Source organism: Kangiella sediminilitoris, assembly GCF_001708405.1.
Classification (GTDB): Bacteria; Pseudomonadota; Gammaproteobacteria; order Enterobacterales; family Kangiellaceae; genus Kangiella; species Kangiella sediminilitoris.
The window spans coordinates 2,285,344-2,343,014 of sequence record NZ_CP012418.1 but is presented as its reverse complement, the minus strand read 5'-3'; the positions used below and the strand labels follow the sequence as shown (position 1 = coordinate 2,343,014).

Annotated in this window: 54 protein-coding genes (2 of these 54 only partly in view); 20 read left to right on the top strand and 34 right to left on the bottom strand. The window is 44.4% G+C overall.

Annotated elements, in window-relative coordinates; genetic code table 11:
• From KS2013_RS11025 to KS2013_RS10995, 7 genes are all read right to left on the bottom strand, one after another.
• Nucleotides 1-903, bottom strand: partial view of an META domain-containing protein gene (locus KS2013_RS11025; protein WP_068993820.1) — the 5' portion only. It extends 189 nt beyond the left edge of the window; only the first 903 of its 1,092 coding nucleotides appear in the window; it begins with the start codon at nucleotides 901-903; its stop codon lies off the left edge, out of view.
• A gap of 103 nt (nucleotides 904-1,006) precedes the next feature.
• Nucleotides 1,007-2,230 (bottom strand): radical SAM family heme chaperone HemW, encoded by a 1,224-nt coding sequence (gene hemW / locus KS2013_RS11020; protein ID WP_068993818.1) that lies wholly within the window; start codon nucleotides 2,228-2,230, stop codon nucleotides 1,007-1,009.
• A 15-nt stretch (nucleotides 2,231-2,245) separates the two neighbouring features.
• The gene (rdgB, locus tag KS2013_RS11015; protein WP_068993815.1) at nucleotides 2,246-2,845 is read right to left on the bottom strand and encodes an RdgB/HAM1 family non-canonical purine NTP pyrophosphatase; all 600 of its coding nucleotides are present in this window, start codon (nucleotides 2,843-2,845) and stop codon (nucleotides 2,246-2,248) included.
• A 97-nt stretch (nucleotides 2,846-2,942) separates the two neighbouring features.
• Entirely contained in the window at nucleotides 2,943-3,395 is a 453-nt protein-coding gene (locus KS2013_RS11010) for a DUF4426 domain-containing protein (RefSeq protein ID WP_068993813.1), read from the bottom strand.
• Nucleotides 3,396-3,485: 90 nt separating this feature from the next.
• Nucleotides 3,486-4,073 (bottom strand): YggT family protein, encoded by a 588-nt coding sequence (locus tag KS2013_RS11005; RefSeq protein ID WP_068993810.1) that lies wholly within the window; start codon nucleotides 4,071-4,073, stop codon nucleotides 3,486-3,488.
• A gap of 35 nt (nucleotides 4,074-4,108) precedes the next feature.
• Nucleotides 4,109-4,957 carry a pyrroline-5-carboxylate reductase gene (gene proC, locus KS2013_RS11000; RefSeq protein ID WP_068993807.1) on the bottom strand — a complete coding sequence of 283 codons (849 nt, stop codon included), beginning with the start codon at nucleotides 4,955-4,957 and terminating at the stop codon, nucleotides 4,109-4,111.
• 130 nt (nucleotides 4,958-5,087) lie between these two features.
• Nucleotides 5,088-5,774, bottom strand: coding sequence for a YggS family pyridoxal phosphate-dependent enzyme (locus KS2013_RS10995; protein ID WP_068993805.1), 687 nt, complete (start codon nucleotides 5,772-5,774; stop codon nucleotides 5,088-5,090).
• A gap of 35 nt (nucleotides 5,775-5,809) precedes the next feature.
• Between KS2013_RS10995 and KS2013_RS10990 the strand changes: the two genes are divergently transcribed.
• Both KS2013_RS10990 and KS2013_RS10985 read left to right on the top strand, forming a co-directional pair.
• Nucleotides 5,810-6,844, top strand: a complete 1,035-nt coding sequence (locus KS2013_RS10990) for a type IV pilus twitching motility protein PilT (RefSeq protein WP_068993802.1) — start codon at nucleotides 5,810-5,812, stop codon at nucleotides 6,842-6,844.
• A gap of 24 nt (nucleotides 6,845-6,868) precedes the next feature.
• Complete coding sequence (locus KS2013_RS10985; protein ID WP_068994555.1) at nucleotides 6,869-8,008, top strand: PilT/PilU family type 4a pilus ATPase; 1,140 nt, start codon at nucleotides 6,869-6,871, stop codon at nucleotides 8,006-8,008.
• A 55-nt stretch (nucleotides 8,009-8,063) separates the two neighbouring features.
• On the opposite strand, the gene ruvX is transcribed toward KS2013_RS10985, so the two are convergent.
• The 4 genes from ruvX to gshB are packed head-to-tail and all read right to left on the bottom strand — an operon-like array spanning nucleotide 8,064 to nucleotide 10,992.
• Nucleotides 8,064-8,495 carry a Holliday junction resolvase RuvX gene (gene ruvX, locus KS2013_RS10980; protein WP_068993800.1) on the bottom strand — a complete coding sequence of 144 codons (432 nt, stop codon included), beginning with the start codon at nucleotides 8,493-8,495 and terminating at the stop codon, nucleotides 8,064-8,066.
• Complete coding sequence (locus tag KS2013_RS10975) at nucleotides 8,488-9,051, bottom strand: YqgE/AlgH family protein (protein ID WP_068993797.1); 564 nt, start codon at nucleotides 9,049-9,051, stop codon at nucleotides 8,488-8,490. Before KS2013_RS10975 ends, ruvX begins: the two co-directional genes overlap by 8 nt.
• Nucleotides 9,052-9,085: 34 nt before the next feature.
• On the bottom strand, nucleotides 9,086-9,991 hold the full coding sequence (locus KS2013_RS10970) for an energy transducer TonB (RefSeq protein ID WP_068993795.1): 906 nt from the start codon (nucleotides 9,989-9,991) through the stop codon (nucleotides 9,086-9,088).
• Between the two features lie 44 nt (nucleotides 9,992-10,035).
• Nucleotides 10,036-10,992, bottom strand: a complete 957-nt coding sequence (gshB, locus tag KS2013_RS10965; RefSeq protein WP_068993793.1) for a glutathione synthase — start codon at nucleotides 10,990-10,992, stop codon at nucleotides 10,036-10,038.
• Nucleotides 10,993-11,233: 241 nt separating this feature from the next.
• On the opposite strand from gshB, the gene pilG reads away from it, so the two are divergent.
• Genes pilG through KS2013_RS10925 form a run of 8 tightly spaced genes read left to right on the top strand, consistent with a single transcriptional unit; the run spans nucleotide 11,234 to nucleotide 23,670 of the window.
• Nucleotides 11,234-11,635, top strand: a complete 402-nt coding sequence (gene pilG / locus KS2013_RS10960; RefSeq protein ID WP_068993788.1) for a twitching motility response regulator PilG — start codon at nucleotides 11,234-11,236, stop codon at nucleotides 11,633-11,635.
• 40 nt (nucleotides 11,636-11,675) lie between these two features.
• Entirely contained in the window at nucleotides 11,676-12,041 is a 366-nt protein-coding gene (locus KS2013_RS10955) for a response regulator transcription factor (RefSeq protein WP_068993785.1), read from the top strand.
• A 6-nt stretch (nucleotides 12,042-12,047) separates the two neighbouring features.
• Nucleotides 12,048-12,596, top strand: a complete 549-nt coding sequence (locus tag KS2013_RS10950) for a chemotaxis protein CheW (protein WP_068993782.1) — start codon at nucleotides 12,048-12,050, stop codon at nucleotides 12,594-12,596.
• 47 nt (nucleotides 12,597-12,643) lie between these two features.
• Nucleotides 12,644-15,013, top strand: a complete 2,370-nt coding sequence (locus KS2013_RS10945) for a methyl-accepting chemotaxis protein (RefSeq protein ID WP_068993780.1) — start codon at nucleotides 12,644-12,646, stop codon at nucleotides 15,011-15,013.
• Nucleotides 15,014-15,024: 11 nt separating this feature from the next.
• Nucleotides 15,025-15,900, top strand: coding sequence for a CheR family methyltransferase (locus tag KS2013_RS10940; protein WP_068993777.1), 876 nt, complete (start codon nucleotides 15,025-15,027; stop codon nucleotides 15,898-15,900).
• Between the two features lie 20 nt (nucleotides 15,901-15,920).
• Nucleotides 15,921-22,595 carry an Hpt domain-containing protein gene (locus tag KS2013_RS10935; protein ID WP_068993773.1) on the top strand — a complete coding sequence of 2,225 codons (6,675 nt, stop codon included), beginning with the start codon at nucleotides 15,921-15,923 and terminating at the stop codon, nucleotides 22,593-22,595.
• Nucleotides 22,596-22,606: 11 nt separating this feature from the next.
• The gene (locus tag KS2013_RS10930; RefSeq protein WP_068993770.1) at nucleotides 22,607-23,200 is read left to right on the top strand and encodes a chemotaxis protein CheB; all 594 of its coding nucleotides are present in this window, start codon (nucleotides 22,607-22,609) and stop codon (nucleotides 23,198-23,200) included.
• A gap of 8 nt (nucleotides 23,201-23,208) precedes the next feature.
• A complete protein-coding gene (locus KS2013_RS10925) occupies nucleotides 23,209-23,670 on the top strand; it encodes a chemotaxis protein CheW (protein WP_068993767.1) in 462 nt (153 codons plus the stop codon).
• A 58-nt stretch (nucleotides 23,671-23,728) separates the two neighbouring features.
• Here KS2013_RS10925 and KS2013_RS10920 read toward each other — a convergent pair whose 3' ends face one another.
• The 5 genes from KS2013_RS10920 to metK form a co-directional block, all read right to left on the bottom strand.
• Complete coding sequence (locus tag KS2013_RS10920) at nucleotides 23,729-24,463, bottom strand: 16S rRNA (uracil(1498)-N(3))-methyltransferase (protein ID WP_068993765.1); 735 nt, start codon at nucleotides 24,461-24,463, stop codon at nucleotides 23,729-23,731.
• 3 nt (nucleotides 24,464-24,466) lie between these two features.
• Nucleotides 24,467-25,816 (bottom strand): adenosylmethionine--8-amino-7-oxononanoate transaminase, encoded by a 1,350-nt coding sequence (locus KS2013_RS10915; protein ID WP_068993763.1) that lies wholly within the window; start codon nucleotides 25,814-25,816, stop codon nucleotides 24,467-24,469.
• 218 nt (nucleotides 25,817-26,034) lie between these two features.
• Nucleotides 26,035-26,940 carry a peptidyl-alpha-hydroxyglycine alpha-amidating lyase family protein gene (locus KS2013_RS10910; protein ID WP_169816868.1) on the bottom strand — a complete coding sequence of 302 codons (906 nt, stop codon included), beginning with the start codon at nucleotides 26,938-26,940 and terminating at the stop codon, nucleotides 26,035-26,037.
• Between the two features lie 293 nt (nucleotides 26,941-27,233).
• The gene (ahcY, locus tag KS2013_RS10905; RefSeq protein WP_068993757.1) at nucleotides 27,234-28,631 is read right to left on the bottom strand and encodes an adenosylhomocysteinase; all 1,398 of its coding nucleotides are present in this window, start codon (nucleotides 28,629-28,631) and stop codon (nucleotides 27,234-27,236) included.
• Nucleotides 28,632-28,699: 68 nt separating this feature from the next.
• Nucleotides 28,700-29,860 carry a methionine adenosyltransferase gene (gene metK / locus KS2013_RS10900; protein ID WP_068993754.1) on the bottom strand — a complete coding sequence of 387 codons (1,161 nt, stop codon included), beginning with the start codon at nucleotides 29,858-29,860 and terminating at the stop codon, nucleotides 28,700-28,702.
• A 243-nt stretch (nucleotides 29,861-30,103) separates the two neighbouring features.
• Here metK and KS2013_RS10895 point away from each other — a divergent pair, with 243 nt between their 5' ends.
• Nucleotides 30,104-30,970: an ion transporter gene (locus KS2013_RS10895; RefSeq protein WP_068993751.1), complete on the top strand. Its 867-nt coding sequence runs from the start codon at nucleotides 30,104-30,106 to the stop codon at nucleotides 30,968-30,970.
• Between the two features lie 29 nt (nucleotides 30,971-30,999).
• Here the strand turns inward: KS2013_RS10895 and KS2013_RS10890 are convergent, their stop codons facing one another.
• Both KS2013_RS10890 and coq7 read right to left on the bottom strand, forming a co-directional pair.
• On the bottom strand, nucleotides 31,000-31,371 hold the full coding sequence (locus tag KS2013_RS10890) for a DUF6746 family protein (RefSeq protein ID WP_068993748.1): 372 nt from the start codon (nucleotides 31,369-31,371) through the stop codon (nucleotides 31,000-31,002).
• 85 nt (nucleotides 31,372-31,456) lie between these two features.
• Nucleotides 31,457-32,095, bottom strand: a complete 639-nt coding sequence (coq7, locus tag KS2013_RS10885) for a 2-polyprenyl-3-methyl-6-methoxy-1,4-benzoquinone monooxygenase (protein WP_068993747.1) — start codon at nucleotides 32,093-32,095, stop codon at nucleotides 31,457-31,459.
• 79 nt (nucleotides 32,096-32,174) lie between these two features.
• Here coq7 and KS2013_RS10880 point away from each other — a divergent pair, with 79 nt between their 5' ends.
• Both KS2013_RS10880 and KS2013_RS10875 read left to right on the top strand, forming a co-directional pair.
• Nucleotides 32,175-33,674 carry an AAA family ATPase gene (locus KS2013_RS10880; RefSeq protein WP_068993744.1) on the top strand — a complete coding sequence of 500 codons (1,500 nt, stop codon included), beginning with the start codon at nucleotides 32,175-32,177 and terminating at the stop codon, nucleotides 33,672-33,674.
• 11 nt (nucleotides 33,675-33,685) lie between these two features.
• A complete protein-coding gene (locus KS2013_RS10875) occupies nucleotides 33,686-34,282 on the top strand; it encodes a glutathione S-transferase (RefSeq protein WP_068993742.1) in 597 nt (198 codons plus the stop codon).
• Between the two features lie 26 nt (nucleotides 34,283-34,308).
• On the opposite strand, the gene KS2013_RS10870 is transcribed toward KS2013_RS10875, so the two are convergent.
• The 9 genes from KS2013_RS10870 to prmA all read right to left on the bottom strand — a co-directional run bounded on the left by KS2013_RS10870 (nucleotide 34,309) and on the right by prmA (nucleotide 43,895).
• On the bottom strand, nucleotides 34,309-34,644 hold the full coding sequence (locus KS2013_RS10870) for a YdbL family protein (protein ID WP_068993739.1): 336 nt from the start codon (nucleotides 34,642-34,644) through the stop codon (nucleotides 34,309-34,311).
• A gap of 24 nt (nucleotides 34,645-34,668) precedes the next feature.
• On the bottom strand, nucleotides 34,669-34,863 hold the full coding sequence (locus KS2013_RS10865; protein WP_068993738.1) for a YnbE family lipoprotein: 195 nt from the start codon (nucleotides 34,861-34,863) through the stop codon (nucleotides 34,669-34,671).
• A gap of 53 nt (nucleotides 34,864-34,916) precedes the next feature.
• Nucleotides 34,917-37,571 (bottom strand): intermembrane phospholipid transport protein YdbH family protein, encoded by a 2,655-nt coding sequence (locus KS2013_RS10860; protein WP_068993737.1) that lies wholly within the window; start codon nucleotides 37,569-37,571, stop codon nucleotides 34,917-34,919.
• A gap of 158 nt (nucleotides 37,572-37,729) precedes the next feature.
• On the bottom strand, nucleotides 37,730-39,019 hold the full coding sequence (purD, locus tag KS2013_RS10855) for a phosphoribosylamine--glycine ligase (RefSeq protein WP_068993735.1): 1,290 nt from the start codon (nucleotides 39,017-39,019) through the stop codon (nucleotides 37,730-37,732).
• A gap of 25 nt (nucleotides 39,020-39,044) precedes the next feature.
• Entirely contained in the window at nucleotides 39,045-40,610 is a 1,566-nt protein-coding gene (gene purH / locus KS2013_RS10850; protein WP_068993732.1) for a bifunctional phosphoribosylaminoimidazolecarboxamide formyltransferase/IMP cyclohydrolase, read from the bottom strand.
• Nucleotides 40,611-40,670: 60 nt separating this feature from the next.
• Nucleotides 40,671-40,967, bottom strand: coding sequence for a DNA-binding transcriptional regulator Fis (fis, locus tag KS2013_RS10845; protein WP_068993729.1), 297 nt, complete (start codon nucleotides 40,965-40,967; stop codon nucleotides 40,671-40,673).
• Nucleotides 40,964-41,944 (bottom strand): tRNA dihydrouridine synthase DusB, encoded by a 981-nt coding sequence (gene dusB, locus KS2013_RS10840; protein ID WP_068993726.1) that lies wholly within the window; start codon nucleotides 41,942-41,944, stop codon nucleotides 40,964-40,966. The genes fis and dusB overlap by 4 nt, the downstream gene beginning before the upstream one ends.
• 231 nt (nucleotides 41,945-42,175) lie before the next feature.
• The gene (locus KS2013_RS10835) at nucleotides 42,176-42,955 is read right to left on the bottom strand and encodes a zinc-ribbon and DUF3426 domain-containing protein (protein ID WP_068993724.1); all 780 of its coding nucleotides are present in this window, start codon (nucleotides 42,953-42,955) and stop codon (nucleotides 42,176-42,178) included.
• Between the two features lie 55 nt (nucleotides 42,956-43,010).
• On the bottom strand, nucleotides 43,011-43,895 hold the full coding sequence (gene prmA, locus KS2013_RS10830; protein ID WP_068993721.1) for a 50S ribosomal protein L11 methyltransferase: 885 nt from the start codon (nucleotides 43,893-43,895) through the stop codon (nucleotides 43,011-43,013).
• A 444-nt stretch (nucleotides 43,896-44,339) separates the two neighbouring features.
• Here prmA and KS2013_RS10825 point away from each other — a divergent pair, with 444 nt between their 5' ends.
• Nucleotides 44,340-44,933: a hypothetical protein gene (locus tag KS2013_RS10825; protein ID WP_156768995.1), complete on the top strand. Its 594-nt coding sequence runs from the start codon at nucleotides 44,340-44,342 to the stop codon at nucleotides 44,931-44,933.
• Between the two features lie 90 nt (nucleotides 44,934-45,023).
• Here the strand turns inward: KS2013_RS10825 and accC are convergent, their stop codons facing one another.
• Genes accC through aroQ form a run of 3 tightly spaced genes read right to left on the bottom strand, consistent with a single transcriptional unit; the run spans nucleotide 45,024 to nucleotide 47,317 of the window.
• Nucleotides 45,024-46,373: an acetyl-CoA carboxylase biotin carboxylase subunit gene (accC, locus tag KS2013_RS10820; protein ID WP_068993716.1), complete on the bottom strand. Its 1,350-nt coding sequence runs from the start codon at nucleotides 46,371-46,373 to the stop codon at nucleotides 45,024-45,026.
• Between the two features lie 24 nt (nucleotides 46,374-46,397).
• Nucleotides 46,398-46,859, bottom strand: coding sequence for an acetyl-CoA carboxylase biotin carboxyl carrier protein (gene accB / locus KS2013_RS10815; RefSeq protein WP_068993713.1), 462 nt, complete (start codon nucleotides 46,857-46,859; stop codon nucleotides 46,398-46,400).
• 14 nt (nucleotides 46,860-46,873) lie between these two features.
• The gene (gene aroQ / locus KS2013_RS10810) at nucleotides 46,874-47,317 is read right to left on the bottom strand and encodes a type II 3-dehydroquinate dehydratase (protein WP_068993711.1); all 444 of its coding nucleotides are present in this window, start codon (nucleotides 47,315-47,317) and stop codon (nucleotides 46,874-46,876) included.
• 346 nt (nucleotides 47,318-47,663) lie between these two features.
• Between aroQ and KS2013_RS10805 the strand changes: the two genes are divergently transcribed.
• Nucleotides 47,664-48,377, top strand: a complete 714-nt coding sequence (locus KS2013_RS10805; RefSeq protein ID WP_228703675.1) for a response regulator transcription factor — start codon at nucleotides 47,664-47,666, stop codon at nucleotides 48,375-48,377.
• Nucleotides 48,378-48,574: 197 nt separating this feature from the next.
• Entirely contained in the window at nucleotides 48,575-49,573 is a 999-nt protein-coding gene (locus KS2013_RS10800; RefSeq protein WP_068993707.1) for a DMT family transporter, read from the top strand.
• A gap of 45 nt (nucleotides 49,574-49,618) precedes the next feature.
• Here KS2013_RS10800 and dsbD read toward each other — a convergent pair whose 3' ends face one another.
• Nucleotides 49,619-51,463, bottom strand: a complete 1,845-nt coding sequence (dsbD, locus tag KS2013_RS10795; protein WP_068993704.1) for a protein-disulfide reductase DsbD — start codon at nucleotides 51,461-51,463, stop codon at nucleotides 49,619-49,621.
• Nucleotides 51,464-51,787: 324 nt separating this feature from the next.
• On the bottom strand, nucleotides 51,788-52,123 hold the full coding sequence (gene cutA / locus KS2013_RS10790) for a divalent-cation tolerance protein CutA (protein ID WP_068993700.1): 336 nt from the start codon (nucleotides 52,121-52,123) through the stop codon (nucleotides 51,788-51,790).
• A gap of 118 nt (nucleotides 52,124-52,241) precedes the next feature.
• On the opposite strand from cutA, the gene KS2013_RS10785 reads away from it, so the two are divergent.
• From KS2013_RS10785 to KS2013_RS10770, 4 genes are all read left to right on the top strand, one after another.
• Nucleotides 52,242-52,742 carry an FxsA family protein gene (locus KS2013_RS10785; RefSeq protein WP_068993697.1) on the top strand — a complete coding sequence of 167 codons (501 nt, stop codon included), beginning with the start codon at nucleotides 52,242-52,244 and terminating at the stop codon, nucleotides 52,740-52,742.
• 124 nt (nucleotides 52,743-52,866) lie between these two features.
• Entirely contained in the window at nucleotides 52,867-53,157 is a 291-nt protein-coding gene (gene groES, locus KS2013_RS10780) for a co-chaperone GroES (RefSeq protein WP_068993694.1), read from the top strand.
• 33 nt (nucleotides 53,158-53,190) lie between these two features.
• Nucleotides 53,191-54,837 carry a chaperonin GroEL gene (gene groL / locus KS2013_RS10775; protein ID WP_068993691.1) on the top strand — a complete coding sequence of 549 codons (1,647 nt, stop codon included), beginning with the start codon at nucleotides 53,191-53,193 and terminating at the stop codon, nucleotides 54,835-54,837.
• A 274-nt stretch (nucleotides 54,838-55,111) separates the two neighbouring features.
• Nucleotides 55,112-55,894 (top strand): hypothetical protein, encoded by a 783-nt coding sequence (locus KS2013_RS10770; protein WP_068993688.1) that lies wholly within the window; start codon nucleotides 55,112-55,114, stop codon nucleotides 55,892-55,894.
• Between the two features lie 8 nt (nucleotides 55,895-55,902).
• On the opposite strand, the gene KS2013_RS10765 is transcribed toward KS2013_RS10770, so the two are convergent.
• Both KS2013_RS10765 and KS2013_RS10760 read right to left on the bottom strand, forming a co-directional pair.
• On the bottom strand, nucleotides 55,903-57,273 hold the full coding sequence (locus tag KS2013_RS10765) for a substrate-binding domain-containing protein (protein ID WP_068993685.1): 1,371 nt from the start codon (nucleotides 57,271-57,273) through the stop codon (nucleotides 55,903-55,905).
• A 153-nt stretch (nucleotides 57,274-57,426) separates the two neighbouring features.
• On the bottom strand, nucleotides 57,427-57,671 hold the 3' portion of the coding sequence (locus KS2013_RS10760; protein WP_068993683.1) for a YiiD C-terminal domain-containing protein. It continues 199 nt past the right edge of the window; only the last 245 of its 444 coding nucleotides appear in the window; its start codon lies off the right edge, out of view; its stop codon occupies nucleotides 57,427-57,429.

The window sequence follows — 57,671 nt, the reverse complement described above, 5'->3', positions numbered from 1 at the left end:
GTAGGCCACGCTGTAGCTATTACAGGATGTTGAGCCTGATACACGACCCTCTTCATTGAAATTGATGGTGATTCTAGAATTATCAATGACACCTTCATCTGCTAAATCTTCCACTACCCATTCATGACCAGTGAGTAACGATTTGGGATCGCCACCACAGCCTTCAAAAACTTTACCGTCCAGTGTCAGGACTACTCTATTCGGGAAAGGGCGTCCAGACATACCGTCATAACAAAGTTTGCGGCGAATATCGATAATCGCAACATGAGATTCCGTCTGTGCGTGATATTTATATCCGCCTTTATAGGGTTGTGGCTGTGGTCTTGGGGTTGTCACTGTTTTTTGACCATAGCTGGTATCAATCTTTATAGATTCCTGGCTGATGTATGCTATCCAGCCCGGCTCATTGCCAAGCGCCCGGTAGGGTATCGGATATAAACGATCATTGGTCTCAGCGCTGACAGTACCTGACTGTACTCTTTGCATCATAATTTCACCCAGCTCGACAGAACTATTCTCGGTATTGATCCGGTGATTCTGTGTGGTTATCCACATAAGTCGACCCTCGGGATCTCTTACCTTGGCATGCAGTGTATAGGTATGGTTAGATTTAAGATCTTTTCTATTCGCTTCCAGCGCAATTTTTAGCGGCAGCTGGATACCATCACTCAGCCCAATGATCTCTTCACTGATAATTTCAGCCGGCTTGTCGGCAATCGAAACATCCTGAATCGTCACTGTTAAGCTACTGCCATTGGGTGCCAGCATTCTCTCGCGATACATCAGCGTGGCAGAAACTTTTATAGATTGTGCCTGGGCAGAGGAGTCGGCAACTTCTTTTTTACAGGCGCTCAGTCCCGTTAAGGTCAAGATGCTTAGGATAGTGGCTAAAACGTATCTCATGGCGTTGTCCTATGGGTTTATACAAGTCAAAAAGTCTGTGCGTTAATAACATCTTGCCATATTAACGCTACAAGATGATAACCTGGTTAACGCTTTAAAAAGATTATAGCTGAGTGACCTGTATGGTTCCTGAATCATCTGGCTTTGAATGTTCTTCAGGAATAAAACGTTGGAGCAGTTCATTAAGGAACAAAGCGCCTTTTTGTGTAGGCTTGAGATATAGAGAAGAGTCTTCTAGCAGACCGTCTTCAATAGCTTGTCGGATAATGGGTTCGACCAAGTTCATGGAAATTCCGGTTCGTTGGCTAAAGAGTTTGATCGGAACGCCGTCGATTAAGCGTAGCGCATTCAACATAAATTCAAAAGGCAGTTCATGAGCCGGGATGGTCGTTTGCTGACTGACTTGATTCCAGTTCAACTGAAGGTAATCTTTGGGGTGTCGCTTTTTAGTGGTGCGATGAATTTGCCCCAGATCGAGCCGAGTGATTTTGCCATGTGCTCCAGCGCCAATACCCAGGTAGTCACCGAACTGCCAGTAATTAAGGTTATGTTTGGCACGAAGGGGGGCGGATCTGGCATAGGCTGAGGTTTCGTACTGTTCATAGCCATGCTTGGCTAGTAACGCCTGACCGGCTTCCTGAATATCCCACAGGATTTCATCATGGGGGAGCTGGGGAGGCTGCTGGTAGAATAATGTGTTGGGTTCCAGTGTTAGCTGATACCATGAAATATGATGTGGCTTTAATTCGAGCGCTTGTTTCAGGTCATTGAGTGCCTGCTCAACAGACTGATCTGGGAGGCCATGCATCAAGTCCAGGTTAAAAGAGTCAAAGCCCGCCTCGTGGGCGAAGCTGGCGGCCTCGATAGCCTGCTGAGGATTATGAATTCTACCCAGTTGTCTCAGGTGGTCTGCATTGAAGCTTTGAACACCGATTGATAGGCGATTAATGCCTGCTTCCCTGAAACCTCGAAACTTTTCAGCCTCAAAAGTACCGGGATTGGCTTCCATGGTAATTTCGATATCGCCTTCAAAAGGAAGTCGTGCACGAATCCCGCTAATCAACCGGTCATAGGACTCCGGGCTAAGTACGCTCGGCGTTCCGCCACCAATAAATATGCTGTGGAGTCGACGCCCCCAGACTTGCGGTAACTCCTGCTCAAGATCGAATAACAAGCGATCAATATATTCTGTTTCGGGCAGTTCAAATTCAGTCTGCTGATCTGACTTTACATTCTTAATAGCATGGGAGTTAAAGTCACAATAAGGACACTTTCGCACACACCAGGGTACGTGGATATAGAGTGATAGAGGGGGGTTGATCAGCATGATAAATAGACTTGGCTACTGCAGTTCAGACTGCAAGGCCTGCATCAGCTGGTACAAAGCCTTGCCACGATGACTAATGGCTGCTTTTTGTTGTGGCGTTAACTGGGCGGCTGAACATTGGTGTTGCTCGCACCAGAATAAAGGGTCATAGCCGAAACCACCGTTGCCAACCTCTGATGTCATAATGCTACCCTCCCAGGTTCCCTGACAGATGATAGGAGTCGGATCACTGGCGTGCTTCATAAACACGAGTACACACTGGTATCGGGCGGTTCTTTCTTCGGGGGGTATGCCATTTAATTTTTCCAAAAGCAGATCATTGTTGGCTTGATCGTTTCCGTGCTCGCCACAGAATCTTGCTGAGTATATTCCTGGCTGGCCTTTAAGATAATCAACTTCAATTCCTGAGTCATCAGCAATGGCAGGTAATCCTGTAACTTCAGCCGCATGGCGAGCCTTTATGATGGCATTTTCTACAAAGGTTGTGCCGGTTTCAGGGACGTCACTAACGTTCAGTTCTGTCTGTGGGATAACTTGATACTGAAACTGAGCTAAAAGCTGTGTTAGTTCAGCAACCTTTTTACGATTGCCAGAAGCAAGGACAATATTATTCATCAGGAAATAGCTACGAGTTGAATCGGGTGTACATTATAACGAAACAGCCACTGAAACGATATTGATATCGCCTCTAAGTGGCTGCGTTGAAACAGTCTTAATCAGCGTAAAACTTTTGGTCAAGCTGGATAGTGACGGGTTTATCTCGGCCAGGAATATTAATGGTAAACTCAAGATCCATGCTTTCTTCGTCTCGAAATTGAAAGTCTGCAAGATAATAAACTGCATCACCTTCAATGATTTCTTTAAAGCCTAATTCCTGGTACTGAGAAAGGTTGTTGGTCGCTTTACCATATAACGCGACTTTCAGGGCTTTATCTTTACCCCCTTCAACAACTTTGTGCACCGATACATTCAGCAGACCAGTGTACTTACTGCGTTGAATTTTATACTGGACAGCGGTTTCTGGCTGGATAAAGGAACTATTGAAAGCGTTGTAATGGATAATATAGTCATCCACCCGCTTTTCACCAGCGCTACTGCTGTAACTTACGCAGGTTAAAACAAACCCTACAATAGCCGTTGTTATCAGTTGTGTCGTATGTCTCATAGCGTTCTCCTACTCCCTTTACCTTATTAAGGTCTTACTATTTAAGATAGCAAAAAGCCGCTAAGGTTTCAGTGATTATATGTGTAATATTTAACCAGTAATTAATTTTACGCCTAAGCTATAGAGAGCGTCTTGGATAAACCATAGAGCGAATAACACAATCAGTGGCGAAAGGTCTATTGTGCCGGCTATTGGTGGAATAATCTTCTGTATAGGACGCAAAATAGGGCGTGTCACCTGATACAGAAAAGCTACTCCGGGATGATAGCGTCCACCACTCATAAAGCTGGCGATCATAAGCCCAAGAAAAAGGATTAACATCATGTTAGTGAAAATCATAACCAGGCCACCCATCGCTGGAGCAGCCTTCATCATAAGTCCCACGGTTACGCCCAGAGCTAAAGCCTCACCGGGTAGCTGAATGAAGACGGTCGAGATGATTAAAAATTTAACCAGGATTATCGCAACAGCAACGACAAAGCTCGCTGTACTGAATCGGCCCATATCCGGAATTATTTTACGAAGCGGGTTAACCACAGGCGCTGTAAATTTATGCACAAACTGAGATATGGGGTTATGGAAGTCCGCCTGTCCCAGTTGCAGCATCAGTCGTATTAAGAACATCATTACCAGAAGGTTGGAAATGTGTTCAAGTAAAAAGAAAGTTACATTATTCATGTCGTTAACCGTTTCGTAAAAAATAGGAGCAAGGATTATTTATTGGCAATTTCAGCCAGTTCTTTACCACGCTTTACAGAAGCCTGCAGGGCTTTTTTAACTATGTCTGGAAGGTGGTTATCATTTAAGGTGTCCAAAGCTGCTGCTGTAGTGCCGCCTGGTGAGGTAACATTACGGCGAAGCTGACCAATTTCCATATCTCCATTCTGTTGTACCATGGCAGCTGCGCCCAGTGCTGTTTGAGCTGCAAGTTCTCTTGCCGTGTGTTCCGGAAGACCAAGTTCAATGCCACCCTGTACCACTGATTCCATAAAGAGGAAGTAATGTGCAGGACCGCTTCCAGATACTGCTGTAACAACGTCCATAAGATCTTCATCTTCGACCCAGATACTCTTACCTACGGCGTCGAAAATGGCGCTGGTTGCTTCACGCTGTTCGGCGGTGACTTTATCGTTAGCAAAAAGACCTGTCGCTCCATAACCAATTAAACTAGGGGTATTTGGCATGCTGCGAACCACCGGTGTATCGTCACCAAGAAGGTTAGTCAGCGTCTCACAAGTAACACCTGCAGCTACTGAGATCGCGCATGTTTTGCTGAGATCCATGTCCTTGAAGTCATCACAGGCCAATGCCATTTTTTGTGGCTTAACTGCTAATAACAGGTAATCTACATTGTTTGCCACTTCAGCATTGTCGTGCGTGGTATTAAGGGTAGGATGTTTCTCTTTAAGCGCCTCAAGCTTGCCAGCGCTTGGATTGCTGACAAAAATACTCTCCGCGGGAAGGCCGGACTGAATTAGCCCACCCAAAATACTTGCGGCCATGTTGCCAGCACCAATAAAACCAACTTTTGCGTTCTTTAGTAATTCAATTGAATCAGTCATAACTGCCTGTTTAGATTGTCTTTACTTGCGCCATGCAAGAACTGTGAATGAATATCTGTCGTTTAGACTTCTAGTCATGAGGGTAAAAGTTTTAAATTCAATGCCTTATCGATAATAAGCCAATGATATTTTAAGCATCCCTCTGCCCAAAAATGGCGGTACCGATGCGAATCATATTGCTACCGGCAGCAATCGCCGCTTCAAAGTCTCCAGACATACCCATGGATAAGGTATCTATATGTGGATATTTTGCGGTCAATTGCTGATAAAGTTCGGCAATTTTCTCAAACTGTTGTACCTGCCTGGCATATTCGGTTTGTTTTGGCGGAAGCGCCATGATTCCGCGCAACTTTAGATTTTGAGCCTCTTCTACCCTGTTGGCCAGCTCAAAAATGGCCTCGCCGACAACGCCCGCCTTTTGCTCTTCGCCGAATAAATTAACTTGTATGCAGACATTCAGAGGGGGCTTTCCTTCCCTTGCCCGGTTTAACTTATTGATAACTTTTATTCGGTCGACACTTTGTACCCAGTCGAAGTATTCCGCGATATCTTTACACTTGCGGCTCTGGATCGCGCCAAGCATATGCCATTGGACGTCACTTTTATTCAGATTTTGAATCTTTTCGACCCCTTCCTGGACGAAATTTTCACCAAAATCTCGATGACCAGCTTGGTAAGCTTCTTCAATTTTATCAAGGGGTTGGCGCTTACTAACAGCGACCAGGCGCACATTATCCTTAAAATTCGGGTGTTTCTCGCGGCTTTTTGCGATTTCTAGTTGCAGAAGTTCTAGTTGAGAGGCTATGCTAGTTGTCATTAGTAAGAATAAATATCAATATTGGGGTCTAACCTATGGATATTACAGAACTTTTAGCGTTTAGTGTAAAGAATAACGCATCGGATTTACACATTTCCGCTGGAATGCCACCACTTATACGTGTGGACGGCGAAATTCGTCGAATTAATGTTCCACCGCTAGAAGACAAAGAAGTCCACTCGCTGATTTACGACATTATGAACGATAAGCAGCGAAAAGACTACGAAGAGTTTCTAGAAGCGGATTTCTCTTTTGAGCTTCAGGATCTGGCACGTTTCCGTGTGAATGCCTTCGTACAGAATCGAGGGCGAGCTGCTGTATTTCGTACCATTCCTTCTCGCGTTTTAACGCTTGAAGATCTTAAGGCTCCTAAAGTATTCCAGGATATTTCCATGCAGCCACGTGGTCTGGTTCTTGTAACAGGGCCAACGGGTTCAGGTAAATCGACAACACTGGCTGGCATGGTAGATTATGTTAACGATAACAAGCATGATCACATCCTGACGATTGAGGATCCGATTGAGTTTGTACACGAGAGTAAGAAGTGTCTGGTTAACCAGCGTGAGGTTCATCGTGACACCCACAGCTTCTCCAATGCACTACGTTCTGCACTTCGTGAAGACCCCGATATCATTCTGGTCGGTGAGATGCGTGACCTTGAAACCATCCGTTTGGCACTGACAGCGGCAGAAACAGGTCACCTGGTTTTCGGCACACTGCATACGACCTCTGCAGCAAAAACCATTGACCGTGTTATTGACGTATTCCCTGAAGGCGAAAAGTCGATGGTACGTTCGATGCTATCGGAATCATTGCAGGCAGTTATCGCACAGACGCTTCTCAAGCGTAATGGTGGTGGACGTGTGGCGGCACATGAAATTCTCATTGGTACCCCTGCGATACGTAACTTAATCCGTGAAGCCAAAGTTGCACAAATGTATTCAGCCATGCAGACTGGTATGTCACTGGGTATGCAGACACTGGATCACAGCTTAAAGCAGCTGGTTAGTAAAGGTGTGGTATCGCGAACCGATGCACGCATGAAAGCAGTTAATAAAGAAGAGTTTTAGAGAGGCGGGGAATTTTTTATGGCTATGGACATCACTCCATTACTAAAAGCGTTAATGGAAAATAAGGGGTCGGACTTATTTGTAACCGTACATAGGCCACCGTGTATTAAAATGCATGGTCAAATTCGTCCTGTGACTAAAAGCATGCTGACACCTGCACAGGTTGAAGAGCTGATTCATTCTTCGATGTCAGAAAAGCAAAAGCAGGAATTTGCGGACAACAAAGAGTGCCAGTACGCAATTAGTATTGAGAATGTTGGGCGTTTCCGTGCCAGTGCTTTTTATCAACGCAACCAGCCAGGCTTGGTTGTTCGTCGTATTGAAACCAAAATACCGACTACCGACGAATTACAGATACCAAATATTCTAAACGACCTGGTAATGAAAAAGCGTGGCATTATTATTTTCGTAGGTGCTACCGGTACGGGTAAGTCTACCTCGCTGGCAGCCATGATAGGTTACCGAAATAGAAACTCTGCGGGCCACATTATTAGTATTGAGGATCCGATTGAGTATGTTCACCGTCACGATAAATGTATTATTACTCAGCGTGAGGTAGGTATTGATACCGAGTCTTTTGAAGTTGCGTTGAAAAATACTCTGCGGCAGGCACCTGACGTGATTCTTATCGGTGAGGTTCGTTCACAGGAAACCATGTCCCAGGCCATTACCTTCGCGGAAACAGGTCACTTATGTTTGTGTACACTTCACGCCAACAATGCTAACCAGGCTCTGGATCGTATTTTGCACTTCTTCCCAAAAGAAGAGCATACGCGTATTTTGATGGACTTATCGATGAACTTAAGGGCTATTGTTGCACAGCAGTTGGTGCCAACAGTAGATGGTAAGGGTCGACGCGCTGCAGTTGAGATTATGATTAATTCACCGCTAATTTCGGATCATATTCGCAAAGGTGAAGTTCACTTGATTAAAGAGTTGATGGCTCGCTCTACTGAGCTTGGCATGCAAACCTTTGACCAGGCTCTGTTTGATCTCTACGTGAATGGCGAAATCACTTATGATGATGCACTATTACACGCGGATTCGGCGAACGACTTACGACTGAAAATCAAGTTGCATGAGAAAGATGCAGACTCCCTGACCAGTGGCACCGAAGGTTTACAGGTACAGATGGATGATGACCGCTCAAGCAATATGTTTTAAGTTTTAAATTTAACAGTAAAAACCCGGCATCTGCCGGGTTTTTTATTTCGTGATTTTACTGTTCTGATTCAAAGTAACTTTTTAGAATGAGTTCAGCGGCATAGGCGTCAAAGTCCGAATCTTTAATTTTTTTGTAGCCTCCGAGCTCGAAAAGGTATTCTCTAACTTCTGCCGTACTGAGGCGTTCGTCGTGGGTAAAGGTGGGTAAGCCAAATCTGCCGTGAAGCCTCTTAGCAAACTTTTTGGCCATTTGTGTTACGGGTTGCTCGGTGCCATCCATATTCAATGGCAGGCCTACTACAAAAGCCTCTACCTGCCACTCTTTGATCAGGTTTTCTACCTGTTGCCAGTTGGGTTGATTGTTTTCAGCTTTAAGTACGCAAAGTGCCTGTGTTGTACCCATCGTTTGCTGTCCGGTAGCAACACCTATGCGTTTTTCACCGAAGTCAAATCCCAGGAAGCGCGCAGGTTGTTTGTTTTCAGGCATGGCCGCTTGACTCAGTCAGTTGCGTCCAATCAATGCCCAATAGTTTGGTAGCCTGTTGCCAGCGCTGTTGGGGAGTTGTGTGGAAAATAATATTCTTATCAGCGGGGACAATAAGCCATGAGTTTTCTTCGATTTCCCGCTCCAGCTGCCCTTTATCCCAGCCGGAGTAGCCAAGTGCTATGACTGCTTCTTCCGGACCTTCCTTGTTAGCAATGGCTGTTAATATGTCTTCCGAAGTCGAGAGGGCGATATCATCGCTGATGGTCAATGTGGAGTCCCAGTTCCCCAGAGGGCTATGTAAGATAAAGCCACGTTCTTTATCGACCGGTCCACCCGCCAAAAGTGAGTTATCTAGCACGTCCTGATTTGTGCTGGATATTTTGAGGTGATCAAATAACTCATGATAGGTTGCTTCCAGGGGTTGGCTCAACATTATCCCTAGAGCACCATCTTCAGTATGCTCACAGATATAAGTTACACTGCGAGAAAAGAAAGAGTCCTGTAGTGTTGGCATTGCAATCAATAGATGATTGGCCAATGAATTAATCGATTCCATAAGATAATTATATCAATCTCGGTACTTATTGTAATTATTGGGGCGACTTCTCAAATTTCCAGCTTCGTACAATTTCTAAAATGTCTGTGGTCTGACGAATTGACTCTGGAAGGGGATCAAATGGTGCTGCCAGTCTAACAATCTGCAGCGCTGCCTGATCAAGCATGTCCTGCCCAGATGATTCAAGAATCTCCACACCGACCAATTGCCCGTCCTTATCAATGGCTACTTTCAGTTTTAGGTTACCATATATACCAAGGCGGCTGGCTTGTTCGGGATAGTGTAGGTTACCAACTTCTTCTACCTTACGGCGCCATGACTCGAGATACGCAGCATCTGTTGGCGACTGTTTAACGGCTGCTGATATTTGCCGCTTACGTAGACCCCGAGTTTGCAGTTGATCCTTAGCATCTTGCTCAAGATTCCTTTTCTTCAATTCTTCAGGATCTGGGCTAATAATGGTCTGCTGTTCTTTTTCGGTTGGCGATTCATTAGGATCGTCGCTAATTTGGGCAACACGATCTGAGTCCGTGCTGGTCATGAAGTCTAGCTCCTGCTCATTTTCATTTGGCTTTGGCATGACTTCCATTGATGGAGTGGTGGTTTCACCTTCGGTATTTTTAAAGTGTTCTAGCTTGGTGGTGGGACGGTTGGCTTCACTAGCGTCTCCAGCTCCTTCCTGATTTTTTTGCCCGATAAAATCGGCTTTTTCAGGGGCTTGAAGGCTTTCCCGTTGTGCCAGCGTAACATCGAGAGAAAGTGGGATCTGGCTAGGCTTGGTTTCAGGCAGAGTAAAGCGAATACCCAAGATAATAATCAGGTGTATGCATACGGCCATGAAAATGGTGAATTTCAGGCGATCTTTGGCTTTCACCCGGGTGCGGGGAGGGGTTGCCTTGTTCCCTTGCCCGGTTTGATTTGGAATGGCTTGGCTACTCATTATTAAATTTTACTAACTGATTAGGGTTTCTATTTATTATTCGGTTACTGTTTAAGCTGATCTTCTAATGCGCTAAATAGTTGGCCAGCAATATTAATCTGATACTCGTTCTCCAATTCTCGCATACAGGTTGGGCTGGTGACGTTTATTTCTGTCACAAAGCTGCCAATGATATCCAGTCCAACAAACAAAAGTCCTCGCCTCATCAGTTCTGGGGCTATTGCTTCTGCTATTCGTTTTTCGTTATCTGTAATGGGCATCGGAACACCGCTACCACCAGCAGCGAGGTTACCACGAGTTTCGCCCTCCCTTGGGATGCGAGCAAGTGTGTAAGGAATCACTTCGCCGTTAACCACCAGCACCCGCTTGTCACCATCAGTAATTTCAGGAATGAACTGCTGTGCCATGGCCAGGTTTTTACCATGAGACGTCAGGGTTTCTATGATCACTGATAGGTTAGGGTCACCCTTTTTTGCACGGAAAATTGAAGCGCCACCCATGCCATCAAGAGGTTTTAAGATAATATCCTGGTGTTCTGCTGCAAATGCTTTAAGCCGAGCCGCGTTGGCACTAACCAAGGTGCTCGGTGTGTGCTCAGGGAACCACGCAGTAAACAGCTTTTCGTTACAGTCACGTAAACTGGCCGGATCGTTAACTACCAGGGCTCCCTGCTGTTGCGCCAGTTCCAGGAGATAAGTGCTGTAGATATAGTTCATATCGAACGGCGGATCTTTTCTCATCAAAATGGCTGAGAAATCACCGCACTCTGTTAAAACCTGCTCAGCATCTTGATATTGGAACCAGTTTTGAGGGTTATCCTCAACGCTGACTCTTTGGTTGGCCGCGAAGACCTGGTCTTTTTCAAGGTAAAGATCCTGCGGTTGACAATAATGAAGAGTCCAGCCGCGACGTTGTGCTTCTAGCATTAAACCGAAAGTCGTATCTTTCTGGGTCTTAATGGACTCGATTGGGTCCATAACAATTAACACGGAATGTGACATAGTTGTTTAGATATTATCATTTGCTGTTAAAGTACCATGTTATTGTAATAAGCTGAATACATAATATTGATAGAAAATGCTTGCAAGCAAAACACAAGGCCTTTAGTCTGGAATTGTGATCTGCTTTGCGACTTCGAGACTTTTGTGGTAAAAGGTAACTTTAAACTTAAAAAATAGTTGAAGAAAAGTTGCTAACTTATTATTAAATAGTGGGTTTTCACTATTCGCAGGTAACCAGTAGATGAGTGATTTATTTAACGGCTTAAAAGTGATGGTGGTGGATGACAGTAAAACTATTAGACGCACCGCCGAAACACTTTTAAAGAAACAGGGTTGTGATGTAGTAACTGGGGTAGATGGCTATGATGCACTATCCAAAATTGCAGATTACAAGCCTGATATCATATTTATTGATATAATGATGCCAAGGCTGGACGGCTACCAGACCTGTGCCTTGGTCAAAAGTAACAAAGACTTTAAAAAGACTCCTATTATAATGCTATCGAGTAAAGATGGAGTTTTTGATAAGGCTAAAGGCCGGGTCGTAGGTTCGGATAATTATTTAACAAAACCTTTCAGCCGAGATGAACTATTAAATGCTATTTCCACGCAATTAGACGGTAAAGCAGCAACAGCTGTTTAAAGTTTTGCGTGATATTTAAATTTTAGAGAGGTAGATAAAAATGGCGCGTGTACTGATAGTCGACGATTCTCCAGCAGAAGCGCATAGCCTAACAAAAATGTTAGAAAAAAATGGTCACCAGGTAATAACCGCTCCAGATGGAGAGTCGGGTATTGCGTCTGCCAAGGCCAACACGCCTGATTTGATTTTAATGGATGTGGTGATGCCAGGTCTGAATGGTTTCCAGGCAACTCGTCAGTTAAAGAAAGACTCTAGCACTTCGGCTATTCCAATTATTATCGTTTCCACCAAGTCGCAAGCTACAGACCGTGTTTGGGGTATGCGTCAGGGTGCCAATGATTATATCACTAAGCCTGTGGATGAGTCGGCTTTAGTAGAGTCTATCAATAACGTACTAGGATCTTAATGAGCTATGCCTGAAACTCACACGAGCAGTGTTGTCCAGCTTCTCGACGATATTCGTCAACGCGGACAGGAACATAAGGACTCATTGCCTCAGCGTGATGTTCGAGGCGAAGCTTTTTGGAGTGGGATTGGATTCAGTTTGAGCGGTGTGAACTACATCGTTCCGATTGATGAGGTAGTGGAACTAATCCCAGTCCCACACACAACAAAAGTGCCGGGCACCAAAGGCTGGCATAAAGGGGTAGCAAATCTTCGGGGTGTACTATTATCGCTGGTGGATTTGCAAGAATATCTTGGGCGTTCAAGCTCACGTAGCATCTTAAAGCAAAGGGTATTGGTCATAGATCAGGATGGTTCCTATCTTGGTTTGATCGTAGATGAAATTCGTGGCCTTCATCACTTTGAAGAAGAAGAGCAGGTAACATCAGATTTATCTGCGGATGCGGTGCTTGCACCATATATTATCGGTGGATTTGAGCGCGATGGGGAATTATGGCGAGTTTTTGGAATCAAGGAACTGTTTGAAAGTCCCGAATTCCATCAGGTCGCTGTTTAAGTTTATTTTTACAACAAATATGAAGTCTAAAGTCTCGGGAGCAACCTATGAGTGAGACCACTAATAACAGGAAAAAAGCAGGCCGTTCAGGAATCGGTATCTATGCGTTTCTATTGGTCGTAATTTTGATTGCGCTAGCGGTTAATGCTGGTTATGGCTTCTTGCAAGCCCAAAACCAGTCTAAACGTATTGAGCTAGCGTCGGACATGAAGGTATTGTCGCAGCAGATTGCAACGAACGCCTCTGAGTCAGCGCAGGGTACACAAAGCGCCTTCGGTGACCTCGATGCCGCGTCTAAACAGTTTGCAGGTAACCTGCGAGACCTGATCGACGGCGAAACAGTGAGTAACTTGCCTCCTGCTCCAGCCGGGATTCGAAATAATGAACTAAAATCACTCGAAGAAAACTGGGATAACGTTGAGCCGCGAACCAAGGTCATTCTGTCAAACCAGGAAGTGGTAAGACGAATGTTTACCAACGCCGACGAACTTGCTTTATTAATTCCCGAGATGCAAAGCAAGTATGACAGTGTGATAGATATTCTTCTTGATAACCAGGCTAATGCTGCTGAGCTGCATCAGGCGACTCGTCAGAAATGGTTGGCTGAGCGTATTTCATCAGGCATGCAGAAAGTGCTGCGTGGTGGTGAAGAAGCAAAAATCTCTGCTGAGGACTTTAGTCAGGACGTAAGTACGTTCGGTGTCTATCTGGAAGGTCAGTTAAATGGCGATGCGTTATTAGAAATTCGTCAGGTTACTAACCCTGAAGCAAGAGCTGCTCTTGAGTCTATCGTTGACGACTTCCAGGAAGTTGAAGAGAAGGTAGACTACATTGTATTCAGTTCTGAAAAGCTTTTCGATGTACAGGACGCATCGGATAATGTTTATGCAAATGCACAGGCGCTACTGGCAAGTACCAGTGCGGTAGAAGAAGCGTTTGCAGGCCTGTCGACAAGTTTTACTGACTTAGGTAGTGAGTATATTTCTGCAGCTCTGTTCATAGTAATTATCTTATTATTGATTGCGATGTATTTATCGCAGCGTAAAGCTGAGAAACAGCGTTTACAGGAATCAGTGATTTCTGCAGAGCGAGAAAAAGAAGAAAACGCACAGAACCAGGAAGCGATTATCCGACTACTGGATGAGATTGATAGCTTGGCAGATGGTGACTTGACGGTAAAAGCAACAGTAACCGAGGACTTCACGGGTGCGATTGCCGACTCCTTCAACTTAACCATTGACCAGTTGCGTGGTGTGGTAAGTGCGATTAACGAAGCGGTAGACCAAGTATCGAAATCTGCAGAAGAAACACAGCAGACTTCGACAGCACTGGCAGACGCATCGCGTCAGCAGGCTCAGGAAATTACAGGTGCTTCTGCGGCGATTAACGAAATGGCCGTGTCTATTGAGCAGGTATCTGCAAACGCATCTGAGTCATCTCAGGTTGCGGAAAAATCGGTGGAAATCGCTAAGAAGGGTGGTGAGGTTGTACGTAATACCATTCGAGGCATGGACACGATTCGTGAGCAGATTCAGGAAACATCGAAACGTATTAAGCGTCTGGGTGAGTCGTCACAGGAAATTGGTAACATCGTATCCTTGATTAACGATATTGCCGACCAAACGAACATTCTGGCATTGAACGCAGCGATTCAGGCATCGGCAGCAGGTGAAGCCGGTCGTGGTTTCGCGGTTGTTGCGGATGAGGTACAGCGACTGGCGGAACGTTCTGGTAACGCTACCAAGCAGATTGAGGCTCTGGTAAAAACGATTCAGACGGATACAAACGAAGCGGTAATCTCGATGGAGGATACAACATCTGAGGTTGTCCGTGGTGCTCGCCTGGCACAGGATGCGGGTGTTGCGCTGGAAGAAATTGAGTCGGTATCTACCAACCTGGCCGACTTGATTCAGTCGATTTCGAACGCTGCACGTCAGCAGGCCGCTTCTGCGGGTCATGTATCGAATACGATGACCGTAATTCAGGAAATTACGACACAGACGTCAGAAGGTACGCAGGAAACAGCCAAGTCGATTGGTCAGTTAACCGTGCTATCGGATGAGCTGCGTCGCTCAGTTGCCGGTTTCAAACTTGATTCAACAAACGAAGATATCTTTGGTGATGACAGTTCTGATATGGGTGACTTCGATACTATGATCGAACAATCAGATAGCTCTGCATATGACGAGCCGGAAGAGTCAGGTGAAAATGACGATACCACTCTAGAAGAATTCCTTGAGCAAGGTGATGATGAGTCAACGGATGAGATGACATCTTTCTCTGATGATAACAGCGAAATGATGGACCTTGATGACGAGGACGATTTCTTAAAAGAAATTGATGAAACATTAGAAGGCTTTGATGACGAGGACGAAGACAATAAAAACAAGGATGACGATAAGACTCGTTCTGAATAAGGTATTGGCTCTTGAGGCATAATTCTCTTACTCATGTTCCTGATATGGAGTCTGGCAGTTTTAAGCGCTGGCAGACTCTGATTAGACAGTATTCAGGGATATGGATTCCGACGAATAGAGCACTTTTCTTAAAAACAAGCTTGTTAAGAAGAATTCGTGCTTTAGATCTTTCGGACTATGAAGAGTACTACCAGAAGTTACAAGACAAAAACTGGGCCTCGCTGGAATGGTTTCAATTAATTGATACGTTAACGGTTCACGAAACCAGTTTTTTCAGACATAAAGAGTCTTTCGACCTAGTTCAACATGTTTGTCAGCAAAAAATAATACAATCAGCAAACGCGAACAGTGATTGTAATATCCAAATCTGGAGTGTGGGTTGCTCGACAGGCGAAGAGCCTTATAGCTTAGCTATCGCTTTAGAAGAATTGTCCCTGGGCAGTCTTAATGAAAAAGGATTACGATTTTTCTACGGGATAACGGGTATAGATATTAGTTATCCAGCGTTAACAGTGGCCAGAAAAGCCATATATGATGAACGCAAGATACATATGATTGCCCCTGAAATTCGTGAGCGTTACTTTAATCGTCATGATTCGAACCATTGGCGGATAAAAGAAAAAATTGCTAACCGAGTACTGTTCTTACAAAGTAATTTAAGTCAGTTAGCAAAGGCACCAAAACGTAATTACGACGTTATTTATTGCCAAAATGTATTGATATATTTTAGACCTGAAGACCGGGTTGAGATATTAAACGAATTAGTTGAAAGATTAATACCGGGGGGCGTATTAATTCTGGGAGTCGGGGAAATTATTAACTGGCAACATCCCGAACTGGTTCGAATTGATGAAAAGAATTGTTTGGCATTTCAGCGACAATTATAGCTACAAAAAACGGTGTAGGCATGAAAGAAAATCAAACAAAAGTAGCTTTTAACTGGGTAAAAGAAGAAGTCGAAACGACTTTGGAGCAGGCGCAACAAGCCATCAGTGCTTATGCTGATGATGAGTCTGATAAAACCCAAATTCACTTCTGTGCAAACTGTATGCATCAGATTAGTGGAACCATGCAGATTCTGGAGTTTTCTGGAGCTTCGCTACTGGCTCAGGAAATGGAAAAATTAGCAGAAGCCATTGGCGATGACGCTGTTGAGTCAAATGATTCTGCATACGAAGAATTTTTATCAGCCGTTTTAAGGTTACGTAGTTACCTTGCTCGTTACAGCGAAGGTAAAGCTGATCTGCCCGTATTACTACTATCAACAATTAACGCCATTAGAGTGTGTCGCAAAGTAGAGCCTCTTGGTGCCGGCGATTTAATTAGCATTGAAGTAGAAGGCGTCTCAGCTCCAGATGCACCAGAGAAAACAGAGTTAAAAGGCGACATAGTTGCTGAAGTAAAAAGCTTACGTATGAAATTTCAGCAGGCCTTGCTGGGGGTCATGCGAGAAGTTGATTCAGAAAAAAACCTAAAACAGATGCAAGCTATTACCAAGACCCTATGGGGCTTGGGAGAGCGGGTACCATACAACACTCTATGGTGGGTTGCGACCGTATTTTTTGGGCATGCAGATACTCTTTTAAAAGAGCAGAAGAATTCCGTTAAAGGTCTGTTCAGTCAGTTAGATCGTCGTCTTCGTGAATTAATCGACCAAAATGTTAATAATGAAGGCGAAAAGAAGATTCTTGCGAACCTGCTGTTCTATATTGCTCAAATGGATAAAGATGACAGTGATGTAAAAGAGGTTCAGGACAAATTTAAGCTGAATAAGTTACTCGAATCTATTGGTGATTTAGAAGCAGAAACTGAGGGGCTGGAAGGTCCGGGAACTGATAGTTTACGCATTGCGCTTGGCGTTATAAGCCAGGATCTAGCTGACATGAAAGAGTCGTTAGATCTGTATATACGAACCAAATCTCAAGACGATGAGCCACTGGAAGAAATGTTACCAGTGATGCAAAAAATATCAGATACGCTTTCTATGCTGGGTTTAATGGAATCCAGAGAAATCGTTGAAAAGAAGATGAAAGCTGTATCAGACTTGATTGATGGAACTGAATCCGATCGTCAGCAGGGACTGGTTTCAATCGCTGAAACTGTACTGAAGCTTGAAGATTATATCCAAATGGCTATGTCGATGGACAGCAGCCAGCTAGCCAGAGAAACAAAGGGCGCTGATATTGCAGACTCTCTGCAAGTGGTTAACGCTCGTTATCAGTTAGTCCAGGAAAGTCGCGGCAACCTGTATAAAGTGAAAGACGCGATTACAGATTATCTTGATGAAAGTCACAACATTAAGCGTTTAGAGAAAGTCCCTGAACTTCTGAGTGAAGTAGAAGGTGCTTTAAACTTTGCACAATTAGACAACTTGCTGGAAGTCGTCCAAAAAACGAATCGCTTTATCGGCCAGTACCTGATTACTGAAAAAGTTGTGTTGAGTGAGAGCGAAGTTGCAACATTGGCTGATGCGTTAAGTTCGGTAGATTATTATCTTGAGGGATTAATGTCTTCTGGCTTACACGGATTACCTATCGTACTCAAACGTGCGGTAGATAGTATTCATGAGCTTGAATCTCATTATGGAAGCCTTGAAAAAGACTCACTGCCAGTCTTGGAAGATTCATTAGACATGCCTGACATGGAAATGGTCGGTCAGGAAGAACCTGAAGAAGACCTGATCCATGATGATTATGAAGAAGCCGATGAAGGCGCTGAAACCGTAGAGACGGCCGAATATGCGTCAGAAGACGATGATGATCTGATTGACGATGAAGTTCGTGAAATATTCATCGAAGAGGCAGACGAAGTGCTTGAAGAGATGCATAGTCTGTTACCAGAATGGAAGAAAGATCAAGGCAATGAAGACGCCTTAACCACGATCCGCCGAAACTTCCACACGCTTAAAGGTAGCGGCCGTATGGTTGGTGCTACTGAAGTCGGGGAGTTAAGTTGGGCCATTGAAAACATGCTTAATCGCCTCATAGATAACAGCATCGAGTTTAGCCCTGAGTTGATGGAAACTGTAGAGTCAGCGGCGCAACTACTACCACAGATGGTCAAAGACTTTGCTACAGGGAAAAGTGCGGACTTCCCACAGAGTCTGGCCGACCGTGCCGATAAAATCACCAAAGGTGAATTTGTTCCTGAAAAAGAAGAGACTGGCGATGAGGCATCTACATCCGCACCAGAGCCGACCGGCGAAGAGCAGGTAGAAACTGTTGAAGATGATAAAACCCCTGAACAAGAATTATTTGAGGTATTTAAGCAAGAAGCAGACGACCATATTGCTAACCTTGAAGCGTTCTCCAGCCAAATTGATCAAGGAATTACACAGAGCCATATCAGTGATAACTTACTAAGATCGTTACATACCTTAAAGGGTGTAGCTCACATTGCCGATCTGAAATCCTTGGCTAAGATCATCGGGCCGGTGGAAAATTACTTCCAGGAGCTTAACGCACAGGGTTTAAGAGCAGAGACAGAGGACATGTCTTTAGTCGCACACACTAAAGACTTACTACAATACATCATTGATAATCCAGAAGACGACTCCGTTATTTCAGCTCATGAAAAAGCATTAATGGAACAGCTGGAAAAAGCGAAAGAACTACATGCTGATAGCGGTAGTGAAAAACGCGACCCAGAATTATTAAAAGACGTCTTCAATATTGCGGCAGATGTTCTATCAGATATTGATGCAACTAATCTACAAGAAACAGCCAAAGAAAAACGAACTGAGGCAATATCAGATTTAATTGCATCCATTGATCGCCTGTCTGCCATATTGGCAGAGGTTGAAATCGATGAAATACAGTCTGTAGTTGATAGCCTAAATGGCGCATTGCAACGAAATATGAAAGCCAGTGAAGTTGATACTTCATTGGGTGCTCTGATCACAGAATCTTATACTCAATTAGAAAACCAGTTTGACTGTCTTGCGGCAAATTTATCAATTCCTACCGCAAAAGATCTAACTCAGGCTCTTGATACATGGGAACCTGAGCAGTCAGAGTCATCTTCTGAGTTTGATTTCCTTGATTTAGAGCTAGAGGACATGGACACATCCGAAGAGGCATCTGAGGAAAGTAAACAGTCCGTTGAACCATCTGATGACAGTCAGGAAGGAAAAGAGCCTGAAGAAGAGACTACAGGTGACTCAGATTTGAGTGGTCTCGAACTGGTCGATCTCTCGACTGGTGGAGACGAAGAAGAGAAGAAAGAATCAGTAGCTGACAGTCATGCAACAGACTTGGAATGGGATTTAAATCTCGAGGGCATTGCCGACGAGGAAGAAGCGCCAATACCATCTGAAAAGCCAGAAGAAACAACTGGCGAAGACTTAATGGATGATGAGGCGGCAACAGATGAACTGGCAGCAGAACTCGATGAGCTGGCAGCAGAAGTTGACGAAAGTGAATCCGTTGAAATAGAAGGTGATGATCAGTCTGTCTTCAATGAAGATATGCTTGATGAAGACTTTGAAACTTCCATTAACGATATGCTTGGAAGCAAGTCTGAAGCAGATGAAGAAGATTCGAAAGCCGGGGCAGAAGAGTCGAACGTTCCCGATGAAGAAGATGCTCTTGAGTTAACAGATGAAGCTGATACAGCAGAGATAGAAGCAGAAGAGCCGCTAAAAGAGAGTGAGCAAGGTGAAGAGCCTGCGGTTGAAGCTAAAGAGCCAATAGCTGATGATGTGGCAGCTTCTGCTGACACCGTCAGTTTAGATATGGAAATGGATGATGAGCTCCTGGACATCTTCACTGAAGAAGCAGAAGAGTTATTTGACAGTGATGCGCAATTATTAGCTCAATGGAGTAGCTCACCTTCCGACCTGTCTCCAATTGGTGAGTTGCAGCGGAACCTGCATACCTTGAAAGGTAGTGCGCGTATGGCTGGCTTTACGCCTATTGGTGATTTAGCTCACTGTCTGGAAGATCTATACACAGCGATAATAGAAAAACGAATAAAGCCATCTTCAGAAGCAATTAAACTAGCAACCAAAGCAGAAGATAAGTTGATTTCAATCTTTGGTGCTCGATCTACTCCGGATAAGATTCCATCACCACAAACGATGGTAGATGAAATTCAATCCTTTATTGAGATTGAAAAATCCGGTGGTAAAGCGAAAGTTAAAGCAGAAGAGAAACCACAAGAAGCAGTCGAAGAGAAAGACATTGAGACTGTTGCTGAAGAGAAGCCGGCTAAAGCTGCGGAAGAAGTAAAAACTGAGCAGCCAGTGGTCCCAGAAGAGAAAGACGATGTCTGGGAACAGGAGCTGGTGGACTTGTTCCTCGGAGAAGCGCCTGAGTTATTAGGAAATTACACCACAGCAGTTTCATTCTGGGCAAAAGATTTCTCTAAAACCGAGCCTTTGGATGAGGCGCTGAGAAGCCTGCATACACTCAAAGGCGGCGCAAAGCTTGCGTTGATTAAACCGATTGCAAATTTATCTTCTGAGCTAGAGCATACCGTTAAGTTATTAACAAAAGATGCACGGGCAGGAAAACAGCGTTGGGTTGAAGTGTTGACCGCTGGTCATGACAACCTAAATGATATGGTTGAGGCTGTTAAAGCAGGCAAAATGCCAACGGTACCGTTTGACTTTGAACGTCGTTTATCTAATGAGAATGATGCCATTCTTGCACAGCTTGATCAGTTAGATAAACGCGATCTTGCCGAGTCCGATGAGCAGGCAGAAGTAAAAATCATATCGCTGACAGATCGCCAGAAAGAGAAAGAGCAGGCGGCAAAAGAAGCAGCGAGCAGAGATGTTATTCGTGTTCGTTCAGAAATTCTAGATAACCTGGTTAACCTCTCGGGTGAGAGTTCAATTTTCCGTTCACGTTTAGAGCAGCAGGTTGCAGACTTGAACTTCAACTTGAACGAAATGGCCTCGACGGTTGATCGTCTTCGTGATCAGTTAAGAAATCTAGAAATCGAGACCGAAGCACAGGTCTTGTATCGCCGTGAGATTTCCGGTGAATTTGATGACTTCGATCCCCTGGAAATGGACCGATATACTCGTCAGCAGGAGTTGACGCGAAGCTTACTTGAGGCTGCAAGTGACTTGCTGTCTATTCAGGAAACATTAGATACCAAGGTCGGTGATGCTGAAGCAACATTACTGGCGCAAGGTCGAGTAAACACAGAACTTCAGGACCGTTTGATTCGTACACGAATGGTACCGTTCAACAGTATTGAAAGTCGTTTACGTCGTATGGTTCGTCAGATATGCAGTGAGTTGAATAAAGACGTCGACCTCAACCTGACGTCCGAAGGCGAAATGGACCGCACGGTAATTGAGCGTATGGTTGCACCATTGGATCATATGTTACGTAATGCTATTGACCATGGTATCGAGAGTAAGGAAGAGCGTAAGCGTGTAGGAAAACCAGCCAAAGGTCAGATTAACTTAAGCCTGACTCGCCGCGGTAATGAGGTTTACATTGAAATAGCGGACGACGGCGCCGGTATCCGTAAAGAAAAGGTAAAAGCGCGTGCTGTATCTCAGGGCATGATTGATGAGTCATATCAGCCTTCAGATCGAGAGCTCTATCGTTTAATTTTACAGCCAGGTTTTTCAACGGCCGAAAAGGTAACACAAATTTCGGGTCGTGGTGTTGGTATGGACGTGGTTCACAGTGAAATTCTACAGCTGGGTGGATCGCTCAACGTTAACTCAGAAGACGGTAAGGGCACCACGATGACGGTTCGTCTGCCCTTTACGCTGTCGTCTAACCAGGCGTTGATGGTTAAAGTCAGAGGCGAGCCATATGCGATTCCTCTGTCCAACATTACAACTGTAGCTCGTGTGAATGCAGAAGAACTCCTTAAAATTTATCAGAGTAAGGATGAAACCTTTACTCATCTGGGTGAAGAGTTTGAATTGCGTTACTTGGGACAGATTCTAGATAGAAATTCCGAAATTGTTCCTCCGGTAGATGATTATGTACCCGTATTAATCATTCAGGGTGAAGGTAAACCGATAGCGGTTCATGTAGACGAGTTACTGGGCTCTCGTGAAATTATCGTTAAGAATGTTGGTCGTCAGATTTCAACAGTTCCGGGCATTTCCGGAGCGTCGATTACTGGTGACGGTACGGTGGTATTAATTCTTGATATGCAGACCTTGGTGGATCGTTTCCACGAATGGGACTTCGCGCATGAAGCGGGGCTTATTGAAGAGTTTGTCGAGGAAGATCGTGTTCCAACTGTTATGGTTGTGGATGATTCGATTACGGTTCGAAAAGTTACAGCCCGTTTATTACAGCGTCATCAATACCAGGTTATGGCTGCTAAAGATGGTGTCGATGCAATTACTCAGTTACACGATGATGTACCAGATGTCATGTTGCTGGATATTGAAATGCCACGTATGGATGGTTTCGAGTTAGCAACCATCATGCGACATGATGAGCGCTTGAAAAATGTGCCAATCATCATGATTACGTCTCGTACTGGTGAGAAGCACCGAGAGCGAGCAGAAGAGATTGGTGTCAATGAGTATCTGGGTAAGCCTTATAATGAAGAAAAGCTATTGGCGACCATTAAAGAGATGCTAGAGCTTGAGGATTAAGGAAAACCCTCATGAGTACATTGTTAGTTCTTCTTGGCGGTTCAACTGGTGGGCCTGCAGCGGTAAAAGAGTTTATTGATGCTTTGCCCGAGAGGCCTTTGCCTGTATGTTTTGTACTGGCAAACCATATAAGCCATGAGTTTTTGCCAAACCTGCAAAACATGCTGGACGACCATCCGCATGTCAGTGCGGAAATTATCGATGGCAATAAAACGATAATGCCTGGAAAGTTATATATAGCGCCAATAGAGCACAGAATCTGCTTCAATCCAGAAGGGCGTATCTATGTCGTTGATGAACCGTGGCGTGCGCCTTATGCACCGAATATAAATCAGATGTTCGAGTCAGCGCTTGATATGGAAAAGTTTGAAAAGCTGGCAATCATATTCAGTGGGATGGATGATGATGGCTCTGCAAGTGCTGAGTTATTGGATTCTAAAGAAGTCGAAATCTGGTGCCAGACCCTGGAGAGCTGTGTTCAAGCCTCAATGCCGTTAAGCATGATGCGGACTGGAAAAGTAATTTATAAAGATAACCCGAAGGGACTGGCGACACAGCTGGCCGATTATTTAGATAGTCGAAATTCCGTTGACCAATATGCGTGAGAGTTTGTATGACTGAAACAGCAAAAGACGTTTACAGCTTTTTAATTCCAATGCTTGAAGACAGCTTGATTCTGCCGAATACCATTGTGGCTGAAATTGTACCTTTTATGAATGTTGCCCTTGATGAAGGTGCTGAAGAAAGCAATGAGTGGAAAGTTGGTAGCGTGATGTGGCGTAATATGAACATTCCGGTAGTATCCATGGAGCGTATTCAGGGTCACCAGGATTTGGGTGATGTGAGACGTTCGCGTATCGCCATTGTCTACACACTCAATGGTAATGAAGAGATCCCTTTTGTCGCTTTCATGGTACGGGGTATTCCACGATTGGTTCCAGTGGATGATGACAATAGTGAGTTTGTTTCGGAAGATCAAAAACCGTTAAAAGACGGAGTGAAAGCTTGGTTATCGGTTGAAGGGCATCAGGCCGTGGTACCTGATCTGGATTACATAGAAAGTAATCTTGGCTAGTCTTCTAGATACAAAAATTTAAAGAAGGAAAAGAGCTGTTTTTACAGCTCTTTTTTCGTTAGAAGTCACCCCAAAGTACGTTCATAACAGAAACCGCAGATAGAGCAGCGGTTTCAGTACGAAGGACGCGAGGTCCTAGCTGTACTGGCTGACAACCATTCCTCTTCACCTGCTCAATTTCGATATCACTGAAACCACCTTCAGGCCCTACCCAAAGTGAGATGGGTTTTGTTACATCTAGGTTTGAAATCTCATTAAAAGGTTTGGCAGCCTCAGGGTGTAGAAAAAAACTTTGACTATCCAGGGTAGGGATAGCCTCGTTAAAACTGATGACTTCATTGAGTTTGGGCAACGTTGAGCGGCCACACTGTTCGCAGGCACTTTCGATAACCTTTTGCCAATGGTCGAGCTTCTTCTGCCAACGCTTGGCATCGAGTTTTACTCCGCAGCGTTCGGTTATTAGAGGAGTAAATTCTTTGATTCCAAGCTCTACACCTTTCTGCAGGGTCAAATCCATTTTATCGCCACGAGAGACACCCTGATAGAGGTGAATATGCAGAGGCGATTCGACATTGACCGTTAGTTCGTCCTTAACATGAACGGACACAGAGTTACGTTCTATCTCAACGATTTCTGAGGGAAAGTCTGAGCCGTTACCATTAAACAGAACAACTTCATTACCGACTTTAAGCCGAAGAACGCGACTGAGGTGGTTACTGGGCTCTCGACCCAGAGTAACCACCTGGCCAACTCGTAACTCGGCGTGCGGCGTGTATATGCGGCTAATGCGCATCGTTTAGTCCTTAACCGCCAGTTGAATGCCTTTCCAGGCAATATCTGCTAGCTTATCTATCTCTTCCGGAGTAATAACGTACGGCGGCATGAAGTAGACGACATTACCTAATGGTCGCAACAGGGCGCCACGAGACAGTGCGTATTCATAAACGCGCATACCGCGACGTTCTTTCCAGTCGTAACCTTTGCGAGTCTTTTTATCCTGAACCATTTCTGCGGCGAGGATCATACCGGTCTGACGCACTTCGGCGACATTAGGGTGATCCGCGAAGTGAGCGGTTGCTTGCGCCATATGATCAGCCAATACGCGGTTGTTTTCGATAATTGGCTGTTCACGGAAGATTTTCAGCGTCGCATTAGCAACGGCACAACCGGTCGCGTAGCCGGTATAGCTGTGCGAATGAAGGAAGGCTTTCAAGGTTTCGTAGTCATCATAAAAGGCTTCGAAAATCTCTTCACGCGTCATCATCACCGACAATGGCAAGAAACCAGCCGTCAGGCCTTTCGACATACACATAAAGTCAGGACTGATATCTGCCTGTTCACAGGCGAATAAAGTACCGGTTCGACCAAAACCGACCGCAATTTCATCGGCAATTAAATGAACGCCGTATTCGTCACATAATTTACGCAGTTCGGTTAAGTAAACCGGGTGATACATACGCATACCGGTAGCACATTGCACTAATGGCTCTAGAATTACGGCGGCAACGGTTTCATGTTTCTCTTCGATTAGCTTGCGCATATGCACAAACTGGCGGCGGGAATAGTCTTCCCAGCTTTCGCCCTCTTCGCGGTAATAGCAGTCAGGCGATGGCACCGTCATAACGTCAAACATCATGGTTTCGTAAGGCTCTTTGTATAGCCCGACGTCTGACACCGCCAACGCACCGGTGGTTTCGCCGTGATACCCGTTTTCCAGAGTGACAAACTGAGTCTTTTCCGGTTTACCTTTCAGCTGCCAGTAATGAATGCTCATCTTGAGTGCAATTTCGACTGCCGAAGAACCGTTTTCACCGTAGAAAACACGATCTAAGCCCTCTGGAGTAATCTTAACCAGATTTTCGGCCAGTTCGATGGCAGGTTCATGGGTAAAGCCAGAGAAAATAACGTGTTCCAGCTGATCGACCTGATCTTTCATCGCCTGAGCAATGGTTGGGTTGGCATGACCAAATAAATTAACCCACCAGGAACTTACGGCATCGATGTAGCGATTACCGTCAAAGTCTTCGAGATAAACCCCATCACCTTTCTTAATCGGCGTCATCGGGTATTTTTCGTAGTCCTTCATTTGACTACATGGGTGCCATAAAACGGCCAGATCGCGCTCTTTCAGACTTGCGTTATTCATAGTTAAATCTTGTGATTGAATCAATCGTGGCGTCATTATCGCGTATTTGAGGGGAAGTCTCAAAGGGTGGTTGTGTAAGATATGTTGGAGGCAAATCCTGTAGGTTAGAGTGCGTCTTGACGCAGAGGCTGTCCCTCGGTTGGTACTAGAAAATATAAAAGCTTTAAATGGTGCGTTACAACGCACCATAAGCTAGCTATCCTTTGTTGTCGAATAGATTAATTTATTTTGTATTTCCTAACACTGCGCGCCCAGGCATCAACAACGTACACCGCTCCATCTGCTCCTAAGGCGATGTCATGACCAAGGTTTTTTAAGTCCGCATCTTCTTCAGAATTAAAGCTATTAATCATATTACCGTCAGTATCGAGTATTAAAACTCTTGATCGAGTATTATTGGGCTGATCTCCGCCATCAATAATAAATATCTGTTCATCCCTTGATATAGCAATGCCGTAGGGGCGGCCAACAAGTTCAGTGTTCCATTCTGTAATATATTTGCCCGTGAGATCGAAAATTTGTACCCTGGAATTTCCCCTGTCGGCGACATAAACGCGATCGTTGCCAATGGAAATACCATGAGGACGATTAAATTCTCCTGCTTTATTTCCTGGACTTCCCCACTGCATTTGAAATGCACCTGATGAATCGAATTTAATTATTCGTGTATTATCGTAGCCATCGCTGACGTAAACACTTCCGTCTTCAAGAACACTCAGATCAGAAGGAAGGGCGAAATGAGACTGATCCTTCCCAGTCACACCAGCTTCGCCAATACTGAAAATTAATTCACCATCATGTGATAGCTTATGAATCTGTTGAGACCCAACATCTGTGACCCAAACATTGTTGTTTTTATCTACTGAAAGCCCATGTGGCATAATAAAAAGATTTCCTCCCCAGCTATTTATAAGCTTTCCTGTAGAGCCATCAAACATTAGGACGGTATCTTCACTAATTTTATCGGCAGGAAAAGGCTCTATCCATTTGCGGTTTGCACGGTGGAAAATAAATACGTGATTATGGGAGTCGACAGCAACACCTGTTGCTTGACCCATAGAAATTTGAGCTGGCATATCAGGCCAGTTAGCGACAATAGAGTAGGTACTTTTTGACTCTGCCATACTAGAGTTCGAGTGCAGAGAAAATAATATAACGATAAGACAGATATAAATTTTGGAAAACAAATGATGACTCCTTTCAAACATTAATTGTAATTATATAAACGTCTATATAAGACTTTAGTGTCGTGAGTCTTTCTTTACAAGTGTTAAGCTTAAATCGCCACAAAGATCATTTGGGTAAAATTGGCACCTGGATTCATGTGTTATTTAAAGTGTAAGGTTTAAAGATACATTAAAAAAGCCGGCAAAAGCCGGCTTTCTTAAATCACGTTTCTTATATCACAGAACTGTGACTAGTAACGATAGTGTTCAGGCTTATAAGGGCCTTCAACTTCTACGTTGATGTAAGCTGCTTGCTTGTCCGAAAGTGTTGTTAGGCGTGCGCCGATACGCTCAAGGTGTAGCTTAGCCACTTTTTCATCCAGGTGTTTCGGTAGGATGTAAACGTCGTTATCGTACTTGTCGCCGTTCTTCCAAAGTTCGATTTGCGCTAGAACCTGGTTAGTGAACGAGTTCGACATCACGAAGCTTGGGTGGCCAGTCGCGCAACCAAGGTTAACCAAACGACCTTTGGCTAATAGTGTAATACGCTTCCCGTCTGGGAATACCACCTGGTCAACTTGATCTTTAATGTTGATCCATTCGTAGTTTTCCAGGCTGGCAATATTAATTTCGTTATCGAAGTGGCCGATGTTACAGACGATAGCCTGATCTTTCATGCGCTCCATGTGCTCATGGCGGATGATGTCGTAGTTACCGGTTGCAGTAACGAAAATATCAGCCTGTTCAACGATGTTTGGATCTTCAAGGTCAACCACACGGTAACCTTCCATCGCTGCCTGTAGTGCACAGATAGGATCGATTTCTGTTACCCATACTGTTGCGCCTAGACCGCGAAGTGATTGTGCAGAACCTTTACCGACGTCGCCGTAACCACAAACGATAGCGACTTTACCGGCGATCATAACGTCAGTTGCACGCTTGATGCCGTCAACTAGCGATTCACGACAACCATACAGGTTATCGAACTTAGATTTAGTTACAGAGTCGTTTACGTTAATCGCTGGGAATGGTAGTTCACCGTTTTTCTTCATCTGATACAAACGAGCAACACCCGTTGTCGTTTCTTCAGTCACGCCCTGAATCTCAGCCAGAGTGCGCGAGTAGAAAGTATCGTCTTCAGCTAGTTTTGCTTTGATTGATTTGAATAGAGCGATTTCCTCTTCGCTGCCCGGGTTATCCAAAACGCTGATGTCTTTTTCAGCACGGCTACCCAAGATCAACAGCATAGTCGCGTCGCCGCCGTCATCCAGGATCATGTTTGGAGAACCGCCGTCACCCCATGTCATGATGCGATGCGTGTAGTCCCAGTACTCGTCCAGCGTTTCGCCTTTGTATGCGAAAACTGGAATACCCTGGTCGGCCATAGCTGCTGCCGCGTGATCCTGCGTTGAGTAAATGTTACATGATACCCAACGAACTTCAGCGCCTAGCGCAATGAGCGTTTCCATAAGCATGGCTGTCTGGATCGTCATGTGCAATGAGCCAGCGATACGCGCGCCCTTTAGCGGCTGTTCGCCTTCGTACTCTTCGCGAATCTGGATCAGACCAGGCATTTCGCTCTTGGCCATTTCGATTTCTTTGTGACCCCATGAAGCGAGGTTAATATCTTTTACGATGTAATCTGTCATGTTGTTCCCAATAATTGGTTACGATGAATGTAATGATAAAATTCTTGCTGTTTCAATCGATGAAACAGTTACAGCCCAGCGGCATCACGTAGAGCATCAGCTTTATCAGTGCGCTCCCAGGTGAAAGTATCTTCTGTACGACCGAAGTGGCCATACGCTGCTGTGGCTTTGTAAATAGGGTGTAGCAAATCAAGCATCTTGATCAGGCCGCGAGGGCGTAGATCGAAGTGCTCACGAACCAGTTGAACCAGACGGTCTTCACTGATCTTGCCGGTACCGAATGTGTTGACGCTGATAGACGTTGGCTCGGCAACACCGATAGCATAAGAGATCTGAATCTCGCATCGATCCGCCAGACCTGCCGCGACGATATTTTTCGCAACATAACGGCCAGCATAAGCGGCACTACGGTCGACCTTTGATGGGTCTTTACCAGAGAAGGCTCCGCCACCATGACGCGCCATACCACCATAGGTATCAACGATAATCTTACGACCTGTCAATCCGCAGTCGCCCATAGGACCACCGATAACAAACTTGCCGGTTGGGTTAACGAAGAACTTGGTATCGCCTGTGACCCATTCTGTCGGAAGAACTGGCTTGATGATTTCTTCGATGACCGCTTCTTTTAGAACATCTTGGCTGATGTCAGGAGTATGCTGAGTTGATAAAACAACCGCTTCAATACCCACTGGCTTATCGTTCTCATAGCGGAACGTCAGCTGACTTTTCGCATCTGGACGTAACCAGCTTAAGGTACCGTTTTTGCGTAGGTGAGCCTGGCGTTCTACTAATCTGTGTGCGTAAGTCACCGGTGCTGGCATCAACACATCAGTTTCGTTACTGGCATAACCAAACATTAAGCCCTGGTCACCCGCACCCTGAGCTTCCGGATCTTCGCGGTCAACGCCTTGAGCAATATCAGGACTTTGTTTGCCGATAGCATTTAATACGGCACAGGAACTGAAGTCGAATCCCATGTCAGAGCCTGTATAGCCAATTTCTTCGATGGTTTTACGAGCGATATCTTCGATATCAACCCATGCTTTTGTCGCGACTTCACCAGCGATCAATACCATGCCGGTTTTTACCAAAGTTTCTACCGCCACACGCGCATTGGTATCCTGTTCGAGGATAGCGTCTAACACAGCATCGGAAATTTGATCAGCGATTTTATCTGGATGGCCTTCTGATACAGACTCAGAAGTAAAAACTGAATAATTGCTCATTATCTCACTAGTACCTTCAATTGTGTGATATACACTTAAACATAGACCGTCAGGTTTCCCGTGACGGTCAAAATTTAATCGAATTTTACATGTTTTGGACGTCTAAAACATCTATTTTTACATCTTTCGGTGTGAAAAACACATGAATATAAATAATTAGGTCATAGTTTTAATATTACAAGTAACGGTTTATGATGCTTTAAAGTATAAATTCCAAATTAATGACAGGATTTCATTCGATTCATGGGTAGAGTACCAGCACATAAGAAACATAAATTTGATGAAGGTGAGCCGCTCGCTCCCTGGCGCGAGAAGATACACGAAATCATTTTTGAGGCGGATACTGGATGGGGTAAAGCTTTTGATGTGGTACTGATCATCAGTATCTTTGCCAGTGTCATTGCCGTGATGCTGGATAGTGTCGATACCATCTCTGCTCAATACGGTAAAATTCTGTGGGCCGCCGAGTGGAGCTTTACGATTTTATTTACTGTCGAATACATTCTCCGACTCATCTGCGTCAGACGTCCCATGCTTTATGCCCGTAGCTTTTACGGCATCGTTGACCTGCTCTCGGTTATACCGACATATTTAGCTCTGTTCTTGACTGATGCTAAGTACTTCCTGGTGATTCGTATTCTGCGGGTGCTGCGTGTCTTCCGTATTTTTAAACTCGCCAGTTATCTTGGCGAAGCCAGCATGATGATGAAGGCGCTGAAAAATAGTCAGGCCAAAATCAGCGTGTTTCTCTATACCGTGATTCTTCTGGTGGTGATTTTTGGTTCACTGATCTATGTTATTGAAGGAGCTGAAAACGGCTTTACCAGCATTCCAAAATCGATCTACTGGGCGATCGTGACTCTGACCACCGTTGGCTATGGCGATATTTCACCGCAGTCGCCACTGGGACAGTTCATCGCTTCCTGCATCATGATAATGGGCTACGGCCTAATCGCTGTTCCGACCGGGATTTATAGCGCTGAAATAACCAGGCAGGCAATTAGCGATCATAAAACGAAAGAAGTCACTAATAATGCCTGTCCAGTGTGCGCCTATGAAGGTCATGATGCAGACGCGGAGTATTGCAAGAAATGTGGGGCTGAGCTTTAAAACCGTTGACGGATTTCAGAGCTTTTGATTTATTGCTCGGTATAAAAAGACACACCATCTAAATATAGTTGGCCATAGACTTTGGCCTTATCCATTTCCATACGCTCTGAAGAAAGGTGGAGTTCTTCCAGGTTACGTTGAGTAATGTTGAGATGCCCTTCGAGAATTTTCAGCGCATTTTCCATGCTGTAGGTCATCTGGTGAATTTTAGCCATATCCTGAGGCTTTAATTCTTCAGCCTTTAAAAGTGCTTCAAGCTGAGAATTATATGTCTGTAAAACCTTTATGGCTTCTTCTACAGTGTTAACGTCCTCACCTTTGTAATGACGGACTTCTGCAGCGTTAACCTGAGACGCAGCAAACAAAACGGCGAGTGTTATTACAAACTTAATCAATTTCATGGATTATCCTTTTGGAAATAAGAATCATTAACATTTTAAGCAGGGTTGCCGTCCGTGCAACATGACTTCGATCAAAATTATTTATCTAGACGTAGTAAACGGTGCTCGTCATGACCTTTGACATTATGGTCATGCCGAATTTTATGGGTTTGGGTAGCTCTGCTGCACCATTGTCGATGGCCGTGGTTGCATGCTTTAGTTCTTCAACATGCATCTGTGAGAGTATGGCCTTGCTCTTGTAGTCCTGCTCAGGAAGCTTTTCCAGATGACTTTCGAGATGTTTGCAAACCTGATTTTCGGTTTCTGCAACAAAGCCCAGGCTCCATTTATCGCCGACTAAACCAGCAGTAGCGCCAATGGCGAAAGAACTGGCATACCAGAAGGGGTTTAAGTAACTTTCGTGGCTATGAAACTCATGAATACGCTCGCTACACCATGCTAGATGATCTACTTCTTCCTGAGCGGCCTGTTCCATCTCCTGACGGACGTCTGGTAGCTTCGCGGTTAGGGCCTGGCCTTGATAAAGCGCCTGAGCACATACTTCTCCAGTGTGGTTAATACGCATCAGACTCGCGGCATGCTTCTTCTCTTCATCCGTCATGTCCTGCTCGGCTATATCCTGTGCAGGGTTGGGACGAGGCTTCGCGTCATAGATGCCCTGAGTTGTTTTTAAAGCTGAATCCGCTACCATACATAGTCGGTCGAAGAAGCTATACTGGCGCATAAAAAGTTACCTGATTACGTTTGGTACTATTTTAGCGTTAATTGATAAAAATAGAAATAATGGAGCCACTGCGCATTATATGGGAAGCAAAACTGAGCAGAATGATTTAAAAATTCTGATTGAATCAAAGAACCCAATTCTGGTAATCGAAACGCATGAAGAGTTGCGAGCCATTAACCTGATAAATCAGGTTGCAATGAAGTTAAATCAGCCGGTGTTTGGCTGGCATTTAACCGAAGGGTTACGCCGCTTTGAGGTGGATGGAGAACATTTTTCACCTTTGAAAGATACTGCCGAGCCAGCTAAGTGTTTACGTCACATCAAGCGAATGCAAAGACGTGGTATTTATGTGTTGTGCGACTTCCATCCCTTTATTGGAAGGGAACACCCCGAAACCACGCGTTTGTTGCGTGATATAGCACTGGATTATGCTAAAGATCACCAAACTATCATCTTAATCAGTCATGGTATTAAATTACCTGAAGAGCTAAAGAAGCTCTCTCGGAATTTCACATTGAGTTTACCCAACGCGGAAGAGCTGGAATCTATTATTCGTAAGGAAGCGGCTCGCTGGGGTGTTGAGAACCCAGGACGAAAAGTCCGTACAGACAAAAAGGTGATGCAAAGGCTGATCAGAAATCTAACGGGCCTGACTCGTGGTGATGCCGCGCAGGTGGTGCGTAATCTGATATACGATGACGGTGCTATTACCGAGACAGAAGTTGAGCAGGTTAATGAAGCCCGTTATAAACTTCTGGATTTGGATGGTGCTGTGCACTACGAATATGAAACAGCGCATTTTGCAGAAGTCGGCGGGATGGACAGTCTGAAACGTTGGTTGGAATTGCGCCGTAAGGTATTTTTAAGCGAAACAGATACAGGTCTCGATCGGCCGAAAGGGATTCTTTTGATGGGCGTTCAGGGTAGTGGAAAGTCGTTGGCAGCGAAAGCCGTGGCCGGAATGTGGCAGATACCACTGCTGAGACTTGATTTCGGCGCTCTCTATAACAAATGGCATGGTGAAAGTGAGAAGAACCTCCGTGAAGCGTTAAAGCTTTCACAGGTTATGTCCCCCTGTGTGTTATGGTTGGATGAAATTGAGAAAGGGTTGAGTACATCGGATAATGATGGTGGCACTTCAAAGCGAATGCTGGGTACTCTATTGACCTTCATGCAGGAAAATAAAGCGCCAGTATTTTTTGTGGCAACGGCAAATGACATTAGTGCTCTGCCACCTGAATTAATTCGTAAAGGTCGATTCGATGAACTGTTTTTTGTGGATCTGCCTGAGGCACCTGCAAGACAGGAGATCTTTAGAATTCATCTGGAAAAAAGAAAACAGTCCGGCTTGAACTTTGATTTAGTCTTATTAGCTCAAAGTACAGAAGGGTTTAGTGGTGCTGAAATAGAGCAGGCCGTTGTAGCTGGATTATATGCTGCTCATTATCAAGAATCCGAATTATCGACCGACATGATATTAGCCGAAATAGAACAAACCAAACCACTATCGGTGGTCATGGCAGAGAAAATTTCAGCATTACGCTCCTGGGCTAATCAACGTGCCGTAAAGGCGAATTGAGGAGAATTGACGTGAAATTAATTTATTCAACTGCTTCACCTTATGCGCGAACTGCAAGAATCGCATTGCGAGAAATAGGTTTAACTAAGAGTGTTGAAGAAATTGAGCAGCATCCATTTGATAATCCCAAAGAGCTTATTGAGGCAAATCCGTTGTGTAAGGTTCCGTGCCTGATTGATGATAAGGGAATGGCGATATTTGATAGCCAGGTCATTTGTGAATATCTGGATCAGTTTTCTGATGAAACGTCACGCCTATTCAAAGAGGTCGATAATAGCTGGCAATTAAAGACACTGTATTCATTGACCCGTGGTCTGCTGGATACGGCGGTTGCTTTGCAACAAGACAAAATGCGAGGCGAGGGTCAGTCTGACTTTTGGCAGGAAAGATTTACTGGAGCCTTAGATAGAGGTCTTAAGTATTTACAAACTCATTTGGCAAGCTATCCCAAGCGTTTTGAAATACTGGCAATTAATACGGTAGCGCTTGTTGATTATTTAGAGTTCCGTCACCCGGAATTACGAGTGATGGATAAGTTCACGAAATTACAGATGTGGTTTGATGAGCAACAAAGCCGTTCAAGCGTTGCTCAAACGGCTCCTAAATAAACACTTCTGAAATCCAGCTTGGCAGTTTATTTCTTCTGCCAGGCACCACCAATTTTGACGTAATGCCCCGACTGGGTGCGATCGATATTTCTTCGTGCCGCAATGGCTTCAATTTCAGCTAAAGTTTTATTGTTTTTCTTAGCCTGCTCAGCATAGATGTCACGACGCTGATCGTTAACGTTTTCAACTAAAGCTCTAATCTCAGGTGTGGCCTGTGCCGGCTTGACGATACCAACGTACCCAGTATCTAATTCGCCAACAAGTCCTTGATCCTTCAGCTGACCTAAGTTTGCTGCAAATACTTGTGCTGCCAATAACAAAGCGGCACCTGCCGTTAGTAAAAATTTTGTCAGAGTTTTCATATGAACCTCTCTCCTATGGGTAACCTAAAACAGTCCCGATTCTTCAGTTAGGGCTTGATCCAGCGCTTTCTCTACTTTAACCACAATTTCATGCTTAATGGTAAAATCACCAATAATATGAATTGGCTTTTCAGGAGCTTCCAGTTTTACTGTACAGCCGGAAGCAATAAAAAGAGCGCTAGATAGCACGACTAGTGTGCTGAGCTTGGCTACGGTCATACCAATTCCTTAGTTAATTTGCGATAACTTACAGTGTAAAACAATAACATGAATTATTGCTGAATGTTGAGCATTTGTTTTTGTTCCAGATCGTCCAGAATTGGCTTGGTCATATCACCACTAACCAACATGGCGTAAATCAAATTCGGCAACTCTCCGCGTAGGGTCAGGTCGAGCTTAATTGGGAAACCATTGTAGAGGTCAGGGTTGGAGCCAAGCACATTAAGCTCAATGACATAATGACCCTGGTTATTATAATTTAAGGTGCCAGAGAATGACTTGTATTGAAAGTTTTCTAGAGCCTGGAATGCAATATTGGCATCTTTACCCTGCTCGGATTTAATATGAATAACACCTTCCGAAACAGCGGCAAATTTTCCATCCACTATTTGTTGACCCTGCTCCGAAATTTTCAGTGGCAATGTAAAGTCAAATAGGCCTTTTATATTGAGCTTTTCACTATTTAAAGCTTTCAAAAGAGCGCCAATATCAACGGCCTTAAGGTTAACCGTGAAGGGTTCGATGCCATCTTTATTAACCGCCAGTCGCGGAATATCAATATTACCCTTAAGTAAAGATCCCTTTAAATCTGTAACCACCAAACTATCAATTGTGTGGGGCATAAGGAAGGTAATATTGGTCACCGATATGTCAGTAGCCAGTTCTATTTGTTCAATATGACTTTTTAATGTGCCACCAAGTTTTGAGTTTGGAGTTAGCGTATCCTCGACAGTCCAGTTTTTTATATAAAATTCGTCGTAATTAAGGTTAAGGTTATCAACGTTTAACTTACCATTGAATAAAAGGCCAAGGGGGTCTCCATCCAGCGAGTTGATTTCAAGCTGACCCGAATTAAAACTTAGCTGAGGATAGTTTTTGAGAATAGTGAGCCACCTAGAAATTGATGAGATCGGCAAAGATGACTGCTTTACTTTTAAGTTGTGCTGAGACGACTTTAGATTAAAACTGTAACGAAACGGTACGGTAGACTGTTGGTGTTTTATAGTGCCTGCAGCAACGAGATTAGAGGGTTGTTTAGTCCAGTCCAACTTTCCGGAAATATCAGAAACACCAATTTGCTGACCGTTATATTTAGCATTATCAAACGTAAGCTGGCCACTGGGTGTCTCGCTCAAAAGATATTTTAAAGATCCTTTGAGTTGGTTGAGAGTTAAAGGTTGTTTTTTGAAACTGAGTTTTTCCAGTGTGTACTGGCCTTGGATAGCACCTTTGGGTTGCTCTTCACTTAGGGACATTTGTAAAGTTGTTGCAAGGTTTTCTGCAGAAATTTCTTCGTCGTTTAAAGTTAATTTTCCGTTAACTGGTTTTATGTTCTTTACCTGCCATTGGTGCGTGTTGTCTTTAGCCTGATTAAAGTTGATGACTGATGAGCCCGCCAGTGACCAGTCGCCAGCTATAAGTTTACCGTGAGAGTTATCACCTTGGTAGCTGACTGTGTCCAGCCCTAACTTACCTTTAGCTGTAGAGAGGTTTAGAACGGAATCCTTAATAGAGACCTTGGACTCTAGCTGAAGAGTGTTTATACGGCTATTTATCTTATGCTTGGGCGAATCAAAGTTAACCTGTAAGTCCCTTAGTCCCAGTTTGGTATCGAGCAGTAATTGTTGAGACTTGTCAGTAGGATTTTTTGACAGGTCATAGACCAGGCTTTTTAGGACAGCATCCAGATTATACTCAGGGGTAGTCAGTGATAAAGCAATCTGACCCTGCTTGATTGTAAGCAGAGATGTGGAAGGGGCATAACTAACAACAACCTCAGAGTCTGTCATCGCCGATACCGCAATATCTGATTCAAATTGATCGATATTGGTCTTGAGCTTGTATTGTTGTAAAAAACCGGTAGCAAGATCGTTGAGACTAAAATGATGGCTGTTAATAGTGGACTGGAGATTGCTATCAGAATTAATAATAAAAGTGAAAGGTGTTTGCGACCAGTCTGCCGTGGCATTCAATTTAAAGGAAACAGGACCAATACCAGGTTGAGGATAAAGTGTTTCGGGAGCTACCAGTCCATCGCCTTGCAATGACCATTTCTGACTGGTTATTGGAGTAGCTTCAAGGTGTATTTTATCCTGCTGGTGTGAAACGGTCAGGCTTAGTCCTGAAAGAGCCGGTCGTGAAAGAGCTGCCTCATTTCTTTTGGCATCGACATTAAGTTGGAATTGCTTCTTCAGATACTCAACCTGGCTATTTAATGAAATTGATGAGCCTGAGTCACGAATCACTATTGCTTTGGACAGAATTGGCTGTGGCGTAAGCCCTTCGATTAGCAGTTGATTAAGGCGCATTTCTGCAACAGGAATGTGAGGCAAAGCAATAGAAGACAGAGGTTTACTTTGAGCCGGGGAGTCTTTGCTTTGCGAGACAGAAAATAACGCATTTTGTGCCGTGATAGAGGTTAGTTTTCTTTGCCACAGTGAATAACCGAGCGTGACTTGCTCAAGCTTTAGACGGTATTGTTGCTTTTCACCAAGCTGTAGGACCAGATGATCAATTTCGGTTGAACTCAGGCCGGGGTGTTTTAATTCAAGCTGCTGAAGCTCTATCGAAGGAGGCAGAAAACGTTTTACCTGAGATGGTACCCATGATGGTGCCGTCCAGTAAGCAATAGCGAAAAGAATGACCAGAATACAAAGTATCCATAGTAAAACTTTAGCTATTTTTTTTAACAATACTTTTTTAGACACGGTAAAACTCAAGTCCTTGTGATCCTAAACAAGTGTACCATGAACAGTGTAGCGGATTAGACTGAATCTGTAATGAATGGTTTCCGTAAAGCTGGCAATAAAAAAGGCGCCGAAGCGCCTTTTTATGTCTTACGAATCTAAGACGGTAGCTAGTGATGTTACTGTTCCCGAGCAATGGCGCGGTGGCCAATGTCTGTGCGGTAGTAAACCTTATCCCAGTTGATTTTTTCAACTGCCTGATAGGCTTTTTTCTGTGCTTCTGTAACGTTATTACCCAGAGCAACAACACACAGTACGCGACCGCCACTAGTGACAATGTTGCCTTCTTTCTCGGCCGTACCAGCATGAAATACTTTACCGATAGTGTTGATATCATTGACTGAGTCTAACCCAGAAATCACATCACCTTTAGGGTAGCTTTCTGGATAACCACCGGCAGCCATGACGACGCCGATAGCAGCACGCGGATCCCAGTCAGCTGTAGCCGTATCCAATTTACCATCAATAGCAGTAAGGCAGAGCTCGACCAAATCGGACTTAAGACGGCTCATGATAGGTTGAGTTTCTGGATCACCGAAGCGACAGTTGTACTCAAGAACTTTAGGAACACCATCACTATCTATCATGACACCTGCATAAAGGAAACCTGTGTAAGGATGACCTTCTGCTGCCATGCCCTCAACCGTAGGTACGATAACTTGCTCCATAATACGGTCGTGCATCTCAGCAGTCACTACGGGCGCTGGAGAGTATGCTCCCATGCCCCCTGTGTTAGGACCTTTGTCGCCGTTATCGCGAGCTTTGTGGTCCTGAGAGGAAGCAAGAGGAAGAATATTTTTGCCATCGACCATCACGATAAAGCTGGCTTCTTCGCCCTGTAAGAACTCTTCAATCACAACACGATGACCAGCATCGCCGAATTTATTGCCGGCTAACATATCGTCAATCGCGGCATCAGCTTCAGCTTCATTCTGCGCTATAATGACGCCTTTACCGGCGGCAAGACCATCTGCCTTGATGACGATTGGTGTGCCCATTTCACGGACGTAAGCTTTAGCAGGTTCAATTTCTGTAAAATTCTGATAAGCCGCTGTTGGGATCTTGTGTCGCGCCAAAAAGTCTTTGGTAAATGCTTTTGACCCTTCCAGCTGAGCAGCACCTTTGGTAGGACCAAAGCACTTCAAACCAGCATTCTTGAATGAGTCTACAACGCCAATAACGAGAGGAGCTTCAGGGCCAACTATCGTCAGCTCAACGTTATTATCTTTAGCGAAAGCTACTAGCTCATCGATTGCTTCAACGCCGATCGCGATGTTTTCCACTTTATCTTCTAGTGCTGTACCTGCATTGCCAGGTGCAACGAAAACTTTACTGACGTTATCTGATTGGGCGGCTTTCCACGCAAGTGCGTGTTCACGTCCGCCACTACCGATAATTAAAACATTCATTATCTCTATTCCTTACGCCTGAGAATTAATGACGGAAATGACGCATGCCGGTGAAAACCATGGCTATGTCGTTTTCATTAGCCGCTTCGATAACTTCATCATCGCGAATAGAACCTCCCGGCTGAATCACAGCTGTGATGCCAGCTTCAGCTGCTGCATCAATACCATCACGGAATGGGAAGAAAGCATCTGAGGCCATGACTGAACCACGAACTTCCAGGTTTTCATCCGCAGCTTTAATTCCTGCAATTTTAGCGCTATAAACACGGCTCATCTGACCCGCGCCGACACCGATAGTCTGGCCATTTTTACAGTAAACAATTGCATTGGACTTAACAAATTTAGCGATTTTCCAGCTAAACAAAAGGTCTCGCATCTCTTCTTCAGTCGGTTGGCGTTTAGTAACGATCCGTAAATCACCCTCAAACACCATGCCCAGATCACGATCCTGAATAAGAAGACCGCCGTTAACACGCTTGTAATCGTATGAAGGAACCGCTTGTTCCCACTGACCGCATTCCAGTAGGCGAACGTTTTTCTTCTCTGCAACCACAGATTTCGCAGCGTCATTGATACTTGGTGCAATAATAACTTCAACGAATTGACGATCGACGATTGCTTTTGCTGTTTCAGCATCCAGCTCACGGTTAAAGGCGATAATACCGCCGAAAGCAGAGGTTGGATCCGTCGCAAATGCCAGGTCATATGCCTGACCAATAGTATCAGCGATTGCAACGCCACAAGGGTTGGCATGCTTAACAATAACGCACGCAGGTTCATCAAAACTCTTAACACATTCAAGCGCAGCGTCTGTATCAGCAATATTATTGTACGATAGCTCTTTGCCTTGAATTTGCTTAGCCGTCGAGACGCTTGCTTCCTGTGGATCATGCTCGACGTAGAATGCAGAATTCTGGTGTGGGTTCTCGCCATAACGCATATCCTGTGCTTTTTTGTATTGCACTGAATAGGTTGGCGGGAAGTCACTTTTATCTTCAGCTGCCTGAACACCGAGATAGTTTGAGATGGCAGCGTCATAACGTGCAGTATGTGCAAAAGCTTTAGCAGCTAAGCGGAAACGGGTATCTTTATCGACCGCACCGTTCGATTCAATTTGTTCTGCTACCAGTGCGAAGTCTTCATTTTCAACGACGATAGTCACATCCTGATGGTTTTTAGCTGAGGATCGAACCATCGTTGGGCCACCGATATCGATGTTTTCGATAGCATCTTCTAAAGAACAGTCCTTACGTGCAATAGTGCTCTCAAAGGGATAGAGGTTAACCACGACCATATCGATACCGATAATATCGTGTTCTTCCATCACTTGGTCATCCATTCCACGACGTCCTAAAATAGCGCCATGAACCTTTGGGTGAAGTGTCTTGACGCGACCGTCCATCATTTCAGGAAAACCAGTGTAGTCAGAAACGTCGGTAACAGTGATGCCATTATCACGCAATAGCTTGGCTGTACCACCAGTAGATAAGATTTCGATGCCTTTACTCGATAGAGTTTGGGCAAATTCAACTACTCCAGTCTTGTCTGAAACGCTGATCAGGGCGCGTTTCACCGGACGATAGTTAGGCATGTTGTAGCTCCTTAAAAATTAAGGGTTCTTCGTTAGAACCCTTATTTTAATTCGAAAGATTTACAGTAGGTTGTAACGTTTTAACTTTTTACGCAAAGTACCGCGGTTAAGGCCAAGTACTTTTGCAGCTTTAGTCTGGTTGTTACGAGTGTGCTCCATAATGGCACGCAGAAGAGGTTCTTCGACTTGAGTTAACACCAAATCGTAAACGTCGTTCAATGGCTGACCTTGCATTTGCTTCAGGTACTGTTGCATAGAAATTGCAACGTGTTCACGCAAAGTAGGGTTTGATTGGAAGCTGGCAGAGTCGTTCTGCACGCTGGTTTGGTTGTTAGTTGTCGTGTCAAAAATTGTCATGCTGCTATAGCCTGTTGCTTTTGTTCAAAATAACGGTTTAAAACGTCTATTTGCTCAGCACCGTCATCTATACGATTAAAGGTGCTACGGAACGTTTTGCCGTCTGCCTGCTCCTGCAGATACCAGGAAACATGCTTTCGTGCAATTTTAGGACCCATATGATCGCCATAGAACTGATGTAGCCCTTTGACGTGACGTATCATCACATCCTGTACTTCATCAATCGTTGGCGGCTCAAGGATCTCGCCCGTTTGCAAATAGTGCCAAATTTCTCGGAATATCCAGGGGTTCCCCTGCGCCCCTCGACCAATCATCAATGCGTCTGCGCCAGTATGCTCAAGAACGTACTTGGCTTTTTGCGGACTGGTGATATCCCCATTCGCAATCAGAGGAATTGAAATTGCCTGCTTGATTGCTGCAATAGTGTCGTATTCTGCATAGCCCTGGTATTTGCAAGCACGTGTTCTGCCATGTACGGCAAGAGCCTGTATACCATTGGCTTCTGCGATCTTTGCAATCTCGACGCCATTGCGGTTGTCAGGGTTCCACCCTGTTCTAATTTTTAGTGTCACTGGTACGTCTACAGCACCAACTACTGCTTTTACGATATCCTCGACCAGGTCGGGATACTGTAATAAAGCTGAGCCTGCTGCTTTCTTACAGACCTTTTTTGCCGGGCAGCCCATGTTGATATCGATGATCTCAGCGCCATTTTCAACGTTATGTTGAGCAGCTAAAGCCATCATCTCAGGTTCTGCACCAGCTATTTGAACCGAACGAATACCGGGTTCCCCACGATGGTCACTCCGCATTAAGCTTTTTTTTGTGTTCCAAAGCTTAGGGTTGGAGGCAATCATCTCAGAAACGGTCATTCCAGCTCCAAGCTCTTTGCACAATAAGCGGAAAGGACGATCCGTTACACCAGCCATGGGTGCAAGTATTAGAGGATTGTCCAATTGATACTGTGCGATTTGCATATAGTGCTGAATTACGTTTCTTCAGGAGGAAAAGACATAGCCTCTTCATACCGACCTTTTGCAATCCATTTCGCAAATAGCCGCGAACTCCTGTACTACAATATTGGGTTCAAATTAAGGTCGCCAATCATACACCTTTTGCCACAGCTTTTGAATGAAAATTGTTTAAAAAACCATCAATTTTTAGCTTGACAAATGGTTACGAACTGCTAATTGGAGCAATAAATACGCTTATTTAACTAGTTCGACCTGGTATCCGCTGTAATCGGTAATCTCATTATTAAACGTAAAGGCAATGTGGACCGACTGTTGTGGCTTGATGAGATCGTTGTGATTCACTTCTGGTAAGTAGTGCTGCGGTTTATAGACCGGACTGGCAAACTGATTACCTTTGATATCACTCAATATGACCTTAATTTGTGGGTAGGGTTGTGAAAACTGAGCGACATTTTTAAGCACCATACTGACTTCTTTTTGTCCTGTACGGGTAATATTAACCTCAATGGCATTGACCCGATACTGTTCCAGATCTTGACGGGGAGCCAGCTGACAACCAAACATGGAGCATGAGAGCTGGTATATCGGTCGTAATGTAGTGTCCTGTGCCAGCGTCTCTTTATTGGGCCATAGATAGAAAAACCAGAATGACAAGTAAATTAAAATCAAAGTGGCAAAGCCATAGAATGCCCATTTTAATGTTGATAAATGGTTCCTGGATTTTGCTTGTCCACTATCAACATCCATACTATCCAGCTCGTAATGGGCAGAACGGTCAATTTCATGCAGCTCAGGTATCGTTTGAGAAACGACTTTATCTTCTGCTTGCTCAACAGTATCAGACATCTGTGCTTTCTGACTTTCCTTATCCAAGGACACCAACGAGTCCGTTGCCAAGAATAGCGAATGGCAATTACCACACCGAACATGGCCTGAGGCAACCTCAAGATGTTCTTTACGGAGTTTAAATACCGACTTGCAATGCGGGCAGTTGGTTAAAAATGTTTCGCTCATAAGGATTTATCAATCAATAGATCAAGCCATAACAATAAGAAGCTGTCATTGGTTATCAATGCTTTTTACCTGAAAGCCTCGCCCAGTCTTCTTCAGTAGAGACGGGATCCATAGCAAACCACTGGCTATAAAGTTCTTTTAATTCTTTTGCCTGACTCTCAAGAAGCCCCGATAATACCAGATTTCCGCCTGGTTGCACGGCATTTGCAATGGATTCTGCCAACTGGCGCAAGGGTTCGGCTAAAATATTGGCCAGTAAAATATCGGCAGGAGGTAACTCGACCTCATCCGGTAGCCCGAGTACCAGTCGTTCGCTGCTGATTTGATTACGCTCTAAGTTTTGTTTGGTGGCTTCGATGGCCTGAGGATCGATGTCGGTGGCGTAAACTTTTTCTGCCCCAAGAAGCAGAGCAGCAATAGCCAGAATGCCGGAGCCGCAGCCATAATCGATAACTGTCTTACCTTTTAAGTCCGCACCATCGAGCCACTGTAGGCAGAGCGAAGTGGTGGGGTGCGTGCCGGTGCCAAAAGCCAGCCCCGGATCCAGTTTGATGTTAACAGCATGGGGCTCGGGCGCTTCGCACCAGCTGGGGACGATCCACACTCTTTTACCAAACTGCATGGGTTTGAAATTATCCATCCAGCTACGCTCCCAGTCCTGGTCACGAATAATTTCCCAATCATAACTTTCGCCAACGTGTTGCGAATAGTCGCTATCTGCTAACAGGTTATCAATAACCTGAGTGTTTGTTTCGGCATCAAACAGTGCCAGAACGATCAAATGCTCCCATAATGGAGTTTCACCGGGAAGGGGCTCCAGAATCGGCTTATCTTCAGCATCCAAAAAGGTTACCGCCAATGCACCGAGTTCCATTAAGTAGTCACTTAACGAATCAGCATCGGAATGTTTGTAGTCGAATTTGAGCTGAATCCAGGCCATAGGAATCTAATCGTATAAAATTTGCGGCTATTATAAGGGGAAAGGTGAAGAACTACTAATTTGTGGAGTGGTTAATTGTAATTCTATTTTTCGACACTCGTCGAGTTCCTTTCTCTTATTTGTGTAAGAGAAAGGAACCAAAGAGAAGCACACCCCTATATTGAGGTCATTCGCAGAATGACTTCCAGCTTTGCTTCCAAAATACTTAACGTACCAGAGTTTACAGCACCTCCTTGTGCTGAAAACTCTTATCAAAATCATCCCGATTTTGATCACTATATTTTGAAATCAAGCGGCTCAATATAATGGGGAAATAATGCATCATTACGTAGAGGTGGACCAAGCCTGATGCTGTGGAACATAACAATTGGTTTGGGTAATTAGCTAGTGATATCCTATGGTTTGCTCGGACTAATAGACCTAAAAAAAGAAGGAGTTTTGGTTTTGTACAAAAAATTAATAGTGAGTTTGCTTTTTGTTGCTTTAGTTGTGGGGATTATCTTTGCAGTTTTTCCTGAGAAAGATTGTGGTGATCGTGCTTCTGGGTCTGAAGCAGAACGTGAAATTAAGACTATGTTAAAGGCCGAGTTAGTTAAACAAGAAACAGCAATAGAGGTAGAAAAGGAGCTGCGTGAGGCGCGGGGAGAGACCTTTCAAATCGTGGATACTGGAAATAAAAAGAAAGAAGAAAATCCTGACCATGCGAGTAACGGTAACGAGGAAGCGCTAGTTAAATACGACGGCGACTACAGAAATGATTTGTTGACACGCTTTATGCAGGATGACTTTGAGCAGTTCATGGAGGAGAAAAACTTGCAGGTGAATAATGTACAATGTGAGGATGCTGTCTGCGATATTGATTTTTATTCAGCTGTACCGCTTAACAATAATGAAAATTTACGTAACGATCTTATATTGGATATCGCGATAAAGTTACAATCCGAAGGGATGTTAAGTGAGCAAAACAGGATATCAGATTCTGAGAACAACTTTGAGAATATCAGATTTAGTGTGCGAATGGACGGAGAGGGTAATTAAAGTTTAATAGATTGAGAAAGGTATTTTCAAAAAAAAGCCGGCAAATGCCGGCTTAAACTTACTTTTAAGAGCAAGTGACTCTTTTACCAACTATTCGTGTTCACCAAACATATGCTCTTCCAGATAGTGGATGTTGGTTCCACCTTTTTGGAAGTTAGCGTCAGCAAGAATTCGTTTTTGTAATGGTATATTGGTTTTAATACCGTCGATAACGATTTCTTCTAACGCCATTTGCATGCGCTGGATGGCTACTTCGCGAGTCTCGCCATATGTAATCAGCTTACCAATCATTGAGTCATAGTAAGGCGGTACTTTGTATGAAGCATAAATATGCGAATCGATACGGATACCCGGACCACCTGGTGCATGAAAACGCTTAATCGTACCCGGAGATGGAATGAAGGTATCCGGATCTTCAGCGTTAATACGACACTCAATGGCATGGCCTTTAAGCTGGATATCTTCCTGTTTAAAGGATAGCGGCTGGTTGCTGGCGATGCGAAGCTGTTCTTTAATAATATCAACACCTGAGATCATCTCAGAAACAGGATGCTCTACCTGAACACGAGTGTTCATTTCGATAAAGTAGAACTCGCCCTTTTCATATAGGAACTCGAAAGTTCCCGCGCCTCGATAGCCAAGCTGGATACAGGCCTGTACACAACGCTCGCCAATATGCTTACGCATTTGATCGGTAATGCCCGGAGCTGGAGCCTCTTCCACCACTTTTTGGTGACGGCGCTGCATTGAGCAGTCGCGCTCACCTAAATGAATGGCGTTACCATGACCGTCGGCCAGTACCTGAATCTCGACGTGACGCGGTGTTTCAAGGAATTTCTCCATGTACACCATGTCATTGCCAAATACAGAACCTGCTTCGGACTTAGTCAGGGAAATCGCTTTCAGTAGCTCGCCTTCATTACGAACCACGCGCATACCACGTCCACCGCCGCCACCGGCAGCTTTAATGATTACCGGGTAGCCGATGCGCTTTGCCATCGCAAGGTTATCTTTTTCATTATCGCCCAGAGGACCATCAGAGCCTGGAACACAGGGCACGCCTGCTTTTTTCATGGCTGCGATAGCTGAAACCTTATCGCCCATTAGGTTGATAACGTCAGCGCTTGGGCCGATAAATGTAAAACCGCTTTTCTCTACCTGTTCTGCAAAGTCAGCATTTTCGGCAAGGAAACCGTAGCCGGGGTGAATACCTACGGCATCGGTAATCTCGGCAGCTGAGATGATCGCTGGAATATTAAGATAGCTTTCTGCTGCTGCCGCTGGACCAATGCACACAGACTCATCGGCAAGACGGACGTGCATTAAGTCTTCGTCGGCTGTTGAGTGAACCGCGACAGTTTTAATTCCCAACTCACGACAGGCTCGCAATATGCGCAAGGCGATCTCGCCACGGTTGGCTATGACCACTTTTTCTAACATAACTCTATACCTACTGGTTGGGGGTTACTCAATGATGAACATAGGCTCGTCGTATTCAACAGGTTCGCCATTCTTGACTAGAATTGCTTTTACCTTGCCAGATACGTCGGCTTCAATTTGGTTCATCATTTTCATCGCTTCGACAATACATAAGACGTCACCAGCATTAACCTGCTGTCCGACTTCAACAAAATCTTTTGCGCCTGGCGATGGTGCTGAATAGAAAGTACCTACCATTGGCGAGCGTACTTGATGACCGCTGACTTCTGGAGCCGCAGGAGCTGCTTCTGGAGCAGCCGCTTCAGCTGCCGCAGGTGCTTGAGGAGCTGCTGGTGCTGGCGCCGCAGCATAATGAATTGGCGCTGGTGCCGGAGTGCTTGAAGAGCGTGAGATACGGACGGACTCTTCACCCTCTTGAATTTCAAGTTCTGCAACACCTGAGTCTTCAACCAGCTCAATAAGCTTTTTAATTTTGCGTAAATCCATAATTTCTACCTACGTTAATTTTTTTTGATGATATTAATGGCTGCATCGAGTGCATAGCGGTAACTGTCAGCTCCGAATCCTGCAACGACGGCTTCAGCAACATCACTGAAATAAGAGTGATGGCGAAAGGGTTCGCGCCGATGAGGGTTAGAAAGATGCACCTCGATAAAGGGAATCTCCACGGCTAACAGGGCATCGCGTATGGCGACGCTGGTATGAGTGTAAGCCGCTGGATTAATAACAATTAGTGACACATTATTCGATTTTGCCTGATGAATAATGTTAATTAGTTCACTTTCTGAGTTACTTTGTTCTGTTTCAAGATCGATACCATCCTTTTCTACCTGCTTTTTTGCAGAAGAATTGATGTCATTTAAGCTGAGATCGCCATAAATGTCGGTTTCTCGCTGTCCCAAAAGGTTCAAATTTGGGCCGTGCAGCAATAGAATTTTAGACATAAAGTCACTAAAAGTCAGTAATGTGTATTTAAAAGAACGTAACTCCGGGCTATTCCCCAAAACTGTTCTCTGAAGGTTTAAATGAGCATTTCTTGGCTCTGCTTTAAACGTTCGCGCATTTTACAGTAAATTACCAACAAATAACTACTTTTTGCAAGCCTGGTCGGACTTGATAGTGGTTTTTTTTCACAATACTCAAAACTAGGTGATCGTACTCATTTTATAATTGTTTAAAATCTGATAGTTTTAAACAAGATAAGACGCGGGGGATATCAGCTTAAGCTGAACGAAAAAAAACTAATAGAGCAAACAATAATAACCAGAAGAAAGATAGAAAGGAGACACCATGTCAGATGATTTGAAGCTGCTCTACCTCGAAGATGATCAGAATCAGGCTGATGATTTACTCGCCATACTGAAGGACTCAGGTTATGGCTGCACTCACTGTAGAAATGCTGGAACATTTTTGGAAGCCTTAAAAACTGATGACTTCGATCTGCTCATCATGGATTGGGAGCTGCCGGACATGTCTGGCATTAAGGCTTTAGAGCAAGTTCGCTCCTTTATGAACTGGAAAGGGCCTATTTTGTTTGTTACGAATCGTGACTCAGAGCAGGACATTGTAGATGCTTTAGAAAAGGGAGCTGATGACTACATGGTCAAACCGTTCAAGCGCTCGGAGTTGCTGGCTCGCTTGAGTGCTTTAATTCGCAAGGCAGGCCTGCTGGATGACCGGGGTAAAATTGAGGTTGGATCCTTCACGGTTGATCAGTCAAATCGAAGAGTCCTGGTTAATGGTGAGCCCGTAATGCTGACTACTAAAGAGTACGAGTTAGCGGTAATTCTTTTCAAAAATGTTGGTCGCCTGTTTTCACGCAAGTATTTGCTAAAGCATATCTGGGGTATTGAGTCTGACATAAGCACACGGACAGTTGACGCCCACGTCAGCTCGTTACGAAAAAAGCTTAAAATCAGGGCAGATAATGGCTATAGGATTAAAACTGTTTATCAGCACGGATACCGATTAGAGCGGGAAACTGAAGCCGGCACTCTAGTGTAATTACATGGTTATTCATACGATAACGCCAATAAGCTTGAAATATTGATGCATTGGCTCTTTTGTAATCCTAAATGAATCCCTATGTGTTTTGAGGATTACTAAAAGTAATCATAACAATGAAAAAAGATCGTTTTTCTAATCTCAAATAGCCTCCTACAATGGCCATTCTTTAATCAATTTAACCTTGGAGGCAGGGCATGTACAAAAATATCCAGAAGCATTTCGCGATGATCGGTTTAATCTGTGCCATCGTCCTGTGGGCAGCTTCATTTGTTGCCATGAAGTATGCCATTGCTGAGTTTGGCCCTATTCTGACAGTATTTCTACGAATGATTTTAGCGGCTGCGGTGTTAATTTTCTTCTTGCCTCCTATGGCAAAAAAACAGCAGTACCAAAAAGGTGACTGGTGGTTGCTGCTATTACTGGCGTTATGCGAACCATGCCTTTACTTCATTTTTGAAAGCTATGCATTGACCTACACCACTGCTTCGGAAGCTGGCATGGTGACATCGCTACAACCAATCATCGTTGCTGTAGCGGCTTTTTATTTCCTAAAAGAAAAGCTCAACAGTCGTCTGATCGTCGGTTGTTTGATGGCTATGGCAGGCGTTATATGGTTAACCTTAAGTGGTGAAAGCTCGGAGCATGCTTCGAATCCTATGTTAGGTAATGCCCTCGAGTTTGGTGCGATCAGTGCGGCTGCGGCATACTGCCTGCTAGCTCGTAAATTATCGCAGCGTTATTCGCCAGTATTTTTGACGTTATTACAGATGATTATGGGTACGATATTTTTCCTGCCATTCTTATTGGTTCAAGAAGCTCCAATTCCTACCGATGTGTCTGCTGAGGCTGTAATGGCGATTTTGTTTCTAGCTTTCGGCGTCAATATTTTTGCCTTTACGTGCTATAACTTTGCCTTTAAAACCATGCCGGCGAGTCAGGTTGGGAGTTTAATGAACCTGTTGCCAATAGGGACCTTATTCTTTGGTTGGCTGGTACTGGATGAAAAACTGAGCGGTGTTCAGTATATGGCTGCAGGGCTGGTGTTATTAGGGGTTATCTGGTCACAGACGAAGCCTCGAAGTACGGTCTTTATTGAGCACTATGTGGTGCGTAAATCAATGCGCGAAAGAGCCAGACAAAGATTGAAACGGGGGTTCAGACTCTCCAGGTCGAAAGCTAAAGTTTCAAGCTAATAACATTATTAATAAAAAGCCCTGATCATCAGGGCTTTTTATGGTTTATTGTCCGAAGGCGGCATTGATTCGCTGTCTAAAGGCATCAGCTTCCTCGAAGCCGTTTGCTCTTAGTGAGCTGAGCTCAGTGCCGTTTTTGTCAAAGAACATAATGCTGGGCAATCCGAGGACATCGTAAGCCTGCATCAGCTCAATATCTATCGCGTCATTGTCAGTCACGTCAGCTTGTAACAATACGGTATTGTTAAGAGCTTCAATAACACCTGGATCGGTAAAAACCTTCTCCTCAAACTCGTAACAGGAAGCACACCACTCTGCGAACAAATCAAGCATAACCGTTTTACCCTGTGCATTAGCCGCTTCAACTTCCTGATTCAGATCACTAAGACTTTTGATGCGTTTAAATTCCAGGTGACCTGCTTGAACTGCACTTGCGGTAGTTTTGACCTGAGTGGTCTGCCCCAGCTTCTGTAAAGGCTGTAGCAGGTTTCGCTGGCCCTGAGAGCCACCGATGATGAGCAGGGCTCCATAAAGCATAGCAACCAGTCCAAGTCCTTTTATGAAGGTCTTCCAACCATTGTCCTTGAGCTGATTGTTGAACAGAAAAAAGCCCGGAATAATGGCCAGTAGTCCCCAGCCATACATGTAAATAGAACTTGGTAGCAAGTGTTTTACAAGGTATAGGGCGACACCCAGCATGGCAACACCAAAGGCAGCCTTAATACCAGTCATCCAAGGACCAGCCTTAGGTAAAAATTTACCTTCGGTAACACCGATGATAATCAGCGGAATTCCCATGCCAACACCCAGACCGTACAATGAAACTGCACCAAGAACTACGTCACCCGACTGGGCAATGACTAGCAGAATAGCAATTAGTGGCACCGTGACGCAGGGCGAGACGATAAGTGCTGAGATACCCCCCATGATAGCTGTGCCGACATAAGATCCTTTTTTCTGCTGATTACTTTTTTCCGAAAGTTTTGCCTGTAAACTTGACGGAAGCTGCAATTCATAAAAACCGAACATCGACAGTGACAGTAAAACGAATATTACCGCGGCCGTGATAACGACCCCGGGACTCTGGAAGTAGCCTGAGATAGATTGACCTGCCAGAGCTACGACTATACCTAGAATGGTATATACAATGGCCATGGCCTGAGTATAGGTCAGCGATAAGAAGAAGGCCTTGCGGGTGGTGATATTTTTCCCCTGACCTGCAATGATGCCCGAGATAATAGGAATCATAGGGAACACGCAGGGGGTAAAAGTCAGTGCCAGACCTAATAGCAGGAAGTATGAGAAATTCGATAACAGGCTTTCGGTAGTTAGGTACTCTGTGTGCTTTTGTTGTTCACTGACAAACAGTTCTTTGTTTTCAGTTGGTTGGACTGCCTGCGCTTTATCTGAAGATTCTTGTGCCGGATCATTTGATGCAATATTAACCGTATGATTAAGGGCTACATCAGTCGTAGTTGGAGGGTAGCACAATCTGTCTTCGGCACACCCCTGATAGCCAACGACTAACGTAAAATCACCGTCAGCCTGAATAATATCAACGGAAGCCTCTAAAAACTGATAATGGACCTGAGTCAGACCAAGGTATGGGTCATCTTTTTCTTTGCCTTCTGGAACGTAGAACTGTCCAAGCTGGGCATCGGGGCTGGAGACATTAAGACGCTCGGAGTACATGTAGTAGCCATCTGCAATGTCAAACTTAATCAGTGCTTTATCATCGACAATATCTACGCTGAGCTGGAATGCTTCTTCTACTGTAAGCAATTCTTCCTGATCGTTAAGGATACTGCTCAGATCGATAGGTTTTTGCGTTGCCTGTAGCAAGGTGGAGCTAAACAAAAACAACAACGTTGTCATTAATATCTTTTTCATTACGTAATTCAGCCTTGTATTGTCTACTTAAGACAGTTTAAACGAGTGATTGTTACAGTCTCTTCTCTGAATCCAAAAAAATTACCCCTGCTCTTCTAGAAATACTATGGCATCAGGCCCCTGGAGCATTACTAGAGTCGCCATCATACCAGCTTGGGTACAATTTTCAGCCATTACTGAGGATCAAGGATGTGGCTGCTTATACGGGAAGGCTGTTGCTTACTGTTACAGCAGCTTCAGAATAACACACAGCAGTATAAGACAGTTCTTACTATAAAGTATTAAGCTTAGCTGGACTCATGGTCTTTGGAAGCTGCGAATGCCTTATAAAGTACTTTTTAACCAGTCAAGATAGGCGGAAGAGGCCTGATCAATACCACAACTAATCAATTCGTAAACTTCATAAGGATGCTCTTCATCCAGGAGCTCGCCTAGACTGGCCATGAGGTCGGCTTCAGTTTTAATGACTAAAAGAGACTCTGGATCTTTTTCTATTTTATCCTGCCACTGGTAAACGCTGGTGATGGTTGGAATGATATTGACACAGGCAGCAAGAGAGCGTTCTACCATTTTCTCTGCCAGCATTTCTCCCGTCGCTTGATCGGGTACTGTGCAAAGCGCTATCTGGAACTCACGCTCCTGGGATTTATTAAAGGCCATCCAATTATCCTCAGTATGAACTTGTGTTTAACATCATTGTCCCCATTATAGAGGTATCATTGACAGAGTTCAGCCTGTAATCGTTTCAGGTTGTCTTCAATCAACAAATGGCACATTTATGTGGTTTAGAAATTTTCTGATTGTTCTGCTGTTAATTGCAATTGCAGAAATTTATGTCCTTATTGGCGTTGGAGGTGTGATCGGTACAGCACCAACCGTTTTCCTTGTCCTTCTGACAGGGGTTATCGGTATTTCAATGCTAAGACAGCAGGGGTTCAGTGTATTCGCACGGTTACAGGAGAAGATGCAGCAGGGCCAGCCACCGGCACAGGAGATGGTCGAAGGCGTATTATTGATTATTGCCGGCGCTTTCTTGATAACTCCTGGCTTCATAACAGATATCATCGGTTTTTTATGGTTAATCCCTCAGACCAGGGTCTACTTCGCCAGATTGCTGATTAAAAAAGGGACGTTTAAAGTCCAGGGAGTGAGCTCCAGTACTTTTCATCAAAGTGATAGAGGACCTTATGGTTATCCTAAGCAGCCCGAGGACGACAATACCATTGATGGTGAGTACGAGCGAACTGATGAAAAGAATCATGATCGGCTAGAGAAATAAGTCATTAAAGTCAAAAAAGTTAAAAAATTAGCACTTTCCCCCCTTGAGTGCTAAAAAAATGACCCCATATCTTCCCCAAACATTTTTCGTAGTAAGTAAAAAACTTTCTATTAGGAGAAAAAACATGAGCTTACGTCCATTACATGACCGCGTCATTGTGCGTCGTTTAGAAGAAGAAACTACAACTGCTGGCGGTATCGTCATCCCAGACAACGCTAAAGAAAAACCAAGTCGTGGCGAAATCATCGCTGTTGGCAACGGTAAGCCGTTGGATTCTGGCGATGTTCGTGCCCTGGATGTAAAAGTTGGCGATAAAGTATTGTTCGGCAAATTCGCTGGTACAGAAGTTAAAGCTGATGGCGAAGAGCTTCTAGTATTACGCGAAGACGACATTATGGCTGTTATTGAAGGCTAATAAGAACACATTCAACGAATTTAGAGGAATTTAATCATGGCAAAAGACGTACGTTTTGGTGATGAAGCCCGAAAAGGTATGCTGAAAGGCGTAAATACGCTGGCAAATGCAGTACGCGTTACATTAGGTCCTAAAGGTCGTAACGTGGTTCTGGACAAGTCATTTGGCGCTCCAACTATCACAAAAGATGGTGTTTCCGTCGCGAAAGAAATCGAACTTGAAGATAAGTTTGAGAACATGGGCGCACAGATGGTTAAAGAAGTGGCGTCGCAGACAAACGATATCGCTGGTGACGGTACAACTACTGCTACAGTACTTGCCCAATCTATCGTTAACGAAGGTTTGAAATCAGTTGCGGCTGGTATGAACCCAATGGATCTTAAGCGTGGTATCGACAAAGCTGTTATCGCGGCAGTTGAAGAGCTGAAAAATGTATCAGTTCCATGTGAAGATCAAAAAGCGATTTCACAGGTTGGTACAATCTCTGCTAACTCTGACGAGAACGTCGGTAAAATCATTGCTGAAGCAATGGAAAAAGTTGGCAAAGAAGGCGTTATCACAGTTGAAGAAGGTTCTGGTCTACACAACGAACTAGACGTTGTAGAAGGTATGCAGTTTGACCGCGGTTACCTTTCTCCATACTTCGTAACAGATACAGAAAGTATGACGGCTGATCTTGAAAACCCATACTTGCTATTGGTTGACAAGAAGATCTCGAATATCCGCGAGTTGCTTCCAACATTAGAAGCGGTTGCTAAATCAAGCCGTCCTCTATTGATTGTTGCTGAAGACGTTGAAGGCGAAGCATTGGCAACGTTAGTAGTAAACAACATGCGCGGCATTGTTAAAGTAGCAGCAGTTAAGGCTCCTGGTTTCGGTGACCGTCGTAAAGCAATGTTAGAAGATATTGCTATCCTGACTGGCGCTACTGTTATCTCTGAAGACCTTGGCATGAGCCTTGAGAACACAGAGCTAGCTCAGTTGGGTGAAGCGAAGCGTGTTCAAATCAGCAAAGACAACACAACAGTGATTGACGGTGCTGGCGACAAAGCTCAGATCGACGCTCGCGTGAAGCAGATTCGTGCGCAGATGGAAGAAACCTCTTCTGACTATGACAAAGAAAAACTTCAAGAGCGTGTAGCAAAACTAGCTGGTGGTGTTGCCGTAATCAAAGTAGGCGCAGCAACAGAAGTTGAGATGAAAGAGAAGAAAGACCGTGTTGACGATGCACTGCACGCGACTCGCGCAGCAGTTGAAGAAGGTGTTGTTGCTGGCGGTGGTACTGCCTTGGTACGTGTTCTTTCTAAACTGGAAGACTTACGTGGCGATAACGAAGAGCAAAACGTTGGTATTAAAATTGCTCTACGTGCAATGGAATCTCCACTACGTCAAATCGTTGCTAACGCTGGTGCTGAGCCTGCAGTTATTGTTGCTAAAGTTAAAGAAGGCGAAGGTAACTTCGGCTATAACGCAGCAACCGGTGAGTTTGGTGACGTGATGGAAATGGGTATTCTTGACCCAGCGAAAGTAACGCGTAGCGCGTTACAGAACGCAGCTTCTATCGCAGCACTAATGATCACTACGGAAGCGATGGTATCTGATCTACCTAAGAAAGACGAGCCTGCTGCTCCAGATATGGGCGGTATGGGTGGTATGGGTGGCATGCCAGGTATGATGTAATTTAACTTGTTACTTTGCTTCAGATCGAGGCAAATTAACTGCGTTAAATAATTATAAAGAGCCTCGCGATAGCGGGGCTTTTTTGTGTCCACTGCATAATTTTTCTATCAATTTTATTCGTTGAGTTATGCATGAAGAGCGGTGATAAGGTTTTAGAGACAGCTGGCATTCTTGTACCAAAAGTGTGTATATTAGGTGTAACAATAACGTTGATTAATAAAACAACGGAATATAGCTGACAATAAGGGGTCGTCAGCTCATAAAGGAGGGAATGATGGCGAGTTCTTATAGCCAGCGACAGATACAATATCAGTATCGCTTAATGTCACCTATGGGCGTTTATCCGAAGTCTACGATTTCAGTAGATGAAGCCACACTGTTTGTGGATGATGATCTGGTTGTGCTGTCCTCGACCGATGACCTGGACGGTGTGGAAATTTACGTCAAAGCCTCAATACTAATCTCCAATCAACAATTAAGCGACAATCTACGTTTTTATGCATTCCCTTATCTCCATCAGCTGGACTCAGAAATAAAGTCTTCAGTTGATATGGTGACGATAAAGTCTGATATCCAGATGAAAAGAAAGCAGCACTTCCGCAGTAAAGGTGGCACGGTTCCTGAGTTTGACTGGTATGAAAACGCAAAGGGAGCATCACTGCCTCCGATATTGGGTGGAGCACCTTATCATTGGCTGCAAACTGATATTGATGAGAGCATTATCAGGAACCTCTATAATCGGTTAAAGCAGCAGCGATGCTCAAGATTAAGAGCGGCCTTAACGGCGTTGGTCGGTTCTAATCAAATGAGCTGTCATTTTCAGTTTCACCAGCAAGCCGTAGGCTTGTTATTAGACGCGCTAAGACTAGCGCAGGAAGTAGAGGGGTTACATTTAGATAGAGCTCAAATCAAAACTATCCTGTCACAGTTAGGGGATAGCGCTGATGATTATTTGATTTCCCGCCAACAAATGGCACAAAAGGTTGGTCCAATAGACTATCACCGGTTATTTGTACAAACCTGTACCCAGTTCAGAAAGTATTTATTGGACCAATAAGGTATTACTTATCTTGTAATCCAAATTTCAACGCGTTGATTTTTTGCTTTACCGTTGCTCGTGCTATTCGATGCAATGGCACCTCGGCTACCATAGCCTTGAGTATAAAATGGATTAACCCCCCGCTGCTTAAGTAAGTCAGTAATGTGATCTGCTAGCTGTTCCGATTGTTCTTTATCTTTCGATTTATTGCCGCTGTCTGCACTGAACCCAAAGACAAATAAATTTTTCAGTCGCCTGTTCTTTACGTATGCGGTCAGGCGTTGAATATCACGTTTAGCTTTATTGTCTAACTCCAGATTCTGATCAAAATGAAATGTAATGGACAATCGTTTCAGGCCCCTGATCATATTGAGGTATCGCGGTGGGTAATTTCGATTAAACCTGACCGTAGCATCATTCACTTTGAGAGAAATAAGGTTATTATCTTCAACCGTGGTTTGAGCCTTGTTATTCAGAACGAAGTCCATGAATGCTTTGGCATGAGGGTTGGTGTTATTGCTCGGGTGATAGAGATAAAGACGACGGCTCAGTACATAGTCTTCTGTGCTTACCGTAAAGCGGTTGGGCTTAAACGAGAGTGCGACCCCGGGTTCTGATACCGCAACAGTTTTGGCATCATTTACATAAGGTAGTGCAACGAATCCTATAGCACCAAAAGTAGAGCTCACCTGTTCCGATAGCTCACCGGAGGATTCATATCGTTTGGCAAACTGAGACAGCTTAACTTTATGTCGTTTTAAGACAAGTGATTTAAAGGTGTCGTAGGTGCCTGATTTATCATCACGGGCAAAAACAGAGATGGGCTGGTTGCTTCCGCCAAGTTGTTGCCAGTTTGTGACTTCTCCAGAAAAGATCATGGCTAGTTCTTTGGTCGTAAGCTGCTTAATATTGAGTTCGGGATGGATGATGACGGCAAGTCCATCGACTGCAATCGTGTATTCATTCTCCATTGAGCGTAAGTCACCATATAACTTCTTGAGGTTTTGACGCTCTTTTTCTTTAACTCGACGTGAGGCCATGGCAATGTCAGTGTCTTTCTCAGCTAAAGCGTTAAAGCCTGTTGAGGAGCCGTGAGCCTTGATATCAATTGCCTGTATTTTTCCATTGGCCATAAAACCCACGACCATTTTTTCCACGGTATGCGTTTCTATAATGAGTGTTTGTGTAGCACCCTGTTCAGTGAGGAATTGCGCGGCTAATGCGGGAGCCAGTTTCTCGCCGATTGTATTCGATCCTTTCATGGTAAAAAGGACATCGGCTGATGATAAAACCCGGGAATCTTCTTGGCTCAACTGAACATTTTCTGCAAGTGAAGAGGTTGTTAGAAGCCATAAAAAAATGGCCGTGAATAAACGACTAGTGGTGCTGGGAGTCATAAGGATGACCTCTATAGGGCAATTTATTTTTATCAGGATTAGGCGCCAATTATAAGGAGTGCTTAGGAACCAAGTGTGACATTTTTATGACAGCTATCCATGCTTTATAGATAGAGGCTTCCAACTGTTAAGCCCAGCATATCTAGTCAGAAATTAATGACCGACCAGAGCAAAGTTTGCATTCAAAATGGCTTTTGTTTCACTGTCTTCATTGAGATGAATGGCAAGGTTTATGCGTGCCCGATTTTTTCTCTGAAATGAACGGATGAATTGTTCAATCAATTGCTCATCATCTATAGAGCACTCAGCGACAATTTTACCATTGATCGGTTTCTTATATTGAATGTCTGCCTTAGCCAGAACTACTGAGCCACTCAGCTGATTATTGGCAGCGATAC

What these genes read in the sequence shown, in the direction of transcription:
- hemW (WP_068993818.1), bottom strand. Translation starts at nt 2,230, where the DNA reads ATGCTGATCAACCCCCCTCTATCACTCTATATCCACGTACCCTGGTGT.
- rdgB (WP_068993815.1), bottom strand. Translation starts at nt 2,845, where the DNA reads ATGAATAATATTGTCCTTGCTTCTGGCAATCGTAAAAAGGTTGCTGAA.
- KS2013_RS11010 (WP_068993813.1), bottom strand. Translation starts at nt 3,395, where the DNA reads ATGAGACATACGACACAACTGATAACAACGGCTATTGTAGGGTTTGTT.
- KS2013_RS11005 (WP_068993810.1), bottom strand. Translation starts at nt 4,073, where the DNA reads ATGAATAATGTAACTTTCTTTTTACTTGAACACATTTCCAACCTTCTG.
- proC (WP_068993807.1), bottom strand. Translation starts at nt 4,957, where the DNA reads ATGACTGATTCAATTGAATTACTAAAGAACGCAAAAGTTGGTTTTATT.
- KS2013_RS10995 (WP_068993805.1), bottom strand. Translation starts at nt 5,774, where the DNA reads ATGACAACTAGCATAGCCTCTCAACTAGAACTTCTGCAACTAGAAATC.
- KS2013_RS10990 (WP_068993802.1), top strand. Translation starts at nt 5,810, where the DNA reads ATGGATATTACAGAACTTTTAGCGTTTAGTGTAAAGAATAACGCATCG.
- KS2013_RS10985 (WP_068994555.1), top strand. Translation starts at nt 6,869, where the DNA reads ATGGACATCACTCCATTACTAAAAGCGTTAATGGAAAATAAGGGGTCG.
- ruvX (WP_068993800.1), bottom strand. Translation starts at nt 8,495, where the DNA reads ATGCCTGAAAACAAACAACCTGCGCGCTTCCTGGGATTTGACTTCGGT.
- KS2013_RS10975 (WP_068993797.1), bottom strand. Translation starts at nt 9,051, where the DNA reads ATGGAATCGATTAATTCATTGGCCAATCATCTATTGATTGCAATGCCA.
- KS2013_RS10970 (WP_068993795.1), bottom strand. Translation starts at nt 9,991, where the DNA reads ATGAGTAGCCAAGCCATTCCAAATCAAACCGGGCAAGGGAACAAGGCA.
- gshB (WP_068993793.1), bottom strand. Translation starts at nt 10,992, where the DNA reads ATGTCACATTCCGTGTTAATTGTTATGGACCCAATCGAGTCCATTAAG.
- pilG (WP_068993788.1), top strand. Translation starts at nt 11,234, where the DNA reads ATGAGTGATTTATTTAACGGCTTAAAAGTGATGGTGGTGGATGACAGT.
- KS2013_RS10955 (WP_068993785.1), top strand. Translation starts at nt 11,676, where the DNA reads ATGGCGCGTGTACTGATAGTCGACGATTCTCCAGCAGAAGCGCATAGC.
- KS2013_RS10950 (WP_068993782.1), top strand. Translation starts at nt 12,048, where the DNA reads ATGCCTGAAACTCACACGAGCAGTGTTGTCCAGCTTCTCGACGATATT.
- KS2013_RS10945 (WP_068993780.1), top strand. Translation starts at nt 12,644, where the DNA reads ATGAGTGAGACCACTAATAACAGGAAAAAAGCAGGCCGTTCAGGAATC.
- KS2013_RS10935 (WP_068993773.1), top strand. Translation starts at nt 15,921, where the DNA reads ATGAAAGAAAATCAAACAAAAGTAGCTTTTAACTGGGTAAAAGAAGAA.
- KS2013_RS10930 (WP_068993770.1), top strand. Translation starts at nt 22,607, where the DNA reads ATGAGTACATTGTTAGTTCTTCTTGGCGGTTCAACTGGTGGGCCTGCA.
- KS2013_RS10925 (WP_068993767.1), top strand. Translation starts at nt 23,209, where the DNA reads ATGACTGAAACAGCAAAAGACGTTTACAGCTTTTTAATTCCAATGCTT.
- KS2013_RS10920 (WP_068993765.1), bottom strand. Translation starts at nt 24,463, where the DNA reads ATGCGCATTAGCCGCATATACACGCCGCACGCCGAGTTACGAGTTGGC.
- KS2013_RS10915 (WP_068993763.1), bottom strand. Translation starts at nt 25,816, where the DNA reads ATGAATAACGCAAGTCTGAAAGAGCGCGATCTGGCCGTTTTATGGCAC.
- KS2013_RS10910 (WP_169816868.1), bottom strand. Translation starts at nt 26,940, where the DNA reads ATGGCAGAGTCAAAAAGTACCTACTCTATTGTCGCTAACTGGCCTGAT.
- ahcY (WP_068993757.1), bottom strand. Translation starts at nt 28,631, where the DNA reads ATGACAGATTACATCGTAAAAGATATTAACCTCGCTTCATGGGGTCAC.
- metK (WP_068993754.1), bottom strand. Translation starts at nt 29,860, where the DNA reads ATGAGCAATTATTCAGTTTTTACTTCTGAGTCTGTATCAGAAGGCCAT.
- KS2013_RS10895 (WP_068993751.1), top strand. Translation starts at nt 30,104, where the DNA reads ATGGGTAGAGTACCAGCACATAAGAAACATAAATTTGATGAAGGTGAG.
- KS2013_RS10890 (WP_068993748.1), bottom strand. Translation starts at nt 31,371, where the DNA reads ATGAAATTGATTAAGTTTGTAATAACACTCGCCGTTTTGTTTGCTGCG.
- coq7 (WP_068993747.1), bottom strand. Translation starts at nt 32,095, where the DNA reads ATGCGCCAGTATAGCTTCTTCGACCGACTATGTATGGTAGCGGATTCA.
- KS2013_RS10880 (WP_068993744.1), top strand. Translation starts at nt 32,175, where the DNA reads ATGGGAAGCAAAACTGAGCAGAATGATTTAAAAATTCTGATTGAATCA.
- KS2013_RS10870 (WP_068993739.1), bottom strand. Translation starts at nt 34,644, where the DNA reads ATGAAAACTCTGACAAAATTTTTACTAACGGCAGGTGCCGCTTTGTTA.
- KS2013_RS10865 (WP_068993738.1), bottom strand. Translation starts at nt 34,863, where the DNA reads ATGACCGTAGCCAAGCTCAGCACACTAGTCGTGCTATCTAGCGCTCTT.
- purD (WP_068993735.1), bottom strand. Translation starts at nt 39,019, where the DNA reads ATGAATGTTTTAATTATCGGTAGTGGCGGACGTGAACACGCACTTGCG.
- purH (WP_068993732.1), bottom strand. Translation starts at nt 40,610, where the DNA reads ATGCCTAACTATCGTCCGGTGAAACGCGCCCTGATCAGCGTTTCAGAC.
- fis (WP_068993729.1), bottom strand. Translation starts at nt 40,967, where the DNA reads ATGACAATTTTTGACACGACAACTAACAACCAAACCAGCGTGCAGAAC.
- dusB (WP_068993726.1), bottom strand. Translation starts at nt 41,944, where the DNA reads ATGCAAATCGCACAGTATCAATTGGACAATCCTCTAATACTTGCACCC.
- KS2013_RS10835 (WP_068993724.1), bottom strand. Translation starts at nt 42,955, where the DNA reads ATGAGCGAAACATTTTTAACCAACTGCCCGCATTGCAAGTCGGTATTT.
- prmA (WP_068993721.1), bottom strand. Translation starts at nt 43,895, where the DNA reads ATGGCCTGGATTCAGCTCAAATTCGACTACAAACATTCCGATGCTGAT.
- accC (WP_068993716.1), bottom strand. Translation starts at nt 46,373, where the DNA reads ATGTTAGAAAAAGTGGTCATAGCCAACCGTGGCGAGATCGCCTTGCGC.
- accB (WP_068993713.1), bottom strand. Translation starts at nt 46,859, where the DNA reads ATGGATTTACGCAAAATTAAAAAGCTTATTGAGCTGGTTGAAGACTCA.
- aroQ (WP_068993711.1), bottom strand. Translation starts at nt 47,317, where the DNA reads ATGTCTAAAATTCTATTGCTGCACGGCCCAAATTTGAACCTTTTGGGA.
- KS2013_RS10805 (WP_228703675.1), top strand. Translation starts at nt 47,664, where the DNA reads ATGTCAGATGATTTGAAGCTGCTCTACCTCGAAGATGATCAGAATCAG.
- KS2013_RS10800 (WP_068993707.1), top strand. Translation starts at nt 48,575, where the DNA reads ATGTACAAAAATATCCAGAAGCATTTCGCGATGATCGGTTTAATCTGT.
- dsbD (WP_068993704.1), bottom strand. Translation starts at nt 51,463, where the DNA reads ATGAAAAAGATATTAATGACAACGTTGTTGTTTTTGTTTAGCTCCACC.
- cutA (WP_068993700.1), bottom strand. Translation starts at nt 52,123, where the DNA reads ATGGCCTTTAATAAATCCCAGGAGCGTGAGTTCCAGATAGCGCTTTGC.
- KS2013_RS10785 (WP_068993697.1), top strand. Translation starts at nt 52,242, where the DNA reads ATGTGGTTTAGAAATTTTCTGATTGTTCTGCTGTTAATTGCAATTGCA.
- groES (WP_068993694.1), top strand. Translation starts at nt 52,867, where the DNA reads ATGAGCTTACGTCCATTACATGACCGCGTCATTGTGCGTCGTTTAGAA.
- KS2013_RS10770 (WP_068993688.1), top strand. Translation starts at nt 55,112, where the DNA reads ATGGCGAGTTCTTATAGCCAGCGACAGATACAATATCAGTATCGCTTA.
- KS2013_RS10765 (WP_068993685.1), bottom strand. Translation starts at nt 57,273, where the DNA reads ATGACTCCCAGCACCACTAGTCGTTTATTCACGGCCATTTTTTTATGG.